40 protein-coding genes and 2 tRNA genes are annotated in these 53,591 nt (G+C 41.2%); 28 read left to right on the top strand and 14 right to left on the bottom strand.

All coding sequences use genetic code 11. The features are described from left to right. The first annotated feature begins 94 nt into the window (after positions 1-94). The 7 genes from AC2SLM_RS09375 to AC2SLM_RS09345 all read left to right on the top strand — a co-directional run bounded on the left by AC2SLM_RS09375 (position 95) and on the right by AC2SLM_RS09345 (position 12,737). Positions 95-913: an IS3 family transposase gene (locus tag AC2SLM_RS09375; RefSeq protein ID WP_486553195.1), complete on the top strand. Its 819-nt coding sequence runs from the start codon at positions 95-97 to the stop codon at positions 911-913. 43 nt (positions 914-956) lie between these two features. Beyond that, on the top strand, positions 957-3,944 hold the full coding sequence (locus tag AC2SLM_RS09370; RefSeq protein ID WP_486553444.1) for a DUF4132 domain-containing protein: 2,988 nt from the start codon (positions 957-959) through the stop codon (positions 3,942-3,944). 144 nt (positions 3,945-4,088) lie between these two features. Beyond that, complete coding sequence (locus tag AC2SLM_RS09365) at positions 4,089-5,228, top strand: ATP-binding protein (protein ID WP_486553450.1); 1,140 nt, start codon at positions 4,089-4,091, stop codon at positions 5,226-5,228. Then, the gene (locus tag AC2SLM_RS09360; RefSeq protein WP_486553443.1) at positions 5,219-8,128 is read left to right on the top strand and encodes a DUF5682 family protein; all 2,910 of its coding nucleotides are present in this window, start codon (positions 5,219-5,221) and stop codon (positions 8,126-8,128) included. Before AC2SLM_RS09365 ends, AC2SLM_RS09360 begins: the two co-directional genes overlap by 10 nt. An 18-nt stretch (positions 8,129-8,146) precedes the next feature. Next, positions 8,147-9,358, top strand: a complete 1,212-nt coding sequence (locus tag AC2SLM_RS09355; RefSeq protein ID WP_486553441.1) for a VWA domain-containing protein — start codon at positions 8,147-8,149, stop codon at positions 9,356-9,358. Continuing rightward, complete coding sequence (locus AC2SLM_RS09350) at positions 9,358-11,841, top strand: hypothetical protein (RefSeq protein WP_486553439.1); 2,484 nt, start codon at positions 9,358-9,360, stop codon at positions 11,839-11,841. Before AC2SLM_RS09355 ends, AC2SLM_RS09350 begins: the two co-directional genes overlap by 1 nt. Before the next feature lie 401 nt (positions 11,842-12,242). Continuing rightward, positions 12,243-12,737 (top strand): aminotransferase class V-fold PLP-dependent enzyme, encoded by a 495-nt coding sequence (locus AC2SLM_RS09345; protein WP_486553449.1) that lies wholly within the window; start codon positions 12,243-12,245, stop codon positions 12,735-12,737. Between the two features lie 401 nt (positions 12,738-13,138). Here AC2SLM_RS09345 and AC2SLM_RS09340 read toward each other — a convergent pair whose 3' ends face one another. The 3 genes from AC2SLM_RS09340 to AC2SLM_RS09330 are packed head-to-tail and all read right to left on the bottom strand — an operon-like array spanning position 13,139 to position 17,909. Next, on the bottom strand, positions 13,139-13,660 hold the full coding sequence (locus AC2SLM_RS09340) for an Lcl C-terminal domain-containing protein (RefSeq protein WP_486553437.1): 522 nt from the start codon (positions 13,658-13,660) through the stop codon (positions 13,139-13,141). Positions 13,661-13,710: 50 nt separating this feature from the next. After that, entirely contained in the window at positions 13,711-17,058 is a 3,348-nt protein-coding gene (locus AC2SLM_RS09335; RefSeq protein WP_486553435.1) for an Lcl C-terminal domain-containing protein, read from the bottom strand. A gap of 20 nt (positions 17,059-17,078) precedes the next feature. Continuing rightward, positions 17,079-17,909, bottom strand: a complete 831-nt coding sequence (locus tag AC2SLM_RS09330) for a hypothetical protein (RefSeq protein ID WP_486553433.1) — start codon at positions 17,907-17,909, stop codon at positions 17,079-17,081. 357 nt (positions 17,910-18,266) lie between these two features. On the opposite strand from AC2SLM_RS09330, the gene AC2SLM_RS09325 reads away from it, so the two are divergent. Beyond that, positions 18,267-18,944, top strand: a complete 678-nt coding sequence (locus AC2SLM_RS09325; RefSeq protein ID WP_486553431.1) for a histidine phosphatase family protein — start codon at positions 18,267-18,269, stop codon at positions 18,942-18,944. Between the two features lie 70 nt (positions 18,945-19,014). On the opposite strand, the gene AC2SLM_RS09320 is transcribed toward AC2SLM_RS09325, so the two are convergent. Beyond that, positions 19,015-19,224 (bottom strand): helix-turn-helix domain-containing protein, encoded by a 210-nt coding sequence (locus AC2SLM_RS09320; protein ID WP_486553429.1) that lies wholly within the window; start codon positions 19,222-19,224, stop codon positions 19,015-19,017. A 437-nt stretch (positions 19,225-19,661) separates the two neighbouring features. Here AC2SLM_RS09320 and AC2SLM_RS09315 point away from each other — a divergent pair, with 437 nt between their 5' ends. Further along, positions 19,662-20,027: a hypothetical protein gene (locus AC2SLM_RS09315; RefSeq protein WP_486553427.1), complete on the top strand. Its 366-nt coding sequence runs from the start codon at positions 19,662-19,664 to the stop codon at positions 20,025-20,027. A 129-nt stretch (positions 20,028-20,156) separates the two neighbouring features. Then, positions 20,157-20,546, top strand: coding sequence for a hypothetical protein (locus AC2SLM_RS09310; protein ID WP_486553426.1), 390 nt, complete (start codon positions 20,157-20,159; stop codon positions 20,544-20,546). Between the two features lie 324 nt (positions 20,547-20,870). Here the strand turns inward: AC2SLM_RS09310 and AC2SLM_RS09305 are convergent, their stop codons facing one another. From AC2SLM_RS09305 to AC2SLM_RS09290, 4 genes are all read right to left on the bottom strand, one after another. Next, the gene (locus AC2SLM_RS09305; protein WP_486553448.1) at positions 20,871-21,806 is read right to left on the bottom strand and encodes an IS256 family transposase, variant Zn-binding type; all 936 of its coding nucleotides are present in this window, start codon (positions 21,804-21,806) and stop codon (positions 20,871-20,873) included. A 627-nt stretch (positions 21,807-22,433) separates the two neighbouring features. After that, positions 22,434-23,615 (bottom strand): M48 family metallopeptidase, encoded by a 1,182-nt coding sequence (locus AC2SLM_RS09300; protein WP_486553424.1) that lies wholly within the window; start codon positions 23,613-23,615, stop codon positions 22,434-22,436. A 23-nt stretch (positions 23,616-23,638) separates the two neighbouring features. Beyond that, positions 23,639-24,835 carry a YjgN family protein gene (locus tag AC2SLM_RS09295; RefSeq protein ID WP_486553422.1) on the bottom strand — a complete coding sequence of 399 codons (1,197 nt, stop codon included), beginning with the start codon at positions 24,833-24,835 and terminating at the stop codon, positions 23,639-23,641. Positions 24,836-25,032: 197 nt separating this feature from the next. Then, complete coding sequence (locus AC2SLM_RS09290) at positions 25,033-25,749, bottom strand: exonuclease domain-containing protein (RefSeq protein ID WP_486553420.1); 717 nt, start codon at positions 25,747-25,749, stop codon at positions 25,033-25,035. A gap of 245 nt (positions 25,750-25,994) precedes the next feature. Between AC2SLM_RS09290 and arsC the strand changes: the two genes are divergently transcribed. Continuing rightward, on the top strand, positions 25,995-26,396 hold the full coding sequence (arsC, locus tag AC2SLM_RS09285; protein WP_486553419.1) for an arsenate reductase (glutaredoxin): 402 nt from the start codon (positions 25,995-25,997) through the stop codon (positions 26,394-26,396). A gap of 151 nt (positions 26,397-26,547) precedes the next feature. Here arsC and AC2SLM_RS09280 read toward each other — a convergent pair whose 3' ends face one another. Then, positions 26,548-26,739, bottom strand: coding sequence for a hypothetical protein (locus tag AC2SLM_RS09280; protein WP_486553417.1), 192 nt, complete (start codon positions 26,737-26,739; stop codon positions 26,548-26,550). Between the two features lie 191 nt (positions 26,740-26,930). Between AC2SLM_RS09280 and AC2SLM_RS09275 the strand changes: the two genes are divergently transcribed. The 3 genes from AC2SLM_RS09275 (at position 26,931) to AC2SLM_RS09265 (ending at position 29,246) form a co-directional block, all read left to right on the top strand. Then, positions 26,931-28,022, top strand: coding sequence for an energy transducer TonB (locus AC2SLM_RS09275; RefSeq protein ID WP_486553415.1), 1,092 nt, complete (start codon positions 26,931-26,933; stop codon positions 28,020-28,022). Positions 28,023-28,125: 103 nt separating this feature from the next. Then, positions 28,126-28,788, top strand: a complete 663-nt coding sequence (locus tag AC2SLM_RS09270; protein ID WP_486553413.1) for a MotA/TolQ/ExbB proton channel family protein — start codon at positions 28,126-28,128, stop codon at positions 28,786-28,788. Positions 28,789-28,844: 56 nt separating this feature from the next. Beyond that, positions 28,845-29,246, top strand: a complete 402-nt coding sequence (locus AC2SLM_RS09265; RefSeq protein WP_486542705.1) for an ExbD/TolR family protein — start codon at positions 28,845-28,847, stop codon at positions 29,244-29,246. Positions 29,247-29,504: 258 nt separating this feature from the next. Here the strand turns inward: AC2SLM_RS09265 and AC2SLM_RS09260 are convergent, their stop codons facing one another. The 4 genes from AC2SLM_RS09260 to AC2SLM_RS09245 form a co-directional block, all read right to left on the bottom strand. Continuing rightward, a complete protein-coding gene (locus AC2SLM_RS09260; protein ID WP_486553411.1) occupies positions 29,505-30,080 on the bottom strand; it encodes a DUF3124 domain-containing protein in 576 nt (191 codons plus the stop codon). 83 nt (positions 30,081-30,163) lie between these two features. Further along, positions 30,164-31,495 (bottom strand): TrkH family potassium uptake protein, encoded by a 1,332-nt coding sequence (locus AC2SLM_RS09255; protein ID WP_486553409.1) that lies wholly within the window; start codon positions 31,493-31,495, stop codon positions 30,164-30,166. Between the two features lie 85 nt (positions 31,496-31,580). Beyond that, entirely contained in the window at positions 31,581-32,234 is a 654-nt protein-coding gene (locus tag AC2SLM_RS09250; RefSeq protein ID WP_486553407.1) for a potassium channel family protein, read from the bottom strand. A 226-nt stretch (positions 32,235-32,460) separates the two neighbouring features. Next, the gene (locus AC2SLM_RS09245; RefSeq protein WP_486553405.1) at positions 32,461-34,191 is read right to left on the bottom strand and encodes a proline--tRNA ligase; all 1,731 of its coding nucleotides are present in this window, start codon (positions 34,189-34,191) and stop codon (positions 32,461-32,463) included. Positions 34,192-34,517: 326 nt separating this feature from the next. Here AC2SLM_RS09245 and AC2SLM_RS09240 point away from each other — a divergent pair, with 326 nt between their 5' ends. Next, positions 34,518-35,237, top strand: a complete 720-nt coding sequence (locus AC2SLM_RS09240; protein WP_486553404.1) for a DUF4230 domain-containing protein — start codon at positions 34,518-34,520, stop codon at positions 35,235-35,237. Between the two features lie 53 nt (positions 35,238-35,290). Here AC2SLM_RS09240 and AC2SLM_RS09235 read toward each other — a convergent pair whose 3' ends face one another. After that, on the bottom strand, positions 35,291-36,862 hold the full coding sequence (locus tag AC2SLM_RS09235) for a cryptochrome/photolyase family protein (protein ID WP_486553402.1): 1,572 nt from the start codon (positions 36,860-36,862) through the stop codon (positions 35,291-35,293). 208 nt (positions 36,863-37,070) lie between these two features. On the opposite strand from AC2SLM_RS09235, the gene AC2SLM_RS09230 reads away from it, so the two are divergent. From AC2SLM_RS09230 to AC2SLM_RS09170, 13 genes are all read left to right on the top strand, one after another. Then, positions 37,071-37,727, top strand: coding sequence for a phosphoribosylanthranilate isomerase (locus AC2SLM_RS09230; protein WP_486553400.1), 657 nt, complete (start codon positions 37,071-37,073; stop codon positions 37,725-37,727). A gap of 99 nt (positions 37,728-37,826) precedes the next feature. Further along, positions 37,827-39,080, top strand: a complete 1,254-nt coding sequence (gene trpB, locus AC2SLM_RS09225) for a tryptophan synthase subunit beta (RefSeq protein WP_486553399.1) — start codon at positions 37,827-37,829, stop codon at positions 39,078-39,080. Positions 39,081-39,189: 109 nt separating this feature from the next. Beyond that, the gene (gene trpA, locus AC2SLM_RS09220) at positions 39,190-40,020 is read left to right on the top strand and encodes a tryptophan synthase subunit alpha (protein ID WP_486553397.1); all 831 of its coding nucleotides are present in this window, start codon (positions 39,190-39,192) and stop codon (positions 40,018-40,020) included. Between the two features lie 83 nt (positions 40,021-40,103). After that, positions 40,104-41,024: an acetyl-CoA carboxylase, carboxyltransferase subunit beta gene (gene accD / locus AC2SLM_RS09215; RefSeq protein WP_486542685.1), complete on the top strand. Its 921-nt coding sequence runs from the start codon at positions 40,104-40,106 to the stop codon at positions 41,022-41,024. Between the two features lie 168 nt (positions 41,025-41,192). Beyond that, a complete protein-coding gene (locus AC2SLM_RS09210; protein WP_486553446.1) occupies positions 41,193-42,443 on the top strand; it encodes a bifunctional folylpolyglutamate synthase/dihydrofolate synthase in 1,251 nt (416 codons plus the stop codon). Positions 42,444-42,505: 62 nt separating this feature from the next. Then, positions 42,506-44,044, top strand: a complete 1,539-nt coding sequence (gene gspE / locus AC2SLM_RS09205; protein WP_486553395.1) for a type II secretion system ATPase GspE — start codon at positions 42,506-42,508, stop codon at positions 44,042-44,044. Positions 44,045-44,290: 246 nt separating this feature from the next. Further along, on the top strand, positions 44,291-45,922 hold the full coding sequence (locus AC2SLM_RS09200; RefSeq protein WP_486553393.1) for a TolC family protein: 1,632 nt from the start codon (positions 44,291-44,293) through the stop codon (positions 45,920-45,922). Positions 45,923-46,069: 147 nt separating this feature from the next. Next, positions 46,070-48,637, top strand: a complete 2,568-nt coding sequence (locus AC2SLM_RS09195) for a type I secretion system permease/ATPase (RefSeq protein ID WP_486553391.1) — start codon at positions 46,070-46,072, stop codon at positions 48,635-48,637. A 2-nt stretch (positions 48,638-48,639) separates the two neighbouring features. Next, a complete protein-coding gene (locus AC2SLM_RS09190; RefSeq protein ID WP_486553389.1) occupies positions 48,640-49,809 on the top strand; it encodes an HlyD family type I secretion periplasmic adaptor subunit in 1,170 nt (389 codons plus the stop codon). A 214-nt stretch (positions 49,810-50,023) separates the two neighbouring features. Further along, positions 50,024-50,099, top strand: a tRNA-Val gene (locus tag AC2SLM_RS09185). A gap of 40 nt (positions 50,100-50,139) precedes the next feature. Beyond that, positions 50,140-50,216: transfer RNA gene (locus tag AC2SLM_RS09180), tRNA-Asp, on the top strand. A gap of 581 nt (positions 50,217-50,797) precedes the next feature. Beyond that, positions 50,798-51,787, top strand: coding sequence for an OmpA family protein (locus tag AC2SLM_RS09175; protein WP_486553387.1), 990 nt, complete (start codon positions 50,798-50,800; stop codon positions 51,785-51,787). A 53-nt stretch (positions 51,788-51,840) separates the two neighbouring features. Continuing rightward, on the top strand, positions 51,841-53,591 hold a 1,751-nt coding region (locus AC2SLM_RS09170; RefSeq protein ID WP_486553385.1), incomplete at its 3' end, for a GA-like domain-containing protein.

Here is a 53,591-nt window from a genome sequence, read left to right as displayed (position 1 = left end):
TAAAAGAGCTTGAAGAAGAAAACCGTAGGCTTAAACAGATGTTTGCTGATTTAAGCCTCAAAGCGCAGATGCAGGAAGAGATCATAAAAAAGCTATAGCGCCTGCCCTCGCGCGCAAAGTCTGGGCGCAAGAGTTACAGGCGCAGTATGGTATCAGTATTGCATTGAGTTGTCAGGTCGTCTGCATCAGTCGAACTGCTTACTACTATAAGCCTAAACTATCTGATGATAGTGAAATTATTGAGGTTTTAAATGAGCTAACAGATAAGCACAATAGTTGGGGTTTCCCAAAGTGTTTTAAGCGTATACGCAAGCTTGGCTATTCATGGAATCATAAGCGCGTACATCGTGTTTATACAGCGTTAAACTTAAACCTACGTGGTAAGTCTAAAAGACGTCTACCAACACGCAATCCTCAGCCGTTAAGTGTACCAAATGCATTGGGACATACTTGGTCAATGGATTTCATGAGCGACAGCCTATACAACAATATTCGCTTTCGCACCTTTAATGTGATTGATGATTATAACCGCGAAGTACTCGGCATTGATATTGGTACCAGTATTCCCTCACTCCGAGTGATTCGCTACCTTGACCAGTTAGCCGAGTGGCATGGCTATCCTAAGCAGATTCGTGTGGATAATGGCAGTGAGTTTACCTCTAAAGTGTTTACTGACTGGGCATCAGCTCATGGTATTTATATTGACTATATTGAGCCTGGATGTCCTTATCAGAATGCTTATATTGAACGGTTTAATCGTAGTTATCGCAATGAGGTTTTGGATTGTTATTTATTCAATGATTTAAATGAAGTCAATAAGCTGACTGAAGAATGGATCAAGGTTTATAACACCGAAAGACCCCATGATTCACTTAATGATATGACACCTGCTGAGTACAGGCAGGTGGCTTAATTATTCTACGATGATGTTGTGTTAAGAATGGGGTATTTACAAGATGATTCAACCCTATTTAATAGAGCTATTACATAAGGGTAATGCCAGTCGGCGCCGGCAAGCAGCAGATATTATTGCAAGGCAGGGTTCAAATACTGATACAGATTCTGAAATGAATAAAAATATTGAGGGTTTAGAAACCAATAGTGCAGACACTCCCTACTCAATTTTAAAAACAGCTTTAGAAAATGAAAAGCAAACATCAGTTATTCAAGGCATTCAGTCTGCTTTAAGCCGCTTACAAAGCTTAGATGAGATGGAAGAAAGTAGTTATAAATTACCTGAGATTGAACCTCTTGTTACTCAACCTTTTACTGATAATGTTATCGAAATTTTAACTGAAAACTATCAAGAGTTACTTGAGAAAAAACGAATAATGGCAGAAAAAGAGATTGAGGACAATAAGAGCTCAGAACACCCTAGAAAATGGATGCAAGATAACTACAAATATTGGAATAAATTGAAGCCCACTCAGTATGGAGCTAATCTTCTAGCAGCTTTGAATGGCAAAGGCAATAAAGGTTTGTTTAATAACAATGCCCTTAATGAAATTATTGGCTATAAAAAAAGGCTACAAAGTTTACCTGAATATGGTCTGCATCACGCTATTAGACTTTCAATGAACAATAATAGAAAAAATAATGGGATTATGTGGCACAAATTTGAAAATGTTATAACCCCAGAAATGTTGATCAATATTGAGCTTAGACAATTGGCTCAGGTAATGAAAGATTGTGATATTGAAAACCCTGAACGAGAAATAGGCGAACAGTATTTGGAATATACTTGGGCGCCTGTGCTACCTAGGTTTCTCAATCGTCCTGAACAAATCGTCCCTTTCTTTACACAACATATAGATTATTTATCGGAAGCACTGGGATTGTTACCTAACCAAAGCGAAAGCAGTTGGTATAAATTTGAGCCTGTTAAAGCAATGGAGATCTTAGCTAAATTTGAAACCATCCCTAAGCAGTTTATTCCTAGATTATTGGAGTATGCTTTGGGTGAAAGTAAAACAGTAAGGCAAGACGCTCAAGATTTGTTATCTAACTTACCTAATATCCATGAGCGAGCTATAGAAGCTCTGGGTAATGGCAAACAAGCGATACGAGTAACAGCGGTTGAATGGTTAGTCCGTCTTAATGAGCAGGATGACAGTCATAAGGAGCAAGTAATAAAAGCCCTTTATCAACTGCTGAAAAAAGAGAAAAAAGAGATAGTTATCGCCAGTATTCTAACCGCATTAGAAGACTTGGGTGAAGATATCTCAAAGTATCTATCCCCTTCAGCTTTATTAAAAGATGCCGAAAAAGGGCTTAAAGGCAAAACTTTAAAAAGTTTTCAGTGGTTTGATGTACAAAGTTTGCCGCCAGTGAAGTGGCAAAATGGCGAAACGGTTAATCCTTTGATAATTCAATGGTGGGTAACTTTGGCCGAAAAACTAAAAGACCCTAATCCCAATGGGTTGCTGCAACGCTACATGGGGCTACTTGATGAGAACAGTCAGCAAGCCTTGGCGGAATATTTATTGCAAACCTTTATTGCAGAAGATACCCGTACCGTTAGCGTGACTGAAGCAACTGAGACGGCTCAGAAAGAAGCTCCGGCAAGATTGCAAAGTTATAAAGACTCTTACAATCGCTGGGGCAAAGATAGTGAAGACAGCTGGTGGGCACGGTATGAGAATATTACTCTCGAACAAGTTATAGAAGAAATAAAACGAGAGCAACTGAGTATTTATCTAGGCTCAGCAATTAAAAGTAAAGGCTTACTGGCATTAACTTATAAAGCCAGCGGGAGTAAAGCAGTAAGTATCTTGCAAGAGTTTATGAAACAGCATTATCGTCGTAATGCACAGATTATGGCGATGTTGACAGCCTTTGCCAACAGTGATGATCCGCTTGTTATTCAGTTGTTATTGGGCTTATCTCGACGTTACCGAACTAGTTCAATTCAAGATTTGGCGAAAGAGTTGGTTACTCAAATTGCAGAACGCAATAATTGGACAGCAGACGAGCTTGCAGACCGTACTATACCTACTGCTGGATTGGATGATAATGGACTGTTAACCCTGGATTACGATTCACGAACACTAACTGCTTTTGTCAATGAAAAAGACAAGTTTGTATTGCAAAACGAGTCTGGGAAAGTCATTAAATCGATGCCTGCACCTAGGAAAAATGACGATGCGGCAATAATTAAAGAAGCCAAATCGCTATTTAGCAATAGCAAAAAAGAGTTGAAACAAGTGCTCAGTTTACAAACGGCTCGACTCTATGAATCTATATGTAGTGAGCGTATGTGGCATAGCAGTGACTGGCTACAATACTTGTTTACCCATCCGATTATGAAGCGACTGATTAGCAGGCTAGTATGGCTGGAAGTGGATGCTGAGGGCAAGTTAATTCGAGCTTTCCGTCCAGATGAAGATGGCGCGTTGTTAGACATAGATGATGAAGAAGTTAGCCTAAGTGATGATAGCTTTGTTAAGCTGGCTCATGCAGTATTAGTAGATCAAGAAGCTTGTGATAATTGGCGAGAGCATCTAAAAGATTATGAGATTAAACCTTTATTCAGTCAATTTGATCATCATTGTCCACAGTTTGAAAAAGAGGCAAACCAAATTGATGAATTTAAAGGTTATGTCACCGATACTTTCACCTTAAGAGGAGTGTTAACTAAGATGGGGTATCAAAGGGCCAGTATCGAAGATGCCGGTTCATTTGATCGTTATTTTAAAAACTACGACAGTTTGGGTATCTCGGCTGTAATAGTATTTAGTGGCAGTTATGTCCCAGAAGAGAACATTCCCACTGTGCTTTTTGAGTTGTGTTTTGAAACCAAGCAATCTTATTCATGGAATACTGATTATATCTTGTTAAAAGACGTAAACCCCATATTGTTGGCAGAAAGTTATGCTGAATATAAAAAGGTCGCTGAAGCAACGTCGGGGTATGATGAGGAATGGGAAAAGAAAACACTGTGGTAAGACACTATGATAAAAGTAACTCTAATTTTATAGCAGTATATTTAAAGCAATAAAATTAAAACAGTAAATTGCAAATTTGGATAAATTATGTCGACCGAAACTGTGACCAAGGCCGCTCAAAATGATAGCGACGTTAGCAACTCCATGAACAGTGACAATGATGAGGCTAATAACAGTAACCAAAACGTTCTGAAGCAATCCGCGGAGCAGCGTTATAAGCAAGAACTGGATAGACTGTCGCAAGATGACAAAGCTAACGGACATGCTATTCCAATTGGGTGGCTTCGTTCACCAAAAGCGGTCCGAAAATTTATATTGGGCGATGAATCCCTAGACATTAGCCGTAAGTTTTATGGCGATGATGCGCTAGTCGACCGCTGTATAGTTACTTTACTTGGCAAACAAGGCTTGATGATGGTGGGAGAGCCAGGTACCGCCAAATCCATGTTATCTGAGCTATTAACAGCGGCCATTTGTGATGATTCAGGACTGATGGTGCAAGGCTCAGCAGGTACCACCGAAGACCATCTTAAATACTCCTGGAACTTTGCTTTATTATTGGCAGAAGGGGCGAATCAAAAGTCTTTGGTTCCGTCTCCGATATATCAAGCCATGTCACAAGGCAAAATAGTCAGGTTAGAGGAAATTACCCGTTGTCCTCCTGAGATTCAGGATGTGCTGGTATCTATGATGTCTGAGAAAACCATGATGATCCCAGAGTTTGGTGAGCAAGGTAGGTTGTTTGCCAAACCCGGATTTAATGTGATTGCTACGGCAAACCTTAGAGATAAAGGCGTCCACGAAATGTCTTCAGCTTTAAAGCGTCGTTTTAATTTTGAGACGGTACACCCGATTAGCGATGCTGAGTTTGAAAAGTCTTTGATTTTAAAACAGTTGAAAACCGAGCTTGGTAATCTAGAAGCCAATATAGGCAATGAAATTGATTTAAAAGATGAAGTCATTGATCTGTTGGTAACTGTTTTTCAAGAGTTGCGTCAAGGACAGACTAAGGCGGGCACTGCTATTAAGACACCAGATGCTGTAATGTCTTCTGCAGAAGCGTTTAATGTGGCTTATGCCTCAGCACTAGAGGGGTATTATTTGGGAGATAAATCGCTATCAGCTGCTGCGGTGGCGAAGCAGATCATTGGGGTGGTGCTTAAAGACAACGCCGATGATATTAAACGTATTCGTTTTTATATGGATAATGTGGTTAAGGAACGAGCGCGAAAAGATAAAACTTGGAAGGCATTTTATAATGAGGGTAAGACATTTTGGCAGTAGATACGGCTGAAGGGGATAGACATTCATTGACCTTTGAAGCTGGACAACTCCCCAAGCGTTTGGCAACAGCACTCAATGATTTAGCGAAATTGAATGAACTGGGCATCTATCTACTGCCCATTCGACATCATAGTCCAGCTTGTGCCTATGCTACTAAGCAAGCATTGGTTAGTATTGAGCCGAATGCGGTGTTAATTGAAGCGCCTGCTAGTTTTAATGAGATGCTTGAGGACTTAAAGCATCCTGATAATAAACCGCCACTAGCGGTATTGTGTCAAACCCAAGTCAGTTATTTCGTTACAGATTCAGATTCAGATTCAGTCGAGATTGAATCAGAAGATTTGCAAAGCAACAAGCCGTCCGATAAAAGTAACTCATCCGATAAACAGAAAAGCAAACGTCTAGTACAGCATCCTTATTCTGCATATTTTCCCTTTTGTGAATACTCCCCGGAATGGGTAGCACTGCGTTATGCGTCTCAGGGTCAAGAGAATACTGATGCCAGTCAAACAAATACCTGCCAAACAGGTAGAAGCACCTTGAATAGCTGTCAACTGCAATGTATAGATCTGCCTTTTTCAGAACAAGTCGCCCATCGTCAGTGGGTACTATCTGAACAGAACTGGGAGTCACAAAGCCTTCAACAAGAGCGATATCTGGCCCATAGCACTTATATCAAAAGATTGGCAGAAAAGCTACATTGCCGAGACCATGATGAAGTCTGGGAGCATTTATTTGAGTTAGATAGCATCTATCAGCTTAGGGATTGGCAAACCTTTTTTGACAAAGTATTGGTATGGTGTGCCATGTCCCGACTTGACTATGAGCAAAAAGTTCTTGTAATGGAAGGTTCAGTGGTGCGCGAAGATTATATGAGCCAACGTATAATCAAGTGCTATCAGTCGCTGAAAAGTGGCTCTGTTAAAAAGCCAGAAAAGTCAAAAAATTCAAATAACCCTTTAAAAGATACCCCAAAAATAGTAGTGGTCACTGGTGGTTTTCATACTTTAGCGTTAATTGAAAGCCTACAGCAATCACTCTTATCCGATACCAACAAAGAAGCCTCACAACCATTAGATAAGCCATCGGATACAAGCACCAAGTCAATCACAAGCAACAGGTCAATAGATCCAACCCATTCAACGACCGCTTATCAGTCTATCACTACCTCTGCAGATGAGTCTTGGCTAATTAGGTACAGTTTCGATAAGTTAGATGCGTTAAATGGGTATGCTTCTGGCATACCCTCACCAGCTTTTTATCAAGCTTGCTGGGAACAAATGGTTAACTGCGATGAGCCACAAAACCGACTGCAACTGGTGATCAATTTTTTAAGTGATTTTTCCCACCAATTACGAAAAGAGCAGATTACTCAAAGTAATTATATTACCGTTAAAACGGCCAGTGAACAGGCTATGCGGCTCGCTAAACTTCGTGAGCATAGATTGATCGGTCGTTATGATTTGATAGATGCCTGTGCCAGTAGTTTTTTAAAAGGCAACAATGATGAGGGTAGCTCAGGCTTTCATCGTTTACTGCAGCAAAACCTTAGTGGATCCAAACTCGGTGAGGTGGTTAGTAGTCAAAGAACCCCACCCATCTTGGCGCAGGTTTATGAGTTGGTAAAAGCCAATCGTTTCAAGTTGAATGATACTTTGAGCAAAACTGCGAAGCTTGATGTGTTACGAAATTCGAACCATCGCAAACGAAGTTGCTTACTTCATTTACTTACGTTTTTGGATGTAGGGTTTGCAAGGCGTCAAAGTGGACCGGACTTCTTACATGGAGGACAACTGCACTTATTATTTGAAGAATGGCAATATGCTTGGACTCCTCAAGTTGAATCTCGACTAATTGAATTGTCTGAACAAGGCTCGGACATTTATCAACTGGCCACGACGCAGCTGTTACGTCAACGCCAAGATTATGCTGAGCAGGGGCAAAACCAATCTTCGGCGCAACTTATTTCCTTACTTATTCAAGCCTCACTCATGGGGTTGACCTCTCAAATTAACGTCTTATTTGATGAAATGACAAATATTTTGCCTAAAGACCCTGATTTAGGTTCAGTTATAGCTTGCGGTCAGCATTTATTATATTTATGGACGGGAAAAGCCTTTTTACAATTACAAAAAGACGAACAGCTTGCTACTCTGATTGCTGAAGTTCCGCCTACAGCTCTGTTTTTATTATCACAATTGCAAAACCCTAATGAAGATCAAGTCTCGGATACGCTGGCCAATATTTTAAGTTTGCATAATCTGCTAAAACAAATCGGTCCTATTATTAATGATACTTCTCAAGTAGTCACTCAAGCTTTAAGTCCTGATAACTCGATGAGCGTTGCTGCTGAGAATGAACAAAGGGTGGTAACTACTGAGGTAGATCTAATTGCAGATTTTCACAAAACATTGAGTAGGTTATTACCCAGTTGGCAGGATATAGAACTTTTGGTAGGGGCAGTACACGCTCTTGAGTTTATTGATGGCATCACTGATGAAACCAGTTTAGCACTACGTTTAAAACAACATTTTGGCGTAGGCGCGAATGCTGAAACTGCTGTGGCTTATATATCTGGTATGTTGCAAGCGGTGCCGACCTTATTTTTGCATTACTCAGAAGCTACCGCAATGTTAGATAGATTAATAACCAGCTGGGATGAAGAAACCTTTATCAGTTTATTGCCAGATTTACGATTGGCTTTTACAGGACTAAAACCCATACAGACCAATGATCTTGCTAATCAGGTTGCCAATCTACATGGTGTCTCTGCTGCTCAGGTTACTCAATACCAAGGACAGTTAAGCGAGTCGGACTTGATGCATGGCTTAGGTTTAAATCAGCGATTACAAAAACTATTGCACGACCGAGGATTACAACAATGGTTTGGCGTAGAGTGATAGGGGTGGGAATAAGCTATGATCAGTGATCAAAATTTTCAAAAAGACCCCTTCAAAAATACGGAAAGTCTTAGCAAAACCCGTGCAAATTCTAATAATCCAGCCCTTAGCCGTTGGCGATTAATCCTTGGCCGCTATAGTGATAAAGCTTTGTCTGATGTGGCTTTATCTGGAGATCAAATGCGGTTGCAGCGTAGTCTGGATTATTTGTATAACCGGGAATATGATAATCGGGGCGACTTATTAAGTAATAAACGAGGCAAACAAGGCAGTGGTGGCTCACTCGATGACTCCCAATTAACTGCCGTAAATTGGCTAAATCAAGCTCGTGAACTGTTTCCCCAAAGCACTTTTGAACGAGTACAAAATCACGCCCTCGAACGCTATCAAATAACCAAACTTCTCAAAAATGAGGAGGTTTTACAACAGTTAGAACCCACGCCACAATTGGCCAAAGCCCTACTTAGTTTAAGAGGGACCTTGAGCGAAGAAGTTCGCGATAATATCCGTCGTATTATTGAAAAAGTAGTGGCTGATATTGTTGCCAAACTTCGGCCAAATTTTGTCAACGCTTTACAAGGTCGACGAAATCGTTTTCGGCGATCCTTTATTGCTAACAGTCAAAACTTTGACTGGAAACGAACAATCATGGCCAACCTGAAAAACTATAATCATGATTTGGGTAAGATAATCATACGTGAACCTATATTTAATGCCCGTGTGCAGCGACATTTGCCATGGACGGTCGTATTATGTGTGGATCAAAGTGCTTCTATGCTAAGTTCAGTAATGTACAGTGCTGTCTGTGCCAGTATTTTGGCCAGTTTGCCTGCAGTTACCGTTAAGTTATTGGTATTTGACACCAATGTGGTTGATTTAAGTCATATGGCTGATGATCCTGTTGAAGTCTTACTGACAGTACAGCTTGGGGGTGGGACCAATATTGCAAAGGCTGTTCAATATGCTGAGTCTATTATTACAGAGCCGAAACGTACGGTATTTGCGTTAATAAGTGACTTTGAAGAAGGTGGTTCGGTACCGCATTTATTAAGTTCAGTTGCTAGAATGCATAGTCAACAGGTTAAATTATTAGGATTAGGGGCTCTTGATGATAATGCCAATAGTGTCTACGATATTCAGATGGCCCAAAAATTGGTGCAACACGGCATGCAGGTTTCGGCACTAACCCCAGAGCATTTTGCCGATTGGTTGGCAGAGGTAATGAATTAATGAATCATGCCAACCCCAATATCAATATCAGCACCAACACAAATTCAAATACCAATAACAAGTCTTGCAACAGGGCTATCAGTAGCCTGATATCACATTATCAAGCTTATGATGAAGAAGCATTGAAAACTTATGCCAATGCCGGATTATTACGTCGAGCCAAAAAAGATGTGGCGGCAGCTAAAGTACAAATTATCGAAGATGAGCCCATTGATGACCAATCAACTAAAAAGCCAGCTGCCACAGAAGTTCGACTAAACAGCGATAGCCAGATAGTAACTTTACCAGATAATGGTTTGACCCACGCCAAATGTGATTGCCCCGCAGTGAGTGCTTGCAAGCATATCGTTGCTTCAGTGTTGTATCTTCAGACCTTAGCTAGCCCGCAACAAAAATACAGTCAGCTAGCAAAAACAAATGAGCTAGCAAAATCAAATGAGCTAGCAGAGGAAAATGATGCGCAAGATAGTGTAAAGTCAGATTGCAAGCCTAGCATAATTGATGATGGTTCGACTGACCATGCTAAAGTTCAAACTAATATTGAGGACTTAAAGACGGCTACAGAGTATAAAAGTCCCACTGTTCTTAATGAATTATTGGCTTTGCAATTAGAAGACTTACAGAAGATAGCTAAAAAAATCACTAAAGCGAAGCGGTTAAAAGCGATGGCAATGGCGCTTACTTATTTTGAAACTTACCCTATTGCAACCACTACTACCACTGATAACGATAAAACCCAGATAGATATTGAGCAAAACAGTATCAATATTCAATTGACCAACCAAAGTCAGCGGATACGTTACATACAAGGAGCAGGTTTTTCAGGGATGCTATCTAAGATAGAAAAAGACCCTGATAGTTATCATTGGTTAGCGATACTGGAAGTAAAACGTGCCTATGATTCTGAGCAGAACTTTCAACCTATTAAACAATGGTTGATGCAAAGCTTACAAACCGATTCAACGTCCAATAATCTAGCTTCAAACCCTTATTTAATGCAGCAGTTGCCACAGTCAACGCTTGTGTTACTTGAAGATATAGAGAGTGAAATTCAAAAATTAGTGACACGAGGTTTGACTCACATTGATGCGTTCGCAGCCAATCGTATGCATCTCAATAATACCTTAGCTCGCAGTCACCACTTACCTAGATTAGCGACACAATTACGTCAAATAAGTGGTCAGATGCATGATTTTGTTAAGGGTAATAATCATATTAATGAACGGCAGATTTTATTTGGGCTGGCAGATTTAACAGCCTATCTTTATCAGTTAAAACATTGTGATGGCGATGAGTTGGTCACTCTTCGGGGTAAATTGCGGAATGCTTATGATACTGATCAAAACCTTCCAAAGTTAACATTATATCCTCTTGCAGCTGAGTGGTGGCAGAGTCAAGGTAAAGCGAGAGGGCTTACCTTGTACTTTTATGAACCTAATGAGCAGCAAATCATAGATTTGACTAAAGCTAGAGCGCAAGGTCAAGATTTAAATTTTGACAAACAGTCTGCTTGGTTTAATGCGGTCTGGCTATCTTCAAGTCAAAGTTTAATGAATCATGTCAATACCTTATCAAACCCAAGGTTTAATGCTAATGGGGGGTTGGCAGTGTCGGGCAGTAAAGTCACTGAGAAAAGCTCTTTAAAGGATAACTATAGTGATTATTTGGCGTGCGTTGAAACGGTGTCAGTGGCAGATTGGTCAGAGCTGGTGCAAACTTGGCAGGATAAACTGTCTTTAGATAGTGAGTTAGATAAAGTTGTGGTGTTAAATCCTACTAAAATAGGGGAGTTATTAGTTGATGAAATTGAGCAATGTGTGTGGTGGCAGCTGGCTGACAAGGCTAATAACCAACTGCGTTTACGTTTGGATTGGGATAGTGACGATGCTCAAAGTATAAATAGCATTAAAAAGTTAGAACGACTCAATATGCATGATATCAAATTGGTAGTCGCAAAAGTCAGTTTTGATCAGGATAAGATAGAGTTACTCCCTTTAACTTTAATGTTACATGATAGATTATTTCACTTAAATTACGATAGGGTACCTACTAAGAAGTTGACTTTAAAAGAGCTGTTATCTGGCAAAATTAGTAAATTGATGAGTAAAAAAAGAAGGCTGGATGAGATCGATGTTATTAAACCTATGATATTGTCGCATTTAATTTGTGAGCCTATTTTAACTGTTGTAGAAAGCTTAACCGCTAATGGCAGAATTCAGCCTACTGAAGGCCAAATTAAACAGTTACGCTATCAACAAAAGTTGGCCAGTGATGCAGGCCTTAGTATTATCGCCAATAGTATTAAGTCTCTTTATACGACCAAAAATACAACCAGAACTAATACAGTAGAAAGTACAGAGCCTATAAATTCTTTAACTATATCAAACACCTTACAAACGATCAGCCTACTACAGTTGGTCTATTTATGTCGACAATTGTTATTGTTAGAGCTACGTATACCAGTGGTTATCAATAGCGAGTAAATTAGGCCGATTAGTTTAAATAATAGAACTTACGCACTATCATAGGCGCAAAGACTATGCTAGATCGAACTTAACTTAGGTCTCAAATGACACCTGCTGAGTACAGGCAGGTGGCTTAATTATTCTACAATGATGTTGTGTTAAGAATGGGGTATTTACAATAGTAGTGACAAAAAGTTGAATCAAAAGTACCGAGATTTTGATAATGGGTTTAGTATCATGCATATACCTGAAGAGTATGTTAAAGAAATTGCACTTATTAGCGTTAAAGGTGCTTTAATTAGTGGAACCCTTAATTTTTGGAAAATACTGCGCCTCGTGAACATCCATTCCTACACAAAATGGACACTCCCAAAAGCTAAGTGTCCACTTGATTCTTGTATCAAGTGGACACCCGTTAAATCTATACACCGATCATAGTAGGTGGCGGTCAGCAAAATGGACTGCGTGCAGGGACGCTATCAACGCCGTTGATAGCTGGATTTCGTAAGGCTTGTGAAATACTAGATGAGCATAGAGAAAATGAAGCAAGCTATTTAAAGAGGCTTAGAGATTTATTACTTGAGGGATTAAAGAAAGAGCTAAACATCAAAGTCATTGGCGATATTGATAACCGTCATCCTGGTAACTTATACCTTGCAATTGAGGGTGTCGATAGTATGCGATTATTAAATAACCTACAGCCTAAGCTTGCTTTCTCCTTAGGGTCTGCTTGTGATGGGCTTAATCGGGAATATCCGCCTCTATTAAAGACGATGCACATTTCAAAAGAGACAGCTGAGAGTAGTTTTAGGATTTGCGTGGGACGTATGACGACGACCCATGAAGTTGAGCTTGCTATTAGCCTTGTTATTGAAACGGTGGAAAAGATGAGGTTAAGTGATAACCGTTTTTGATGATTTTTATATGTTCAAGTTCAAGTCCTAACTTCTACTATTAATCAATAAAAATCTAGACCGCATAGTGCCTCTTAAGTGTCCAACCTATATTCAGTGTTACTGCGATTTATGTTTAATCAACTTTCAGTAGCTAATATCCTAGATTTAAAATATAAATTGCGTCAACTGAAAAGTTATAAAAAAACAACACTTGAGTTAAATGAGTTCGAAATGCGTTTCTTATTTAAAAATTATGTAAATTGATGTGAAAAGTAGCTTTTATGCCTTCTTTAAACCCATCGAAGTTTTTACATGTATGATAAGTTGCTACTGTTTACTAATTGTCCAAGCACTATAAGATAGAATTTTTAATATATGTCCTATAATAAAACATACTTTAGCTAATGCCTATATTTCGCTTAATCGGAACGTACTGCTCTTGTATATTTATAGTTTATAGAGTTTTTACTTTCGTAAAAATCATTACCTGCCCTAAAAGAAACAATCCACACCTTATTTTTTAAATGAATTGTTGGAGTAGAAGTCCAATAACTACCATCACTTATTGTATTTGGAAATATAGTTTGATTTATTGAAGGTGCAGAGCATTGCCGTTCGATAATACTTGAGAGCTCTTTTAAGTTTGGCATCCTATAATTATCACCCAATATTTCAACTTGTTCTAAAGCATTTTTCCAGTTATAACTTTCAGCATCACCAGTGCAAGTTGTTCCGTTCCATGTTTGTCCTAAACTACAACGTTGCCATATTAAACCTGTAGTTTTATCTTTGACTTCTGTTCCATTGCTTATAATTTCAAAATTACTATTCGGTGTGCTTTCTAGCAAGGCATTAGTATTGCAGAATCCAGCATAAGTATTAGTTACTATTGCAGTAGTGCAACAAGCAACAACTAGTTTTACTATAACTTTACTTTTCATGTTTTTCTCGCATTTGATAAGGTTGAATTGATTCTACATATACATCATATTTACTGTGAACGAACAGCACGAACGTGGTTATCAAATCTTTTAGTTTGGTTGTAGTCATTGCCATTATTAAAATCCATATATAATGCTGCTGAATCATTACTAGTACCACTACTAACCTCTGAAGAAGATGACCAATATGAAGTGCCAGTAAATTCGAAAATCGGATTAACTGCTGGATTGTTTCTACTGTAATCAACTATAGAACGTAACTCTTCTATTTTCGGCATTCTCCAATCACTATAACCACAATAATTGATTTCATTCAAGGTTGTAATAAAAGCTTGAGTATGGCAAAAACTACCTGAGCAATCCCCACCGCTTACCGAACCTGAATAGCCTCCATTACTCTCATTATTATTGTCATACCAAGTATATTGATTGGTAACACTATGCAATCCTTCATAGTTTGTTTTTTGTTCCCAAATTAATCCTGTGACATTATCCTTAACACATTCATCACCACTACGATTCAGCAGGGTATAACTCATAGGTATACCAGCTTGTACATGCCCATCCTGTCCCATTGGTATTGGATCGCCTTCACTATCTACGTTCAATGAGCAGTCTAGGTCATTACTATGCGTATGCCCTGATATCTCTTTACCTAGGTCGTCATAAGCATAATCACCACACTTAGTGATACCTGTGGCGGTGAGTTTTGAAGTTGAAGAAGGTATTACAGACTGTTCGGTAATATCGTAACTTAAGCTACCCAGTACTCGACCACTGGTTATCTCTTTAACCAACAATGTATTTTCGCCCGCTGTTGCTGGTGCAGTACACTGATAGACTCGTTCAGCAATTGATTTTTGTAGCAATAAAAATGAATTACAGCCATTCAAGGTTATTGTATCCACGACCGTCGGTAGGTTAGCCCCTTTTATCGTTACTTTATAAGGCGTGTTCACCTCAGGCGTTGTTGGTTCAACCTTGATACTCTCTACAAAAATATCACTACGATATAACATTAAATCTTTTTCAAGCTCGTATGTCGTGCCATCTTCATAAGTCAGTTTTAAAGTTGCAGTTTGCTTGTTACAATCCTCGAATTTCAAGTTTTCAGCACTGACTTCTGAAGTATTAGTACCCGTAGAAGTAATTTGCATAGGTATAGATTGGTTGTTAATGTCAAGTACAGCAGTCTTAATAGGTTTATCCGAGACTATAGTGCTACTAAAGTCGACATCATTGCAGGTATAGTCCTCTTGGCCACGGTTGAATTGAATGCCTGTACTATAGAACGTGGGGATATCTAAGCTTTTATTAATCGTTGAGCTTTGATTATCATAATCTGTCGCTTTGATAGTAATATCATAAACACCTCTTGGCATAAGCGGTGCTTGATATTTACCCTCTACTTTTTGCAGTAGTATACCTTGTGTATTTCGAGTTAAATCAATGGTATGCGACTTAGAGTCATTGTCGGTATAACTAACTTGCCACTGTTTAATTGTGCCTAAGTTTGCATTTTCTGCAATTATTTTCAATGGTACTAGGCTTGTTGTGGCATCTATAGGGTATGTGATTGACTCGACATCAATCAAGGGGGACTGACTGTCATAACAAATATCTTTTTTAAGTGGTGTATAAATCCATAATGGCGCTGGATTAGTCTCATCAAATGCCTCCTCTTCTGTTGGTGACATAAATTTAAATTGTATGCCCCCACCACCAGAAACTTTGTACCATCCTTGACCTAAACTAAAGTCCCCATTTAACCTAAACGCACCGTATGTTTTGACACCATAGCCTATACCCGTGTCTTTTAAACAGGCATCGCCACTAAGTCCACTAATGGGAGCTTGCGGATCATTGGTCTGATAAACATTACCTTCAAGTGTTGTAGACATATTTACCTGCGGAGATACACCTACATTAGCCAAGCGAATACCGCCGACTATAAAGTCTGCATCAATAGCCGCACCCATTATATAATCAAGGTTTAATATAGCATTTACACCTGCTTGATATACTAAAGTATCTCTTTTATGCAGATAATCATCTGAAACCTGCCCTATACCATTTTTAGCAATATAGTCAGCAGCTTCACGATTTTCAAAACTAAAGGACTTGTCTAGTTTTCCCTCTTCATTTCTCACTAACCCCATATTGATATTGGTGGGGGCTATTTTAAATGTAACATTGACTTGACCCTCTACAGTTAAATCAGTTACTGAATAAGCCCAAAGAACGACTGCAACCGTTTTAGCTCCCAGCCTTACATTAGTACCACTAGCGACATTTATACCATTAGGAACGGTGAAGCTAGCAACAACACCAAATAACGGGAGCTTACCCTTGGTGTCATCAGCATTAAGTCCTGATATTGCTACATAAGCAGTACTAATAGGGTCGCCAATCCTAAACTGCTCAAACTCTCGATATAAATCAGTATTACTCAAATCGAAGGTGTCTGACAGGCGCTTATCCACCCCAACCAACTTACCTTTTAGGTCTGCTTCTATATAAGCACTGTTCATTGATATATATTGTAGAGACTCACCTTTGAATACAAAATCTTCATCATTGATTTTTTGTAGGTCTAAGTTTGATTTGACTTCAGGAGGTCTAAAGAAAATATCTCCTTCTAAAATTAGACCAGAATCACAATTCTCTTTGAAAGATTCTGTTAATGTAGATGTTGTCTCTTCACTACTGTCAAGCTGATTGGCAAGGTTTAATGAGATTTCACAAGCTTTATCTTTCGTGTCCTTTTCATCTTCCGACAAGCCTTCTTTAAACTTATCTTTTGCAACAATGCGTCTATAGCTTATTGGAAGTTTATAGGCGTCTTCATATTCACCATAAATTGCACCACCTACATCATATTCAACTGATGGCAGTACACCCACTTGAGTAGCATCTTGGGATTCTGCAATATTAACATACTCTCCATCAGGCATAATAAAGCCTTCGATGGTTGGCTGCATCTCTTCTGAATCCATCTCTAAAGTTATATTGTCAAAAGCTTCATTAGCAGTAGCAGGTCTTACTTTTAAAGTGACATTACCATCATTGTCCAACAGCTTTTCTTCGATAACAACATACGTTTCCATATATCCTTCTTGCGAAGGTGGCACATATAGCACGTCCTGAACTTTTAATTTAGCAGCCTCACCACCTTTGGGTACACCTAGAGTCATTTCACCATCAGCATCCATATCGGTCACAACAATATCTTTAGCTTCTTCTTTAGTAACTGAAATGACATCATCAGTATTTTCAATAAGCATGGTGTTCTCATCAAGTACATCATTAGCATTATTATGATTTAGTGAGCCACCATTATTACAACCAGATAAAGCCAAAGCAGTTGCAACGGCAAGTGTGGTTAATTTGAATTTCATAATTTGTTATCCCTAAAGTTTTAAAATCTATACCCTAAACCCAACTGCCACTGTGTCTGCTCACTCTCGCTATCTGGATATTGGTAGTTATTTTGAATATTACTTTGTTCGTATTCCCAGCTCTGTTTGCTGATACTAGCATTCATACTTAGATGTTCTGATAAATCGTATTGTCCCGCTATACCAATTTGAATCATAGTGGAGTGACCAATATCTTGATTTAACCCAAACTTAGGCACATCAATATTACTATCAATAAGTTTGCCAGCTTTTGCTTGTAGCTGTAATGTAAAAGGTATCTGGTGACTTGGTTGCCAGTCAATGTTTGCTCCAGCTAAGAGGGCAGTATGGTCAAAATCTTCGGTATATTGCTCAAGCTTGCGCTCCCAGCGTTGATGACTGATTGATACGAGCGGTGTTAAGGTAAGTGTTCGAGTCATGCCATAGCCAAGCCCTAAGTCGAAATCTACTTGAGTCAGGGTGTTGTCAGTAGTAGTACGGTATGGCGTAAGCGTTGCACCTGTCTGTAGGTAGCCATCATAATCAGTATCTCCCTGAGCATGGCGCAGCTGTAGCTTGCCGTAGGGTGTCCATTGATTATTTAGAAGGTTGATAGGGTCTGTTGTATTGATTACAGCTAACTCAAGTACGGGCATTGCACCTGTTTCACTGTTTAGTATGCCGTCAGTGGTTAACCCTGTGCTGTCAGTCTCTTGGTAGTCTTGATCGAGCTGACCGACGGATAATTGCCATTCCCAATCATTTGCTAATGCCGATTGACTACTTGCAACCATTGCGAATGCAATAACTGCTAATATGCTATTGAGTCGAGTCATTGAATAAAATGGCATTCAGATGCAACTTATAAGAAATATTTTGTTAATTATTGTTTCTATAATCTTTATTTATAGCACAGAAATTAACACTTGTTTGTCCCAAATCTGGGACACTTTTGGATTATTTGTGACTGATTGGACAACGAATTTACCTTAATACGTTATAAGTTTTTGAATTTATTGAATATATGTTGAATTATCTGCTCGATTATAATTGATAAGAAATTATTAATTATTTATGACGTTATATTTTTGAAGTATTGTTTTAAGATTTGAGTCAGTACTACTGTTGATTTAAGAGAAAGTATTCATTTGAGAGGCAATGTTCATCTGATAACATAAGGAAATCTAAACAAATATAGCGACGTTATCATGAAGAAAATATATCTAGTACGCCATGGTCAAAGTGTTGCCAATGCAGGGGGTAAAGCCCAGCTTAATCAAGAGATTGAACTGACTGACTTGGGTCATGAACAAGCACACACCGTAAGCGATTGGATTATTGAGAATATCGGTACTGATATTGCTTCAATTGGTATCTCTAAGTTTAAACGTACTCAGCAGACCGCTAAGCCACTTGTAGACGCACTACATCTTCAACCAACACTTATCGAAGGGTTAGAAGAGTTCGATTATCTAAGCTTTAACAAGATGAAAGATATGACGCTAGCAGACCGCTTTAAAGCCTCTAATGACTTTTGGGACGAGCATGACCTACAGGACACTCACGGTGAAGATTCTGAAAGTTTCGCTATGTTTTATAACAGAGTTGAACAAGTTTTAGCCTACTTCAAAAACCTAGAGTCGGGTAATCACATCGCTTACACCCATGGTTTATGGATAAGTATGTTGATTTGGCAAATATTGGGTCAACTTGCATCCCGTAAAAAACACATGAAAAAATTTAGACAGTTTGAGATGTCTATACGTGCTCGTAACTGTGAAGTTTTCTGTTTGACTCTTGCTAATGATAATTTAGCGTCCCTTTACCCCCCATCAATTACCAAAGTACTCATTCGTACAGACCCACCTACGTGGTTAAACAAGTAGCTTACTTCAATAAAATTTAGTAAGCACAAGGCTAAAGTAGGGTTAGTAAACCTAACATCTTGAAACTTGCTCAAACCAAATCCCTAGCTTCAACCTCTAAAGCGTCGCAAATTTGGTACAACTTAAGCAAAGTAATATTATACTCTCCACGCTCAATTTCACTCATATAGCTTCTATCGACGCCTGCTAACTCTGCCAGCTTTTCTTGCGATAAACCCTTTGATTTTCTTACCTCACGAAGCCTTTTACCGAACGCTAAAATTCTCTCATCTGCTGACATAATGGCTACCAATAATAAAAGTAGCATTATTCGCAGTCGTGCTTTACAATATCTACGGAGTATACTCCGAATTTTAGAAAGCCCATGCAAATTCAAATCGTGTATAAAGACGACTTAACAGATGAGATCAAACAACTTTGTAACAAATATTGGTTACGCAAACCAGGTGATGAAACAAAGTTTGTCTATACCGCTACAGCACTAGTTTCTGAAAGTAGCTTGGAATTTTATAGTTTTAAAGAGACTATTCAAGAAAGTGTCATATCGTTGTAGAAGGTTGCCACTGTGTAGATTGCGGTGCCAACTGCGAAGTTTACGATAGGAAAGTGTTCAAACGTCTTCATCTTGAAAGTTGGCAGTGTTTAGATTGTTATAACAGACAAGCACTAAAAAGTAATGAAGAGCGCATAGCACGATGCCAAGAAGGCGAGAGGATAATGAAAGAGAAAATACGACTTATAACGCCTGTTCTAAAAGCAAGGATAGCGGAGCAATTAAACTCAATACCTAGAGTTGATGAGCTGGGCATCATAGATAAGATCTTACTGGTTGCAACTGAAAGTGGGTTTGTCGAAGAAAGTTTTCGATCTACACACCATTTTACTACTTATACGGACAGCGATTTTAAACCCAATTTTACGCCAACAAGCTACCTAGATATACAAGTGCTTGAGTATCTGCTAGATACGAACGTCTTATTATTTAATTTTGATAGAAACGTTAACAGTTTGAGACTGGGTAAAAATGGTCGGCTAATACTAAATGACGCCTACTTAGGCTTTGATTTTGCTTACGACATGTAAGCTATCAAACGGATTGAAGAAGACTTTAAACAGCGTAAATGCACTATTGAAGATATTGAAAACCCTAAGTTTGAAGGATGGGTTAAGAGCATACAGATCGCTAGATGTGTTGCCTATCTTGTAGATAGCTTGCCTAACTCTGGTATTGGCTATCACATTGGAGATGGCGTCAAAGATTTATTTAAAAATGCTCTCGATAAATATACTGTTGCTGAAATGATCGATATTATTCCAATAGCTAATAGGCATGTCTTTGATTTTGGGAGTCATAAGACGCTAACTGCCTCCGAATCAGACAATAGAATATGCGAAAGCATCGCTTTTACCTTAAAACTATGTAGAAGAGGTAAATTAAGGAATTATCCAACACCAAAGGTTCAACTTGAAACAGCATTAGAGAAAACGCTTTCAAGCTACCTATTCGCCAGACTCAATATGTATGACTACACCTATCTACAACTTGCTGAAAAAATCAGAAGAAGATCGAAGAAAAAGCCGCTTAAACTCTGCATTCTTTAAATAGCCCTAGAAAAGGAATTCATCTATGAAACTTAATTTCTCTATGTTGTCATCACTGTCACTAATAACCCTGTGTTTAAGTACTATAGGTTGCGGTGATAACCCCTCTATTGATGGTAATAATGAAGACAGAAAGGTTTACGATGAGAATGCTCAAGAATACATTGAGCCTAATTCTGTCGAAGATAAAAAGGTACTTAAACAAGGATTTGACCCGTCCTTATATCAAGATGTTAATAAAGAAGCAGACTCTAAATATTTAGGTGTAATGGACAGAATTCAGGCTAAAAACGAGCGGTTAGTCTCTAATGGACAAAATTCAGGCTACCCTTCAGAGTATGTCATTAAAAAGTTGTTCATAAACTTAAGCTTACGTTGTTTATTGAGCCCATTATGACTGCTTAATTGGCGTTTTAACTCACTAAACAAACCTTCTAGAGAATTGGTTGTATTTGGGATGTTTAAGTCATCTAATTCTCTATAAGTGAATAACCAATCACTATTTACTCGCGAGCTTCTATAGGCACTTCTAAGACGCTTATGGGTGTACCAAGTCTTACCAGTATCTGTATTGGTGCTACGCTCATTTAAGTAGTCTTCATGGGTCAAATACCAGCTATCTAGAGCTTGAATGAAGGTGGTCTTATCATAATCCTTTATGTTTAAAGCTAGCTGTCTAAGTGCAATACTTGCGATATTTTGAGGTCGACGAGTTAAGTATCGAGTGATGATCTGTAGCTGATGAAACTGGCACATTTGCATGGGTATATCTTTAAATAAAGCATTAAGACCTCGTCTTCCATCGCAAGTAATACTTGTTATATCAATACCTTGTGATTTTATATGCTCTATTCCTAGCTTATACAGCGCGTTGGTCTCATAATGAATAATGCGGTGGTGTAATACCGCTTTGCTTGTATAGTCGAGAAATACCATTAAGCCAAATGTTCTACCAAAGTAGGTCGTGTCCATCACTATGTTGGCACGAGTAGGTAGCTTATTAAGTGACTTTATCTCAATTGTATCTAGTCGCCTTTGTATAGTCTTTATACTACAGCCATACTTATGAGCAAGTTGTTTATAAGTCTGTTTACCTTGAGTATATTCTTGCCATAAAGTTGTATTATTGAGCCGCCTGCCACCTAAAAACTGCCGATTACAAACAAGGCATTTGTACTGCTGTTTCCCTGATTTATAACCATTCTTTTTAGTGTGTTTTTCACCACAAAAAGGGCAGTTTTTTGATTCATGGCTTTCAATCCTTGCAAATACTTATAGTATATAGCTTTAAAGGGGGTGTCAGCCTGAATTTTGTCCATTACACCCTTTTTAAGATACGCTGATATAATTAGGTTATCAATAAGTGTCTGACTATATTACGACAGTAAGTGTCGCAAGTAATTTTTTAAGAACAGTATTTAAACTTATGGTGATAAAACCAATATGCTTAATCAGTAATAATTGATGATTGAATTAAAGTGGGTTGGCTGAAATGTTAATGGGCTGTACAAGTATGAAGTGATTAATTATTTAAATGAGGAGTGGAGTGGCGGAAACGATGTTGAACTGGAAACCTTTGGATGTCGCCACTCGAGCATAGCTATCGCCTTGCAAAGCTAAATCGATACTTAACCGATTTTTAACGCTTCTCAGGTTTAACTAAATTTGCATCCATAGTGCGATTGGCTATGTGTCATCTTTTGATTTTGAAAAGCGGTATTATGATAACCTTACTCTGCTAGGTATTGCTGCTTAACTCAAGTAAAATACTCCCCGATATAGTCGGGGAGGTGCAGTAGACAATACAGTTTAACTTTGAAAGATGTAAACGAGAGTGACCGTTATTCATTCTTAACCCTCAAACTGACAATAATAAAGTCTCTACTCTCACTCGCAGATTTGCAACCCCTGCTCGAAGCATTGACTGTATTTTTCAGCCATCTTAATGCGTAATTGAGTATTGGGATGGGTTGATAAAAAGTCAGATATTTTATCCTCCTCAACGTCTTGGGTCTGCTGCTCCTGTGTCGATTCATGCTCATTATCAGCAGTAATCTCTGCCGTCGCATAATCCTCCATACGACTTAAGATATCGACAAAGGACTGAGGGTTAATACCAATCTTGAGCATTTTATTAAAGGCAAATTTATCAGCTTCGGTTTCATATTGCCGAGAATAGTGGTTCGAAACTAACGCTGTGCCAAGCCCTGTGGCTAACTCACTGATACCATCAGGGTTACCCAATACGAGTATCACAATCATAGTGGTTAATGAGTTCTGCGTCAGCATCTCTAAGCTGTGACGCTCTACAACATGACCCATCTCATGCAATAAGACAGCATCTATCTCATCATCATTTTCGCTGAGCTTAACGAACTCATCTGTCAGAACAATATCGCCAGAGGGTAGGGCAAAAGCGTTCGGTAAGCTAACACCATTGACATTCATCTCTCTAAAATGCAGCTGATAATGAATGCGATCATCACCACCAACAGGCTTAAGTCGGGTATTAAATCGATCGATGATTTGCTGCTGCTTAGCCTCACTGATGGTCGTGGGCTCTAAGAAGTAGCTATCTATAAAATCTAGTGACTGCTTGCCAATAAAGTCACCGGTTTGCTGCGGTAGGGCATGAGCAACCGCTTGGCTTGTCCATGGAATACCCCATTTAATAAAGCCAAAAACGAAAGCAATCGTTAGCACCAGCATCACCAAGACGCTACTCATTTTTGTCTCATGTCGGTGCAGCAGTAAGCTTAGTTTTGACTCTGAGCCACTGCTTTTATTGCTCTGAATTAGGGTGTCAATGTTGTCATTTTCATGGGTGGTAAACAAAGATCCATCAGTGAGTATCAGCTTACGCTCAGTATTACCTAACCGATCATTAATCTTAATCTGTGACCATTGACCAGTTAATATGTGACCTTGTGAATCACTATTACTTGAAAGCTCAGGGTTTAAATCAGAGGGCGTAATATGCACCTTATAGCTGTCTTTATCGATTATAAGCTCGGCTGCATATTGTGTTGCACTGTCCTTTGGATACCACTTACCAGATATTATGTTCATAATAAAATTACTTAAATGTCAGCCTATATGGCAATGTCTATATCAATATCCAATACATCACCAACCTCTTCACCAATGGCAGACTGTTCTTGCTCTTTTTGGGTCAGATAATGATTCATATCGATATCTAATGCTTCAATCCAAGTATTTTCGGCAATATACTGTGCCACACGTACTTTTGCCCAAGGTAGCGCCAGACCCAAAGAGAAGATAGTTAGCAGCATATTAGTTAATAGTACAAAAAAGTAGCCTTTAGTGGTGACTGTTGACTTAAAGGTAATAGCTTTATCTAAGGTAGTGTTGGCATACAAGTACTGACGTTGGCGGCTGTAGCTATAAGCGGCAGAAAACAAGGATGCGGCGATAAAGCTAATGTAGGCAATCACGACAGCGACGGAGAACAGTGAGCTTTCAACAGTATAAGACAGTGATGCCATTATATTTTCAAAGCTAAATTCACCTGGTGTTATTGCAAAGAGTATCAATCCCAAAAACACAACAACGGAAAGGGTAGAGGCGATGCCCATCAGCGCCGCTTTAAAGGTAATTTCAACAAACTTTCGGGTGCGAATATCAGTAAGGAAGCGACCTTGACCAAACTTTGTCTGACTAATCTGGTATTCAGAAGCCCTTTTGGTAAATAGACCAACAAAATAAACACCAACAGCAATAGCAGCAAGCATGCCGAGCACAGAGATAATAATGATTGGGGTGGTTGACTCCGCACCTGCTGTATTACCTATCAGCGTCTGTGCAATAGCGATAGCAGCGGCAATAATAAGCCCAAACGCGATATAGCCCAAAACAGGTATCAACATATAGATAAGATAGGAGGACTTTAAGTTGCCAACAAAGCTAAAGCGGACATTACTAAAGCTGGTCATACGCATATTAAACTTTAGGCTGCGCCACACAATCCAAGGGATGATAGTAAATAACACGATGGGTAAAATGACACCGGCAAGTGGGAATATAGAGCCGATGATTTGTAATACAAAGAGTATCGCAACCCCGATTAAATAGCCTAAGAAAAGCTGTTTGCCAGTGGCGTGATAATCAAAGTAGCGGTCTGTGTATTCGGTGTTTGCATAAAAATAGCGGCGTGTTCGAACTTTTGCCCAAGGGTAATAAATACCTAATGTAAGAATGCATAATAAGACATTCACAATCCAGATTTTAAAATATTCTTCGCCACTGCCATTAAATCGTATTTGCTTCATCCCTGCCTAAAACCTTATAAAATTAATGTTAATATTGTTATCAAATAATATTTTTACTACTAAATAGGGTAAAAAATAACAAGACTATTATAGGTTATAAGTTAAGTAAGATGTAACTATATATTTAATTTTATTAAGTTTAAAGCAGTGGGTTATATAGTAATTATCTTTAAATATATTTATAGCAATACTGGCATTTAAATTGCCTCTAGCGCTTTCTTACAAGCTTCGGCCAAATAAGGATCAACCGTATCTTGCTTTAATAACCACTGTAAATAGCTGGCACCCTCGCTATCTGCGGCAAGTTCTGCAATCGCTTTGCCTTTATGTTTACCGAAGCTTAAATGGGTCGGAATACGGGCCAATTCGCTAAACGCATATAGACTCGCTACATCGGTAATGGTGTGACCTTGGGTATTTGCTAAGTCAATAAGGCTATTCAGTACTAATTGGGTAAAGTAAATATCATATACCGCAGCGTGCGCATGCTTGGCTTGCTCGCGGGCGACATCACGATGGAAGTGATAAAGCAGTGCGACCAATTGATGATTCTCAAGCGTCGGTAACAGGTAGCTCGACATGGCCTTAGTACAGATAAGCTTGGGCGTATGCGTGACGCCGGCATTTTTAAGTACTTGCATATCAAAATCGATATTATGGCCAATAAGGTACTCAACGCTTGCAGGCAATCTAAAGTCCGTATGCGGCGTTTCATGAGTCACGTCTTCATCACAAATATGCGAGGTTGCCATCGCGCCCAAGCTAATCTTTTTAAGCGGGTTGAAGCGTTTGGATCTAGGTGGCTGGGTAACGACCACTTGGCCTTGGTTTATCTCTACAATGGAGTAGGCGGCCTCGGTCATATGCGGCTCATCAAGCCCCGTTGTTTCGGTATCGAGTATATAAGTGGCCATAACAATCCTTAAAGTTATCAGATGTTTATCGGTTAATATAATTGCGGTTATGGTAACTTAATTGTGGACTGTGAACCAGTGCGGCCAAGTAAACTAGCCTAAGCATATAATATAAGCAGAGTGATTGATAATAATAGCAATAGACAGACTTGATAGCGGAGTTTGACAGCTTAGCTCTGGCGCAATACACTCGCACTATTGATAGTTCAAGCGATTTTTTCTTAATTGATATGGACAAAATAATCATGACGCCATTAATTCTGCACAATCCAAATTGCAGCACTTCTCGCAATGCCTTAGCCATCATGAAAGCCTCTGGTGAGACACCTGAGGTTATCGAGTATTTAAAAAACCCGCCATCCCGAGAGTATTTGGTGGAGCTGCTTGGTTTGATGAAAGTACCTGCAAAAGAATTGCTACGCAGTAAAGAGAACTTAAGTGATGAGCTGGGTTTAAACAGTTCTGATGCTACAGACGAGCAAATATTAGATGCCATGGCAGTGCATCCGATTTTGATTAATCGTCCGGTAGTGGTTACTGATAAAGGCGCTGTATTATGCCGTCCGTTAGAGCGCATATTTGAGGTATTGGAGAATCCAGTTTCTGAATTTACCAAAGAAAATGGTGATACTATTTATAATCTCTAATTCAAATTATAATCGCTAGTTCAAATAACGAAAACTAAAACCAGCCTAAATAAAAAACGCCCATTAAATAGTTAATGGGCGTTTTTTATGAGCAATATGAACGATAGCAATAGAATAGATTATCATAATGCCAGTCTTATAGAGCTGAGCACTAAAGCGTATCAACAATCACCGAGCGCCCTTCGTGTTCTAGTACGGTGGCGTCTACTTTATAAAGCTTGCGAATAGTGTCTTTGATTAATACATCTGTGGGATGGCCGGTCTCAATAATGTGGCCTTTTTTCAGCATGACCACCGTGTCGGCGAACTGTGCTGTTTGTATATGGCTATATTTATACTCCATTGATAACGATTATTATTTACATAAAGGGTATTTTGTATTAATATTCCGCTCTAAGCTGTCGTATTTTGATTGATATTAATAACAAAATACGTGGGCACAACCTTGAACAATTATATATATAGGGAGCGTTAGGTGCCAAGTAGGGACATGTGCGAATTTAAGCTAACTTTTACGACAAAAAGACTGCCACCATGAGAAATAACCGTAAAACCAGAAGTTTAACGCCGTTTAATCTAGCCACACTTGTTGCTGTTGTTGTGTTCCATGGTACCGTCGCTACTGCTTTGGTAAATATGAAAATGCCTCATCAAAAGCCGCCTAAGGTCGAGGAACCACTGCTTTTAGAAATTGAGCTTATTGAGCCAATACAAGAAAAGCCACCTGAAATAGTGGATATTAAGTCACAGCCAGAGCATCCAAAAGCAGCCCCTCAGCCAAGAGGGGCACAAGAGCCTAAACCTGCGCCGCAGCCTGCTCCCGAACCCAAGCCTAAGCCAGAACCAAAGCCGCAGCCTGCTGCAAAGCCTAAGTCGCAGCCTGACCCTAAGCCGCAACCCGATCCGGAGCCCAAACCTAAGCCTAAGCCTAAGAAATCACCGAATACAGAGCCCAAGCCCCTGCCTGATCAAAGCGAAGTGATTGCCGCACAGAAGCGTGCTGAGCGACAGCGCCAATGGGAAATTGAACAACAACGTCAGCTCGAGGCAAAGGAGCGAGCAGAACGTGAGGCACAAGCGCAGGCTGAGCGAGAAGCCCAAGTGAGAGCGGAACAAGAGGCCAAGCGACGTGCGCAGCGTGAAGCTCAACAAAAAGCAGAACAGGAAGCCAAAGAGCGCGCCGAGAGGGAAGCAAGAGAGCAGGCCGCGCGTGAAGCACAGCAACGAGCTGAGCAAGAAGCACGTGCGCAAGCAGAACGAGCAGCAAAAGAACGAGCAGCAAAAGAACGAGCATCAAAAGAAGCCGCTGAGGCAGAAGCGGCAAGCAATAAACCTCAAGTACTGTCAGCGAGTCAGGCAAGTTGGCGACGTAAACCTAAATTCACCTTCCCTGCATCTGTTGAAAGAAGAGCAAACTCTGGAGATGTGTTTAGTGTCTCGTTAAAACTAGAGGTTGATAAGCAAGGTAATGTAACGGGTGCTACTGTAACAAAGTCATCAGGAAATGATGCCATCGACAATGAAGCATTAAACTCCGTTAAGCGGGCTAAATTTAACCCTTTTACCAAAAATGGGGTGCCAATTATGGGCTATTTAATCCTACCCTTTAACTACCGAGTACCTTAAAGCTATCGCAGACCAAACACACGAATTAAAACGTCAAACAAAATAAGCACACGATATTTTTATTATATGAATCGGTTTAAATTTATTTTAGTAAGGACTTACTATGGACTTTGCAAGTTATTGGCAATATACCGATATTGTTACTAGATTTCTGTTTTTTACTCTCATTGCGCTCTCTATCTTGTCATGGGTTACCGGTATTTTACGGCTTTATAACAGCTATAAAATGAAAGGCCAAGTTGCTACAGATATCTCGAAAGCTTATCAAGCGCAGTCACAGAATATGGCGAGCTTATCAAGTGCTGAACGCAAAACCGTGACAGAGCAGCTACTTTTGCAGCAAATTGGTCGTTATCGTTATAACGGGGAAAAAGGGTTGCCGATTTTGGGGACTACTGCTGCCATCGCCCCCTTTATTGGTCTATTTGGTACGGTATGGGGGATTTTCCATGCCTTGCATAATATTGGTGAGTCTGGCCAAGCAGGCTTAGGTCAAGTGGCAGGTCCTGTGGGTGAGGCGTTGATTATGACGGGTCTTGGCTTAGCAGTTGCGATACCGGCGGTTATTTTTTATAACATCGCGGTACGTTTGAACCGTCAAACTCAGTTTAATGCCAATGACACCGCTTATGGTATCTTGGGTGATACAGCGAAAATTCAAAGTGTAGGCGTTAAATCTGGCGTTGCCTCTAGTAACATGCAACCACTCACTGCTCAGTCACAGTCTTCCGAGAAAAGACAGTATTCATCATCTGCTGCCCAGTAGGCGCATAGTGATTGAAGATATCGGACTAGATAATCACGATGAGGTAGGAGCGTAATATGGCCTTTCAATTGGGTGAAGATGACATGCAAGGGATGAGTGAGATGAACCTCATTCCTTTGATCGATATCATGCTGGTATTGATGATTATTTTTATGGTGACGGCAACGGTTTTGAACCCGTCGGTGCCTTTGGATTTACCGCAGACCAGTGCTAGCGTGCAAGAGCAACCACCTAAAGTGATTCAGGTGAGTGTTGATAAAGATGCGGGTATATTTTGGGATGATCAGCCAGTGTCGATGGAAGAATTAGAGACACGCATGGCAGCGCAATCACAGCTTGAGCAAGAGCCAACCATTCATTTGCGAGCGGATAAAGATGCGCGATATGAAACGGTGGCACAAATCTTGGCAACGGCCAGTAGTGCTAATTTGACTAAAATTGCTTTTATTAGTGAATGATTTATTTTCACTTAGTACAAGCCAATCTTACCTCCATCCATTTGGTGGTTAGATGAAAGCATAAGTGAAACGATAAAACTAAAAATAATAATACTGTTCTATTTTTTAACCTTACTAGGTGTGCCCTTAGTAAGGTTTTATAATTTTTTGACTTTCATAACAACTTTTCATTAACCTTTAAGGCCTCTTTTAGCCGATCTATCTATTGATATTAGCGATATTAACTACTTAGGATTTCAAACGCTCTGAGTCTACATGTTAATGCGCCGGTTTGTTAAAGGCATCGCCTGCTTCTAGTTCATCTATGGTGATGCTGTCACTTTTAAAGGAGAAGCCTTTGTTGCTAAAGGTACCCAGCATAATAGTCTCAATCAAGGGTTTGACATTGTTTGAATTACTTTCAATCGCTACCACAAAGTTGGCACCATCACCGCCAGTATCATCAAATTTCTCAACAATATAGTTCAGTGTACCCATAGGCGGCAATTCAATTGACTTGGTCAAATAAGGACGTACGTAGTCGCCTCGGGTATTGTAATAATCAATCTTAGTGACATATAAACTACTGGTTAAACTGGTATTTCGAATACTTAATGTGGCTGAGAGCATCACTTTCGGATTGTCTTCATCGACATAGATATTGGAATAAACGGGCACATAAAACAGCTGCTGATAGGGCATATTACCCTCGGGCACCGCATCAATCTCGAGTTGTTTAATGGGGTCTTTATGCTCTTCACTATATAAGATATTAGGATCATGCTCAGGCGGGTTACATCCTGTTAAACCAGCGCTAAGTATCAATAGGGCTGCGCATAATGATTTGGTTTTCATATCGTTTCCTTACTGCTTAAAATTTGCAGCGGCTGTCAAAGATAGGCTCTAAACAAAAAAGCCGCCACAAATGAGTAATTTCTCTAGCCAACAAGTACATTAGTTTCAGGGTAATGAATGCGTGATTTTTTGGGCATCGCAATCAAATATGCCAAGGTCAATGGTCCAATTCTGCCGGCGAACATCATAAACATAATCACCACCTCGCCGGGGTCACTTAGCTGAGTGGTCAGCCCTCGTGTCAGGCCAACGGTACTCAGTGCAGAAACTACCTCAAATAACACATCTTCTAAGGCGTGCTCCGCTTCAACGACCGATAAAATAAACACACTTAAGAATATTAACATCATGGTGATACTAATAATCGATAAAGATTTACGTACCAGTCTATCAGGGATACGGCGCTCAAAAATCGTCACATGATCGCGCTGATGCAAAAATGCCCAAGTGGTCAAAATTAGAATAACGAAGGTACCGATTTTAATACCACTGGCAGTAGACAATGAGCCACCACCAATGAACATCAAGAACATGGTAAAGATAGTACTGGCATCGGTCAGCTGATCAATGGGAATGGTATTAAAGCCAGCAGTTCTCGGAGTAATGGCCTGGAACCAAGCGGCTGTTAACTGACCCCCAAGACTTAATGAGCCTAAAGTGTTGGGGTTGTTATGTTCGAGTAGCCAAAATAACACAAAAGCTACAAAATTAAGGAGCACTGTGGTGCCTACCACCAGTTTGGTATTGACGCTTATCTTGCGCCAACTGCGGTGATCGATTAAATCTTTAATCACCATAAAGCCTAAGCCGCCGATCATAATAAGCGAGGTGATAACCATGTTTATGCCAATATCACTGACATAAGGCGATAAGCTATCACCGGATAAGGCGAATCCAGCATTATTAAATGCAGAAATGGTATAGAAAAACCCGTGATACATGGCAGTAGTAATGGGCATGTCTCTTGAAAACAGGGTTGTTAACGCAAAAAATCCAGCCAGCTCAACACAAAGTGCAATACTGACAACCGATTTTGCAGTGGTGGTAATCTTGCCAAAGCTGGTCTCAGCAAAAGCTTCACGGGCAATCTTCTGGCCCGTGATATTCAGTCGCCGCTGTAAGCTAAAAAATGCCAATACGGCAAAGGTCATAAAGCCAAGGCCACCGAACTGAATCAAGATAGCAATCACCACTTGTCCAAAGTGAGTGTAGTTAGCGGTATCAACCACAGCAAGACCAGTTACCGTGACAGCTGATGTCGCCGTAAAGGCTGCTTCAAGCCAAGAGATAGATTCAATAGTAGCAAATGGCAACATCAACAAACAGCTGCCCAACAATATTAAAAACAAAAAGCCAATGGCCAAAATCATCGGCGGAGAGTAAAGCAAACGCGGCGTTTGTTTGGGTTTAGGCATGAACGTTACCTTGTTTTAGGGCGTCCGTTTAAAGCGAACGCAGAACAAACCAGATTTACCAATCATTAGAATAAGTCGAGACGGTCTAGTCACCTAAGAAGTGCTTGGCTAAATGCTTTAATGCAGTGACGCGTCCGCTATAGACTAGGCGATCAGGGTATTGAATCATCATATCTGAGCTGAAGTCTTGGATAACCTCATCACCGCGGATAAGAAGTAACAAATCCGTATCAAGGTTTTTGCTTTTGATTTTATCAATACTAATAGGGGACATAGTCTCTGGCATATCGATACGGACTAAATACTCTTTATTACCCAGTGCCAAATACTGCTTCATCATCGGGTAGGCCATAGACTGAGCAATACGAATACCCATGTCTTGCTCAGGATGGATGATATTTTCAACACCTAAGCTATGCAAAATATCGTGATGAGCGTCTGTTTTGGCTTTCACCCACAAGTTTTTCACGGGCAGTTTAATTAGATTTAGCGTACACAATAAGCTGGCTTCCAAATCGTCACCAATACTCACGATTACGCCATCAAATTGACTAAGATTTAGCTCTTGTAGTGTCTCAATATTGGTCGCATCTGCAATGACCGAGTGTGCCAATGTATCGCTGACTTTATTAACTTCTTCTTCATCTAGGTCAATGCCTAGTACCTCGTTGCCTTGGCTCTGTAGCTCAAACGCACAGGCTTTACCAAATACACCCAGTCCGATTACGGCAAATTGCATGTTGATACCTCGTTACTTGTTTATGAACCTAAAAACAATTGGGTTAACTTTATAAGAATTATACGCCTAAATTCAGCGATGTAGACGGTTTACCTCATTGTTTAATGTAGCTTGATACCAAATATAGACAAAAAAAGAACGCCAATTGGCATTCTTTTTTGTAAGATTTTATGCTTAAGACTGTTGAAACTCAGTAAAAATAGAATGTATCTATTGCAGCATTGAATTACTGACTGACTCGTGCAATGACTTCTTCACGGCTTAGCAGTTCTTTTTCACCAGTACGGCGATCCACATACTCGTATTTGTCTTCTGCTAAGTTTCGGTCAGAAACAACAATACGATGCGGGATACCAATCAATTCTAAATCAGCAAACTTAACACCTGGGCGCTCGTTACGGTCATCTAAAATCACGTTTAGCCCTTGCGCTTTTAACTCTTCATATAAGGCTTCAGCGGTGTTCATGACCGTCTCTTCTTTAGATTTCATTGGCACGATAGCGATATCAAATGGTGCAATAGAGTCTTTGATATCAGGCGTCTTCGCCCAAATGATACCGTTATCATCATGATTTTGCTCAATAGAGGCGGCGATAATACGGCTCACACCGATACCATAACAACCCATCATTAAGGTCACTGGCTTACCATCTTCACCCATTACTGTACAGTTCAGCGCTTTAGAATACTTATCACCCAACTGGAAGATATGACCGACTTCGATACCGCGTTTGATGCTTAAAGTACCTTTACCATCTGGAGAGATGTCGCCTTCAACCACGTTACGGATATCAACGACTTCGGTAATTTGCGCATCACGCTCCCAGTTCATACCGGTAGTGTGCATGTTATATTCGTTAGCGCCTGAAACGAAATCACTCATAGTTGCTGCTGCGCGATCTACATAAACAGGTATGTCTAAGTCAACACCAATGTAGCCTTTTTTCAGACCGGCGTTTTTCATTTCTTCATCGGTTGCAAAGGTCAATGGTACTGCCACTTCGGCAATTTTTTCCGCTTTGATTTCGTTAAGCGTATGATCGCCACGTACCACAAGCGCGATTAATTTTTCATCACCCTCAGTGCCGTCGTCATTAATATCATGACCTTTAACAATTAAGGTCTTCACGGTTTTTGATAGAGGGATATCTAGGAATTGAGCCAATGCTTCATTGGTCTGAATCTTAGGCGTGTCAACATTTTGGCGCTCTTGGGTCGGTGCTGGGCGCTCATCGGTACAAATCGCTTCTACAAGCTCAACGTTGGCGGCAAAGTCAGAGCCGTCAGAGAAGGCAATCGCATCCTCACCACTACCAGCTAATACATGGAATTCGTGAGAGGCAAAACCACCGATAGAACCGGTATCCGCTAATACCGCACGGAAGTTTAGACCTAAACGGGTAAAGATACGTGAATAGGCGTTGTACATATCTTGATAGGTATCGGCCAATGACTCTTGATTAACATGGAACGAGTAGGCGTCTTTCATGGTGAATTCGCGGGCACGCATTACCCCAAAACGCGGACGAATCTCATCACGGAACTTGCTTTGGATTTGAAATAGGGTCAGCGGTAATTGCTTGTAGCTTTTAAGCTCACCATCAGCAATCGTCGTGATAACCTCCTCATGTGTAGGCCCAAGCACGAAGTCGCGGTTATGACGGTCTTTAAAACGTAAAAGCTCAGGGCCATATTCAGTGATGCGGCCTGTCTGTTCCCAAAGCTCAGCCGGTTGGGTCATCGGCATTAGGACTTCTTGGGCACCGATATTTTGCATCTCTTCACGCACGATACGCTCAACTTTTTGCAAAATACGCAGACCCATAGGTAACCAGACATACAGACCCGAGGCAAGCTTACGAATAAGACCTGCTCTGACCATCAGTTGGCTAGAGGCGATATCAGCATCGCTTGGTGTTTCTTTTAAGGTAGCAAATAAAAACTGGCTGGCTCTCATAACGGACTCAACTTTACTTTGTATAGATTAGCTATCAATAGCTAAATTAAACGATGAAAAACACCTTAATGAGTAATCAATCTACCATCATTTTGGGTGTTAAATATAGACAAACTATTCAAATTAATAAGTTCAATCCGCCTATGTTAGGTAAAGTCATCCAATGACGCAATCCTTTTTTAAATAATGTGGTTTTTTGGCCGGATTAAGCGGGCATTTGTGTAACGTAAAATAGCAGACAAAATGGGGGTTATTGGCTATATTAGAGGCTAATAACATTGATAAAATACTCTGTTCTGATTTTCTTATTGAATACGGTGACGGTTATGACAACTAAAACACAAAACACAGCAAAAAGTAGTGGGGTGGTATTAAAATTAGGCGTACTGCTTATTTTGATTTTTCTGGCCATATTATTGTGGCAGCAGTCAAAAGATAAGGACGAGCTACAAATACAGACCATTACTCGAGAAGGCGTGGTAACCAAAATTCAAGAGCTAAACCGTCTAGAGACCATGGCCTATAATGTCGATACCGTGATTACCAGTGAGCAGCAAGGCACGTGGCAGCGCCTTTGGCAAGACCAACAAAAGGGGCTGTTTATTGCGCGTGGTCGTATTGTCGCTGGCGTGGATTTAAGTCAGATAAGCCCAGAGATGGTGCAAGTCACTGAGCCAACACCTGAGCAGATAGAGGAAGCCAAGCTTCAGGCAGAAGCCGATGGTAATGAGGATTCTATTAGCATCATGCCTAACATTATGATTACCTTGCCGCCTGCTCAGATTTTCTCAGTATATCTGGATGATCTGGAGGTCTATGATTGGCAGGCAGGCGGTATGTTCGGCATGGTACAAGCAGAGCCTGAAGTATTAAAGCAGGCGCAGGCCAGTGCTAAAGCTGAGGTGCTTAAGCGTGCTTGTGCAGATGGGGTAATGCAGCAAGCAGAAGCCAATGCCAAAAAAGAGATGACTCAATTGTTTGCGATGACTGGTGCAGAAGTCACTGTGCATACGCAAGGTACAGGTGCGTGCCAGCCAATTAGCTAAACTATCAACTAGGTAAATGAGTACGTTTTCTTATAAGGCACTGCTGTTTTAAGTCATTCGCCTTTAAATTGAGCAATGGCATACAGGCGGGCTTGTTTGTGTTCTACCATCGGTACGGGGTAGTTAACATGAGCAAACTCGCCTTTTTCATTCAGTGCTTTGCGTAGTTTACTTTCATCGTGCAAAATTCTGGCAGGGATGTCTTTTAATTCTGGTAGCCATGTCTTAATAAAAACAGCCTCTTTGTCATGGGTCTTGGCTTGGCTAAATGGGTTCATGATGCGAAAGTAGGGCGCTGAATCTGTTCCTGTCGATGCACTCCATTGCCAACCGCCATTATTGGACGCAAAATCACCATCAATTAAATTTTGCATAAAATAGCGCTCACCCAAGCGCCAATCAATAAACAAGTCTTTGGTCAAAAACATCGCGGTGACCATGCGTAGACGATTGTGCATAAAGCCGGTTTGGTTTAAGCAGCGCATTGCCGCATCAATTAATGGAACACCGGTCATGCCGGTACACCATTTCTCAAAATCGTTACTATCATATGACCAATTTACTTTGCTATCGGTATCCTTTTTATAGGCCGCACCCTGAACAATATCGGGTCTATCAACAATCACATGACGATAAAAGTCACGCCAACCAAGCTCGCTTATCCAGCGCTCAATATCGGTTGAGCCATTAGATTTCAAGCTATTTTCTTGTAGCTTTGCCTCTGCTTGTTGGTAGCATAGACGTGGACTAATGGCACCAATGGTCAAATAGGCAGAGAGATGACTGGTACCTATTAACGCTGGCTGGTCACGCGTTAAGGTATATTCTTCAATATCCTCTTTAATAAAATAATGCAGTCTTTCGATAGCTGCTTGCTCGCCGGCAGGATAATCGGCACGTGCTATTTTTAATAAAGCATCTGCCTCACTGTCTGATAGTTGGTAATACGCTTTAAAGGCATCTAAAACCGCATGACGTATGTCATCTAGAGAGAGCGATAGGTTGTTCGCTTTAATATTTATGTCATTATTTGAGTGTTGTTGATTAATATCAAAAGAGTCGATTTCATAAAGGACTGGCGGGCTAATCTCTAAGGTTTGTAGCCATTTTTTATAAAAAGGGGTGAATACTTTGTACATCGTATCATCACCGGTTTTAATGGTGTCGGGCGGTAAGATACATTGGTCGTGATACTGCTTGAAATCGATGTTTAGCGCTGATAGCTTTTTGTTTACTTTAGCATCACGCTGTTGTTCGTTGAGCTCGTATTCATAATTACACACAACATGGGTGATCTTATTATCCACACAAAACTCAGTGAGCACCTCAGCACTATCTGCATAGCTATCGGCCTGCAATAGATGCAAGGTGATGCCAAGCTTGTTTGCTAAGTTGTCTTTGAGCTTGTTGACGGTGCGCATCATCAAGTCCACTTGTACAAGCGACATATGATGCTCAAGCCACTGCTTAGGCGTACAGATAAACACGGCATGCAAGCTTGCAGAATGCTGGCTGTCTGCATACTCTAAGGCTTGCTCGATTAACAAAGTTAACGCCGTATTATCATGCAGACGTAGGTCGCGCCGAAACCACATCAGTCCAGATATTTTATTTTCATCAGCCATGTGGTGCTCCTCAAAAAGTGTGATTTAATTGTTTGATTATGGCGCTATTTATTAATTTATGTCATATACTTTACGCACAGTCGTCGACTACCTAAAGGGTGATAGACGGTGCGTTAATCATGCTAAAAAGTATGATAGGATAAGTGATTAATAAAAACCATTTAATCACGTTACACGGTCAAACAGATTTAGCGAAGACGAGGGCATAATGCAGGTTAAGTTTTGCGGATTGACGCGAGTAGAGGACGTAAAGCAGGCGGTACATATTGGCGCGGATGCCTTAGGCTTTGTGTGTTACCCGCCCAGTCCTCGCGCAGTGACAGCCGCGCAGGCGAAAGATTTGATTCAGCATATCCCGGCCTTTGTGAGCGTGGTTGCCTTAGTGGTTAATATGAATAAAGACGAGGTCGTTGAACTGGCGAATACCGCTACTTTTGATGTGATTCAGTTTCATGGTGACGAGAGCCCAGAGCAGTGTCAATCGTTAGCCAAAGCGGTGAACAAACGCTGGATTAAAGCGTTACGCATTAATAAAGAGCAGGATACGCCTGACTCGATTCGTACCAAGATTGATGCGTTTGCGCAAGTCGGTGCTAGCAGTATTCTACTTGATGCCTATCATAAAGACGCGTATGGCGGCACAGGCGAGCGCTTTGATTGGTCGCTGATTCCGAATGATACCAGCTTACCGATTATTTTGGCGGGGGGATTAACTCCGCAAAATATAGGTGAGGTTATGAGTCAGAATTTACCGATACATGCCGTTGATGTGAGTGGTGGTATTGAGTCGGCAAAGGGTGTTAAGGATGCCGGTAAGATGGCAGCGTTTATTCGTTCGGTAAAAAGCAGTCGATGGCAAGATTAAACCATCCTGAGGTATGATAAAAACACAAATTAAACTCCACTATCCAAAAACTAACATATAACACTTTAATATTTCACTATTTATAGAGCGAAAACTACTATGACAACAACCTTTAATAATATTCCGCACAACGATGAAATAGACGATGAAGCTGTAGATTTTAACCAGTATCCAGATGCCAGTGGTCACTTTGGTATTCATGGCGGTCGCTTTGTGTCTGAGACACTAATGGCAGCTCTAGAAGAGCTTGAGACGCTGTATTATCAGGTCAAACAAGATCCTAAATTTTGGGAAGAGTACCATAATGATTTGGTGAATTATGTGGGTCGTCCAACGCCGCTTTATCATGCCAAGCGTCTGAGCGATGAGATTGGTGGCGCGCAGATTTATTTTAAGCGTGAAGATTTAAACCACACGGGTGCCCATAAAGTAAATAACACCATTGGTCAGGCATTATTGGCAAAAATGAGCGGTAAAAAACGTATTATTGCCGAAACTGGTGCCGGTCAACATGGTGTGGCGACCGCAACGATTGCAGCGCGTTTAGGGCTTGAATGTATCATTTATATGGGCGCTGATGATGTTGAGCGTCAGAAAATGAACGTCTACCGTATGCGTTTATTAGGTGCTAAAGTGGTACCTGTTGATTCTGGTTCACGTACGCTAAAAGACGCGATGAACGAAGCAATGCGTGACTGGGTGACCAATGTTGATACCACTTATTATATTATTGGTACGGTCGCAGGTCCGCATCCATATCCACTATTGGTGCGTGATTTCCAAGCCATTATTGGTAAAGAGGCACGTATTCAGCATTTAGAAAAAACCGGTAAGCTGCCAGATGCTTTAGTGGCCTGTGTTGGTGGCGGTTCAAACGCAATTGGTCTATTTTATGAGTTCTTAAATGATACCGATGTCAAAATGTATGGCGTAGAGGCGACCGGTGACGGTATTGAAACGGGTCGTCACTCTGCACCACTTGCGGCAGGCCGTGTAGGTGTATTGCATGGTAATCGCACTTACTTAATGGCTGATGATAATGGTCAAATCTTAGAGACGCATTCAATCTCGGCAGGTCTGGATTATCCAGGCGTTGGTCCTGAGCATAGCTTCTTAAAAGACATTGAGCGTGTGCAATATGTGGGCTGTACCGATAAAGAAGCGCTACATGGTTTCCATGAAGTGACCCGTAAAGAAGGTATTATCCCAGCGCTTGAGTCGTCTCACGCTGTAGCTTATGCGTTAGAGCTTGCAAAGAACATGAGCCCTGAGCAGACCATTATCGTCAATATGTCAGGTCGTGGTGATAAAGATCTGCATTCGGTGATGAAAGCTGAAGGTATCGAGCTTTAAGCTAAATGAAGCAGGTATAAACGCATAAACCAGAATTAATTAAACTGGGGCAGTATGATGTTATCCATTAATAATTGCCCCTATTAAAATTGTTATTTGAGGGAATATCATGACCCGAATTGAAACCACATTTAATACGCTACAACAACAGAAGAAAAAAGCCTTAATTCCGTATGTGATGGCTGGTGACCCAACGCCAGATAGCTTTGTGGGCTTATTGCACAGACTGGTTGAGCATGGCGCTGATATGATTGAAGTGGGTCTGCCATTTTCAGATCCGATGGCAGATGGTCCGACCGTTGCCTTAGCTGGCGAGCGTGCTTTAGCGGGCGGTACCAGTACTCGTAAAGCCATTGCTATGGTGAAAGAGTTTCGTAAAACCAATACCACTACGCCAATTATTCTAATGGGTTATTTAAATCCGATTGAAATTATTGGTTATGATGCCTTTATCGATATTTGCCAAGATGCCGGTGTGGATGGGGTATTGGTTGTTGACTTACCGCCAGCAGAGTCGGGCACATTTGTACAGCATCTGGCTGAGCATGATATGAATAAGATTTTCTTATTGTCACCAACAACGCTGCCTGAGCGCCGTAAGCAAGTGATGACGCACTGTGGTGGTTATATCTACTATGTGTCTTTAAAAGGGGTAACAGGCTCTGCTAGCCTAGATACCGCTGAGGTTGGCAAGCAGGTGCAAGCCATTAAAAGTGAAACTGACTTGCCAATCTGTGTTGGCTTCGGTATTCGCGATGGCAAGTCAGCCGCTGCAATCGGGCAGTTTGCCGATGGTGTGATTGTTGGCAGTGAGCTTGTGAAGCATTTCAAAGGCTTAGATAGCAGTTCAAGTGACGCGGATATCACAGCGGCTCAAGATAACATCATGAATAAGATGGATGAGCTACGTCAAGCCTTGGATAATTTACCTAACGCTTAGTTATTGTTTTCAAAACGATTGCTAGCGTAATTTTAAAGCACATCTTCTAAGTCCTACTAACAGTAACATAAGTAGATTAAGCTATGGCTAAAAATAACAATGAGACGGGCGGAAAAGTAGACAAGCCGGCCTCCATTCAAACGGACCCAAAGTGTGATACTTGGCTAAGTCGTCCGGTCCCTAAGGTGCAGAGACATAGCTTACCGCAGCTATCTGCGGTAGAGACTGAGCCGTCGACACAGTGTCCGCAGTGCCACTCGATGACTACCAACACCGCACTGATTTTTAATAGTTATGTCTGTCCGCATTGTGATTATCATTTGGCAATGACAGCGCGCGAACGTTTGTCTGGCTTTTTAGACCAGATAGATGCTGAGCTCGGTCAAGAATTTAGTAGTGGCGATCCACTACAGTTTGTGGATAGCAAACCCTATCCACAGCGTTTACAGCAAATGCAGGATAAGACAGGCGAGACAGAAGCTCTTATTGTGCTGCAAGGCAAGCTGCGCGATATGGATGTGGTCACCTGTGCGTTTGATTTTAGGTTTATGGGCGGATCGATGGGTTCAGTGGTTGGCGATCGTTTTGTTGCCGCTGCTGAAGCTGCGCTTGAGAAGAAGATACCGCTTATTTGCTTTGCGGCCTCAGGCGGTGCCCGTATGCAGGAAGGCTTATTATCGTTGATGCAAATGGCGCGTACTGGCGCTGCAATTGAACGTCTGCGTTTGGCCGGCGTGCCTTATATTGTGGTACTGACCAATCCGGTTTATGGCGGAGTGACAGCTTCACTGGCGATGCTTGGTGATATTCATATTGCTGAGCCAAAGGCGATGATTGGCTTTGCAGGCAAGCGCGTCATTGAGCAAACGGTACGTGAGACGCTAGAAGAGCCATTCCAACGTGCGGAATATCTACTTGAGCATGGGGTTATCGATCAAGTGGTTCACCGTCATCAATTAAATGATACCGTGTATCGTTTGCTTGCAAAGCTGATGCATTATTAATCCGTACCACTGAGCAGCTTATATAGCGAAATAATATATTTATAAGTAATCTTATGCGGTGACTTATTCCTGTTATCTTAGTCGAGATTTTTTGTGACCAACAATACCTTTTTAGCCCCTGAAACTGCGCCAACTCAATCAAGCTCTTTGTCAGAGTGGATTGATTATATGCAGCAAATTCATGTCTCTGCCATCGATATGGGATTATCCCGTGTTATGCCAGTGGCAAATCATTTGGGCTTGGTTCAATCTGCCAAAGATGATGCGTTTGTATTTACCGTCGCGGGTACCAATGGTAAGGGCTCTACCACAGCGGTTATTAGCGCTATTTGTCAGCAGGCAGGTTATAAAACGGCACTGTATCAATCACCGCATTTGATTGATTTTAATGAGCGTGTTCGTATTGATGGTCAGCCGGTAGGTGATCAAACCTTAATCGATGCTTTTTATCAAGTCGAGCAGGCCCGCTTAGCGTGCGAATTGACCTTGTCATTTTTTGAGATGACTACATTGGCTGCAATGCTAATATTTGCTCAAGCGGATTGCGATGTTTGGGTACTGGAAGTAGGTCTTGGTGGGCGCCTAGATGTGGTGAATATCATTGATCCAGATTTGGCAGTGATTACCAACATCAGTATTGATCATGTCGATTGGCTGGGTGATACGCGTGATAAAATTGGTTATGAAAAAGCCGGTATTTTGCGACAGGGTATGCCACTTATCTATGGTGAAACGGATATGCCGGATTCGGTAAAACAGAAAATCAAGGCGCTTGATTGTCCGTATTTTCAAGTGGGCATAGATTACGATTATACTGAGCAAGAGTCGCAGTGGCAGTTTAGCAGTGCGCAGGTCACGATGCAGCTGCCTAAGCCAGCATTGTCTTTGACCAATACTACCAATGCAGTTGCTGCGGTATTAGCAAGCAAGTTAAATATTACCCAATCGCATATTAAAGTAGCATTATCGCAAGTTAAATTAGCGGGTCGCTTTGATAATAGGCAGTTATCAAATCGTCATTGGTTGTTTGATGTGGCGCATAACGAGTGCGGAATGACCTTTTTACTTAGCCAATTCATCCCTTTATGGCAGCAACATAAACAGGCGTATCCGGATGCAAAACTGCACTTGCTGTTCTCTATGCTGGCCGATAAAGACATCGCACAAGTAGTGACGCTATTAACCGACTCAAAGCTGCCGATTGCAGCGTGGCATATCGCAGAGATTAACCATCCAAGAGCCGCCAGTACTCAACAGTTAAAACAAATATTAGAGCAACATCAGCAAACTAATGTCACCGCCTATGAATCCTTACCGGTAGCTGGTTTAGGTGTCGTAGAGAGTACGGCGACTGAGGATTTAATTTTAGTCTGTGGCTCATTCCATACTATTGGTGAGGTTTTGCCTGCATTACAATAGCTCTAACCAAAAGTTATGCTCATTTCCCTTTTATAATAGACCGTCGAAAAAGTAGCCTATTTATGTTGTTTTTGCCGTACAGCTTTGCCAAAAGACATCAGCTCTTATTATTGCCTTCCGCCGACTCGACGGCTGCTTCAACACTCTTACTCACTGAAGAGACGCCTATTAATGCGATTAATGAAGCCATTCATTTTGCAGTAAGTCAGGGCAGTAACCAGCCTCCAGAACTGCAAAACGTGAGTCAAGAGGAATTTGAGAAACGTATGACTGCAGCGTATGCAGGGAATACTGGGGAGTCTCAACATATTGCTGCGGGCTTAGAGGATCATCCAGATTTAGTGAGCTTAGCAGACAGTGTGCCTGAGACTGAGGATTTGATGGACAGTCAAGACGATGCGCCCATCATCCGCCTAATTAATGCGCTGCTATCCGAAGCCATTCGGCTAAATGCCTCTGATATCCATATCGAAACTTTTGAAAAAAGGTTATCGGTTCGCTTTAGGGTTGATGGGGAGCTCAAAGAGATTGTCAGTCCTAAACGTCAACTCGCGCCTTTATTGGTGTCGCGTATCAAAGTGATGGCAAAGTTAGACATTGCTGAAAAGCGAGTGCCTCAAGATGGACGCATTAGCTTAAGGCTTGCCGGCCGTGAAGTTGATGTGCGTGTCTCGACGCTACCGTCAAGCTTTGGTGAGCGTGTGGTGATGCGTTTGCTTGATAAGCAGGCAGGTCGCTTGAATATGACTTATCTTGGTTTGGATGATAAAGATTATGAGCAGCTAAAAAAACTGATTCATCGTCCGCATGGCATTATTCTGGTCACAGGTCCAACCGGTTCTGGTAAAACCACAACCCTTTATGCTGCTTTGACCGATTTAAACGATCAAACACGTAATATTCTGACTGCAGAAGATCCGATTGAATTTCAGCTTGACGGTATTGGTCAAACTCAGGTTAATACCAAGGTGGATATGACCTTCGCGCGCAGTTTGCGGGCTATGCTGCGTCAAGATCCCGATGTGGTCATGGTGGGGGAAATACGTGATTTAGAAACCGCAGAGATTGCGGTCCAAGCGTCGCTGACCGGTCACTTAGTATTATCCACACTCCATACTAATACGGCCATTGGTGCGGTAACTCGCCTGCAAGATATGGGCGTGGAGCCGTTTTTATTGGCTTCATCCTTAATCGGTGTTGTCGCTCAGCGTTTGGTGCGCACGCTCTGCTCAAACTGTCATGAGTGGAAAGATGCAGATGCTGTACAATCGCAGCTGTTTGATGAATTTCGAAAAGATAATGCCAGTCTTTGTGTGCAAACAGAGGCATTAAGGTTACCAGTGCCCGTTGGTTGTGATGTCTGTAATCAATCTGGGTTTAAAGGTCGGACGGCAATTTATGAAGTGATACCCGTTGATGATACTTTACGCCGTATGATTCATGGCGGTACAGCAGAATATAAGCTAGAAGACTATGCGCGCCAGTTAACGCCATCCATTCGCGCGGATGGTCTTAGAAAGGTTTTGGCAGGCAAAACCACCTTAGAAGAAGTATTAAGAGTGACCAAAGAAGCATCGGTCAATATTGATATTGTCTCTTAATCTGTCATAAAATCGCTATAAGTATGATGTAGACTATTAATTTAAATAAATTGTATGTTGCGACAAATTAACTTATATTAGGTCATATCTGTTGTTATAATGTATGAAAATTGCAAGAATTTGTTTTAAGTTTTCATGAATTATCAACGCTAAAAAAAGTGGTTATCAATATAAAAATAACAGTTATTACCTTCTCAATAGTAACCCAAACAGTGCATCAACCATTAATCAATAAGTTCATACATTATGATGTTTAGCAAAAGTAATCAAAAAATAAATAACCACAAACAGCGTTATAAAAATAAACTGTTAACTGCTTTATTGCTGCTTACTGGTGTTGGATTATCTGCTCACGCCAATACGCCAATCACTGATATCCAGATCAACTCGCTTATCTCTCAAGCGATTCAAACGCATCCCTTGGTTCGTTCTGCTAAAGCAGAGCAACAAGCAACGACTGAAGGTATTAACGCGGCCAAGCTTAATTTGTTACCAGAGCCAAGCGCAGCAACCTCTTATAACTCAGACAATAATATCGTCTCCGAGGTCGGACTACGCCAAGCGTTATGGACTGGTGGTCGACTAACGGCCAACGTTAACCAAGCTATCTTTGATGACAAAGCAGCGGTTGAAAATATTTACGAGCAGCAAAACCAAGTTGCTAAGACCACTATTGAAGCATGGCGAACCTATATCACAGCCGTTGCTCAACAACGTGTTTATCTTGAAAACCTTGAACAGCTTAATGACTTTGAGGCGATGATGCAGCGCCGCGTTAAACAAGGGGTATCCGCACGTATTGAGTTAGATTTAGTAACCAACCGTATTCTACAAGAGCAAAATGCTTATGAAGCGGCCGTTGAACAGCAAAGAATTGCAGCGGCACGTTTAGAGCAAATCGTTGGTCGTCCTATTTCTGAGGGCAGTGCTTATAATGTGCCTCAGCTTAAAGTATTAGTCGATCAAGCCAAAACCTCAGCCATTGGATTTGAAGAGATGGCCTTTAACCAAGCCAGTTTCTATAACCCTTCTGTGGTAAAAGGCTACTTTCAGGCAGAGTCTGCAAAGCAAGAAGTAAAAGCACAGAATGCCTCCAAATACCCCACCGTTTTTGCTGAATACAAACACACCTATGATCATGATACCAATGAAGATGACGGTAGATTTTATGTGGGTCTAAACTATCAGCCGGGTGCTGGTTTTTCAAATCTTGCATTAACCCGTGCCTCAGAAGCACGTGTCAATAGTTTGCTGCAAAACCAAGAAGCGTCACGCCGTGAGGTGATGGAAAATATTCAAGTTGAATATCAACGCTTCTCTAGTGCTAAGAATCGAGAGTTGTCATTAGTGGCAGCAGTTGCCGGAGCCCAAATCGTGGTTAACTCTTATCGTCGCCAGTTTATCGCTGGCCGTAAGACTTGGCTTGAAGTACTAAACGCGGTTCGTGAACTTAGCGATTATCAAATCCGCCTGGTGCAAACACGTTCAGATATTTTAGCTGCCTTTTATAACCTACAAGTTGATTTCGGTTTAATGCCATGGCAGACCTTTGCACATAACCGTGAACCGGTTAAAGAGTTTAGCCCAATGGATCCGGTGAGAGAGTGGATCCAGACGCAAAAGGTAAATTCTGACAGTCAGAAGCTTGGTTATGGTCAAAGACCGTCAAATATTCCAGACAGTTTTGAGGACAGCTACATTTCTGTGAATCTACCAGCTTCTACTCAGCAGCAATTAGATAATGGGGACGTTATCGTTATTACTGAAGATCAGATTGGGTCTATGAATAGAGCTACTCAGATTGACGGTGAGCCTCAACTTAATAATGAATCTCAGGAAGATGATCAGTCTCATACTGATAATGAGCCTAGCCAATAAGTAGCTTTATCGTTTAAGCAGTATCGCGGTTAGTAAATAATTTAAATAATAAACCGTTAAATGAATCATTTTACTGTACTGACTAAGCGCTGCTTTATCGTCATCTTAATTAATACTGTAATAATAATTTTTAATAAGTAGTCATTCATGAGTAATCATCAAGCGTCATCAGATAATTTAGAGTCGGAAAATGCAGGGTTTAATGGAGATTTAGTCCCAAATTCTGACAACCTAACTACCGCACAATCGTTAGCCGATGCGCTCAGACACTTGCTTAGTCAGCAAGGCTATCCCATTGATAATATTCGTCTGCAAGATATTATCCGTAAACACGATACCCAAGCGGCAGTAAACCAAGGGCGTGGTATTAATACGCTTGGCGGTATTATTGAGGTGTTAAACGGATTGGGTATTAATGAGGCCCCTGAAATCCTCAAACAGCCTGATGCCGCCTTCCTACCATTATTGGCTTATCATCCAAGATTCGGATGGGGTATTGTTGATGGACAGACACCGCAAGGCAACTGGAACTTACGCCAAGAAACAACCAACCATGTGGTACTGGCAAGTGATTTAACTTTAGTGCTGCGTTTGCGTCTAAAAGAAAACCATATCAAAACACGCAATGCCTCATTTACCACGCTGCTAAAGACGGATTTAAAAAGTTATAAAGGTGTTATTGTTGAGGCAGTGGTTGCCTCTTTTCTGATTAATTTCTTAGCACTGGCGGTATCTTTATTCTCACTACAGGTTTATGACCGAGTTATTCCTACGCGAGGGGTAAGCACATTAATCATCCTAGCCAGTGGTGTGGCGTTATTTATTCTGTTCGAAGCGTTTATGAAATTCGCTCGCTCAAGAATCATGGATAAAGTTGTCGTCGGGTTGGATCAGTACTTATCTCGTGAAGTGTTCCAGCGTTTGCTCAGAGTCCGAATTGACCAAATGCCTGGCTCAGTGGGCTCGATGGCTGCACAGTTACGTGGTTATGAGCAAGTACGAAGCTTCTTTACTGCCAGTACCTTGTTCGCTCTGGTCGATATCCCAATGACGATTATTTTCTTGTCTATTATTGCCTATATCGGCTCACCACTAGTCGCGTTAGTGCCAATTGTAGCAGCGACGATTGCTATTATCATGGGCTTATCAGCACGAAAACGCATCGATGAGATTGCGGCAACGGGTGCATCAGCATCTTATTATAAAACTGGTCTGTTAGTTGAAACCGTTGAAGGCGTGGAAACCATCAAAGCAGGCGCAGGTAGCTGGAAGTTCCTATCACGTTGGCTTGATGTGATGAATATCACCATCAAAAATGACTTGGACATGAAGCATGCCAACGATAACTTAAGCTACTTTACCCAGATGCTACAGCAGACCAGTTATGTCGGTATTGTTATCATGGGTGCATTTGTGGTGATGAGTGGCGATATGACTATGGGTGGTTTGATTGCCTGTTCGATTTTAGGTGGCCGTGTTCTTGCCCCTGTAATGTCCATTCCCAACTTATTGGTTCAATATTCTCATGCCAAAGCTGCCAAGAGTATGATTGAAGGTATCTTCGCGCTTGAGCAAGACAACCACGGCGTAAACTACCCATTATCACCGACCAAAATTAGAGGTCATTATCAATGTGATAACTTGATATTTAATTATTTAGGTAATGACCGCCCTGCGGTAACCGTTAAAAAGTTAGTTATCCAGCCAGGTGAGCGTATTGCTATCTTGGGCCCGATTGGTTCGGGTAAATCAACCTTACTAAAACTGTTATCAGGTTTGTATGCACCAACCTCTGGGCGTTTGTTATTAGATGGTCTTGATATTCAGCAAATCAGTCGTGAGTCTTTGAGTGAACAGGTCGGCTATCTGCAACAAGATCATCGTTTATTCCAAGGGACTTTACGTGAAAACTTACTGATTGGTTTAGCAGCACCGAATGATGATGTGCTACATGAAGCGATGCAAAAAACAGGGCTAATCAACCTAGTTGCAAACCATTCAAGCGGTCTAGACCTGCCAATTAGTGAGGGTGGTCGAGGGCTATCTGGTGGTCAAAAGCAGTTAGTTGCCTTTACTCGATTGTTATTAACCAAACCGTCAGTGATGCTCATTGATGAGCCAACGGCCTCTATGGATAACCGTCAAGAGCAGCGCTGTCTGCAAGTATTGCATCAGGAATTACAACATGGCCAAACCTTGGTTGTCTCAACTCATAAAACCGCACTGCTTGATTTGGTTGATCGTATTATTATTATGGACAATCATCAAATTGTTATGGATGGTCCAAAAGAGGCAGTACTTAAGCAACTGATGCAAAATGAGCAAGCCAAGCGTCAAGGTGGGCCTGATAAAATAGCGCAGCAAAACGCCAATCGTCCAGCAATTCAGACCAATCCCGATGCGCCGAATAACCATCCGAACGGCTCAGGTGGACCAAATGGTTCTGGCGGTCCAGCACAACCCAATAATCCCGTTGCCCCGCAAACATCTAAACCAAACATTAGTCAGGCAACCAATCAGAATAATAAGCCGGCTGTACCATCAGCTAAAAAGCCAAAGATTATTATTCAACCTGAGTCTGAAAACAGTCAATCAGCGACCAATCCCAGCACTCAGTCAGAGCCAAAAAAAACGGACTCGGTAAATAGTACACCTAAGAGCAAGCCAAGTATTCCCAATAGCATTGTTATTAAACCCAAACCAGAAGAGAAATAGGCATGTCTGAATATCAATATACACCCACCAAGCCTAAGATTGGCCGTGCTCGTCTCAGCATCTGGATTGCACTTATCGGTATTACAATACTTCTGGTGTGGTCTTACTTTGCAACGATTGATCAGGTAACTCGAGCGAAGGCGACGGTTATTGCGAGCGCACGTACGCAGGAAGTACAAGCATCCGAAGGTGGCGTCTTAACTGACATACTGGTCTCTGAAGGTGACGATGTTAAAAAAGGGCAGTTGTTAGTTATTCTTGAGGAAGAACGAGCGCAAGCCGCTTATGACAACTCAGCAACCAAATCAGCAGCCCTAGAGGCCAAACTAGCGCGTCTACAAGCAGAAATCTTTGATCGACCGCTGATATTCCCTGATAGTGTCGCTAAGTATCCTGAATATGTCGAGAACCAAACTCAGCTTTATAATCGCCGTAAACAAGCGATTAATGAAGAAGTATCTTCTCTTGAGCAAATGCTTGTGCTGGCCAAAAAAGAGCTTAACATGAACGAGCCTTTGCTAGAGTATGGTGATGTCAGTCAAGCCGATGTTATCAAGTTGCGTAGACAGGTTGCAGATATCGAAGCGCAAATTAATAACAAGCGTAATAAGTATTTCGAAGAAGCGCAGGCTGAGATGACAAAAGCTCAAGAAGAGTTAGATAGTGAGCTTGAGCAGTTACGTGATCGCAGTCAAGTTTTAGAAGAAAAGCGTCTGTTATCGCCTCAAGATGGTAAAGTGAATAATATTAATATTACTACCATCGGCGGCGTGGTTAAGCCAGGCGAGGTCATTATGGAGCTACTACCGACCAGTAGTGATCTAATCGTAGAAGCCAAAGTAACACCTGCTGATATTGCGTATGTGAAAGAAGGTCAGGCTGCATCGGTTAAGCTAGATGCTTATGACTATTCTATTTTTGGTGCAATGAATGGCACAGTGACTTATATCAGCCCTGACACACTTATGGAGAAAACACCAAAAGGTGAAGAGCCTTATTACCGTGTGCTTATCAAAATTGGTGAAGCTGAATTTGCAGGTCGTGGTGATGAAATTGTTATTAAACCTGGTATGACGGCTAGCGTTGACATTAAAGCAATGGAGCGTACTGTATTGTCATACTTAACCAAACCGATTACTAAGACCTTATCTGAAGGTCTCGGTGAGCGTTAATCAATAATAATAACATTATGAGGTGGGTGGGTATTGGGACAGTTTCGCATAACCAAATAAGCGTTTGAACTGAATTTGGTTTTTTGAAAAAAGTGTTTGACACTCTATGTGAAATGTATATAATACACATCCACAGTAAGGGAGCTTAGCAGTAATTAGCTTGTTTCTTTTATTGGTATTTAGACCTATAATAATTGCTAATGCAATTGATTTAGGGTGATTAGCTCAGTTGGTAGAGCGTCTGCCTTACACGCAGAATGTCGGCGGTTCGAATCCGTCATCACCCACCACTCATTTTAGAGAGTGGTTAAATATTCTAAAGCGACCTAAGCAGCGGTAGTTCAGTTGGTTAGAATACCGGCCTGTCACGCCGGGGGTCGCGGGTTCGAGTCCCGTCCGCTGCGCCATATTTAAAACCTTATAAGTCAATATTGGCTTAACGGTTTCAACCTCGAACTTATACTAGTTTGGGGTTTTTTTATGTCTGTCGATTCTCCGCTCATATTCTACACTAAGTCATACTATCTAACCTTCCTTTATAAACTTCTAAGAGAAATCTCATACCTTTCCTCTAGTTTTAAGCAGACTAAACTTATTATGTGTACTCCTTAAACAAGTATTAATTAAAATAATCAGTGCGCTAAAAACGCAGCAATATTTAGATAAGTAAGTACTCCTTTCCATTTAGTTACTTTTAATTTCTTTAAGTAATGTTTATTTAAATGTACTTATCAGTTTTAATAAGTCATTGTAATTACTATACATTTGAGTACTATATAAAAAAGGTTTGTAATAGAGCCTCAGTATATTTCTGATATTGTATAAATAATTCTCATTATCTTATGATTTCATCATTTTAAAACAATAATGATTTACTTTCTTTGCTGACCTAGGTTTATTCAAACCTTTAACCATCTATCAACTTTTGTAATTATTACACTATCAACATAATTTCATCTTCATCTCACAATTAATAGAGAAAAACCAAATGAAACTCAAAACACTCGCATTATCGTCTTTATTTGCAGCTATTACTTTAAGTGGCTGCCAATCATTACCTGACTTTAATAATTCACATAACTCAGCGTCAGCTACAAACGCTTCTTCTGATGGAAGCAGTAGCCGACAAGTTAATAATGTGCGTTGGGAGAAAAAAGGGGCGAATTTTACGGTTCCTAATAATACGGATTTAGAAGAAAATCAAAGCCGCATTGTCGTTTTTCGTCAAGCAAATCCATCAGCAAATGTAAGTGAAGACTATCAAGGCAGTATCAATGTTGGTATTGATGATCGCTTCCAAACGAGTTTGCAGCCTGGTCAGTATTCTCAATCAATTGTATGTACTGGTCAGCATAACCTAAGTACAGAAATAACCAGTACTAAGACAAACTTCCTAAATAATGTTGCTTCAATAAAGCTTCTAGAGCCAAAGCAAACCTATTATTATGAAGTAACAGTTGACGAACAGCATAATCTGCCTGTTGCACGTGCTCTTGATGACTCGACAGCGATTAATTTATTGCAAAACTCTCCTGAACAGACTCATCAAATCAGTCGAGTAGTGGCGAATGACTGTCATCCAATCGTTCAACCTCAGCAAAAGCCTGTACAAGTAGAAGATGAACCTATCGTTGTTAATCAGCCTATCAAGTTAGATGTCTTATTCGACTTTGATAGCGCAAATATTCGCTCTACCTATTCTCAAAAACTCCAAGCAGTTGCTGATTATATGAAACAAAATTCAGAGGTAACTGCTGTCTTAGAAGGTCATACCGATAGTAAGGGTGCAGCTTCTTATAATCAAAAGCTATCCCAACAGCGCGCTGATGCGGTGAAAAATATGCTTGTTAATCAATATGGAATTAGCAGTCAACGTTTAACGACTCAAGGCTATGGTGAATCGCAGCCGGTAGCAAGCAATGACACTGATGAAGGCCGTCAAAGCAATCGACGCGTCGTTGCTATCATTAGTCAATAATTTTATCGACTTTCTCTTATCTAAAATTTAATTATATAAATACAAAGGTTCTTATGAAAAATATCATCGTAAAAGTAAACAATGCCACACAAACTATCGCCGAACATGTTGTTGTCACCCAAGACGGCAAGCCAACCGTTATTCGCGCAGTCCAAAATGCAAACTATGAGTTGTTTGACAAAGCAATAGGCCGTGCACCGAATCATATCGTTACCAAGCGTGTAGGTGATGATTTACATGTTTCTATGGAAGATGAGGGCGATAGTAGTGATTTAATTATTGAAGGTTTTTATGAATATCCTCAAAGCGCTTTAATTGGTATCGCAGAGGATGGTGGTTACTATTACTATATTCCAGATTCTGGAGAAGTAGCCGATTATGTTACTGAATTAGAAGTTGGAAATCTTGAGGGCCAGGCATTAGGTGGTGAGCACCAAGTTACGCCTTGGTGGGTTAATGCAGGTAATGTAGAAGGTTTTAATGCCTTGCCATGGCTTGTTGGTCTAGCAGGTATCGGTATCGTAGGCGCTGCTATAGCAAACAAGGATGATGACAATGACAATACGCCGTCTACTAACTCTAATAATGATCTGAGCGTTGCAAAAGACTTAGTTGCTAAAGCCGAAGCGAGTGAAGACGCTGCCCAAGCGGCACTAGACAAAGCCAAAGAAGACGGTCTAATCACCCCAGAAGAAGTGGCTACCATTGAAGAGGCCAACGATCAAGTTGCCCATGACAAAGCCGCGGCGCAAGCAGCCGTTGACGCACTACCAGCAAGTGACGACAAAACGGATCTTGCTAACCGAGCGGACGCTGTTGAGCCTGTTGCCGTACCTGCTGTCAATGACGCTAACAGCAATGGTCAAAAAGATACTGAAGAAGATGCTGCCGCCTTAGTTAAAGCCGCTGAGGACTTAGTGGCTAAAGCCGAAGCGAGTGAAGACGCTGCCCAAGCGGCACTAGACAAAGCCAAAGAAGACGGTCTAATCACCCCTGCAGAAGAAGCGGCGATTGTTGCGGCCAATGATAAAGTTGTTGCAGCGAAAGAAAAAGCAACCGCTGCCGTTGAAAGCCTACCTGCAAGTGAAGATAAAACAGAGCTTGCTAACCGTGCAGACGCTGTTGAGCCTGTGGTTGTTCCTGCGGTCAATGACGCTAATAGCAATGGCATAGATGACGTAAAAGATGATGATGCAGCCGTACTAGAAGCAGCCACTGACTTAGTTAAAGAAGCAGAAGCGGCAGAAGAAGCAGCTCAAGCTGAGCTTGATAAAGCCAACGAAGATGACCTAATCACCCCTGCAGAAGAAGCGGCGATTGTTGCGGCCAATGATAAAGTTGTTGCAGCGAAAGAAAAAGCAACCGCTGCCGTTGAAAGCCTACCTGCAAGTGAAGATAAAACAGAGCTTGCTAACCGTGCAGACGTTGTTGAGCCTGTGGTTGTTCCTGAGACATCTGACACCACACCACCTGCGACTCCAATCGTTGATGCCAATGACGACGGTTCAGTGACGGTCACCCCAGCGGATGATGCCACTAACGCCACCATCTCTTACACCGACGAAGCGGGTAACCCACAAACGGTTGAGCTTGTCAAAGATCCCGCAACCGGAGAGTGGGCGCCAGCTGATGGCACCACACTGCCAGAAGGCGTGAGTGTTGACCCAGCCACAGGTGAAACCGCCCTACCAGCAGACGCTGTCAAAGATGGTACGCCAGTGAACGCGACCAACAGTGATGACGCCGGTAACGAATCGACTGGCGAAGCCACCTCAGGTAGCGACACGCCAGTGGACACCACACC

Source organism: Psychrobacter sp. CX16, from assembly GCF_057396245.1.
This window is presented reverse-complemented; position numbering and strand designations above follow the sequence as displayed.

Coding starts and splice junctions, on each gene's coding strand:
- AC2SLM_RS09370 (WP_486553444.1), top strand. CDS start 957: ATGATTCAACCCTATTTAATAGAGCTATTACATAAGGGTAATGCCAGT.
- AC2SLM_RS09365 (WP_486553450.1), top strand. CDS start 4,089: ATGAACAGTGACAATGATGAGGCTAATAACAGTAACCAAAACGTTCTG.
- AC2SLM_RS09355 (WP_486553441.1), top strand. CDS start 8,147: ATGATCAGTGATCAAAATTTTCAAAAAGACCCCTTCAAAAATACGGAA.
- AC2SLM_RS09350 (WP_486553439.1), top strand. CDS start 9,358: ATGAATCATGCCAACCCCAATATCAATATCAGCACCAACACAAATTCA.
- AC2SLM_RS09340 (WP_486553437.1), bottom strand. CDS start 13,660: ATGAAAAGTAAAGTTATAGTAAAACTAGTTGTTGCTTGTTGCACTACT.
- AC2SLM_RS09335 (WP_486553435.1), bottom strand. CDS start 17,058: ATGAAATTCAAATTAACCACACTTGCCGTTGCAACTGCTTTGGCTTTA.
- AC2SLM_RS09330 (WP_486553433.1), bottom strand. CDS start 17,909: ATGCCATTTTATTCAATGACTCGACTCAATAGCATATTAGCAGTTATT.
- AC2SLM_RS09325 (WP_486553431.1), top strand. CDS start 18,267: ATGAAGAAAATATATCTAGTACGCCATGGTCAAAGTGTTGCCAATGCA.
- AC2SLM_RS09320 (WP_486553429.1), bottom strand. CDS start 19,224: ATGTCAGCAGATGAGAGAATTTTAGCGTTCGGTAAAAGGCTTCGTGAG.
- AC2SLM_RS09315 (WP_486553427.1), top strand. CDS start 19,662: ATGAAAGAGAAAATACGACTTATAACGCCTGTTCTAAAAGCAAGGATA.
- AC2SLM_RS09300 (WP_486553424.1), bottom strand. CDS start 23,615: ATGAACATAATATCTGGTAAGTGGTATCCAAAGGACAGTGCAACACAA.
- AC2SLM_RS09295 (WP_486553422.1), bottom strand. CDS start 24,835: ATGAAGCAAATACGATTTAATGGCAGTGGCGAAGAATATTTTAAAATC.
- AC2SLM_RS09290 (WP_486553420.1), bottom strand. CDS start 25,749: ATGGCCACTTATATACTCGATACCGAAACAACGGGGCTTGATGAGCCG.
- arsC (WP_486553419.1), top strand. CDS start 25,995: ATGACGCCATTAATTCTGCACAATCCAAATTGCAGCACTTCTCGCAAT.
- AC2SLM_RS09280 (WP_486553417.1), bottom strand. CDS start 26,739: ATGGAGTATAAATATAGCCATATACAAACAGCACAGTTCGCCGACACG.
- AC2SLM_RS09275 (WP_486553415.1), top strand. CDS start 26,931: ATGAGAAATAACCGTAAAACCAGAAGTTTAACGCCGTTTAATCTAGCC.
- AC2SLM_RS09270 (WP_486553413.1), top strand. CDS start 28,126: ATGGACTTTGCAAGTTATTGGCAATATACCGATATTGTTACTAGATTT.
- AC2SLM_RS09265 (WP_486542705.1), top strand. CDS start 28,845: ATGGCCTTTCAATTGGGTGAAGATGACATGCAAGGGATGAGTGAGATG.
- AC2SLM_RS09260 (WP_486553411.1), bottom strand. CDS start 30,080: ATGAAAACCAAATCATTATGCGCAGCCCTATTGATACTTAGCGCTGGT.
- AC2SLM_RS09255 (WP_486553409.1), bottom strand. CDS start 31,495: ATGCCTAAACCCAAACAAACGCCGCGTTTGCTTTACTCTCCGCCGATG.
- AC2SLM_RS09250 (WP_486553407.1), bottom strand. CDS start 32,234: ATGCAATTTGCCGTAATCGGACTGGGTGTATTTGGTAAAGCCTGTGCG.
- AC2SLM_RS09245 (WP_486553405.1), bottom strand. CDS start 34,191: ATGAGAGCCAGCCAGTTTTTATTTGCTACCTTAAAAGAAACACCAAGC.
- AC2SLM_RS09240 (WP_486553404.1), top strand. CDS start 34,518: ATGACAACTAAAACACAAAACACAGCAAAAAGTAGTGGGGTGGTATTA.
- AC2SLM_RS09235 (WP_486553402.1), bottom strand. CDS start 36,862: ATGGCTGATGAAAATAAAATATCTGGACTGATGTGGTTTCGGCGCGAC.
- AC2SLM_RS09230 (WP_486553400.1), top strand. CDS start 37,071: ATGCAGGTTAAGTTTTGCGGATTGACGCGAGTAGAGGACGTAAAGCAG.
- trpB (WP_486553399.1), top strand. CDS start 37,827: ATGACAACAACCTTTAATAATATTCCGCACAACGATGAAATAGACGAT.
- trpA (WP_486553397.1), top strand. CDS start 39,190: ATGACCCGAATTGAAACCACATTTAATACGCTACAACAACAGAAGAAA.
- accD (WP_486542685.1), top strand. CDS start 40,104: ATGGCTAAAAATAACAATGAGACGGGCGGAAAAGTAGACAAGCCGGCC.
- AC2SLM_RS09210 (WP_486553446.1), top strand. CDS start 41,193: ATGCAGCAAATTCATGTCTCTGCCATCGATATGGGATTATCCCGTGTT.
- gspE (WP_486553395.1), top strand. CDS start 42,506: ATGTTGTTTTTGCCGTACAGCTTTGCCAAAAGACATCAGCTCTTATTA.
- AC2SLM_RS09200 (WP_486553393.1), top strand. CDS start 44,291: ATGATGTTTAGCAAAAGTAATCAAAAAATAAATAACCACAAACAGCGT.
- AC2SLM_RS09195 (WP_486553391.1), top strand. CDS start 46,070: ATGAGTAATCATCAAGCGTCATCAGATAATTTAGAGTCGGAAAATGCA.
- AC2SLM_RS09190 (WP_486553389.1), top strand. CDS start 48,640: ATGTCTGAATATCAATATACACCCACCAAGCCTAAGATTGGCCGTGCT.
- AC2SLM_RS09175 (WP_486553387.1), top strand. CDS start 50,798: ATGAAACTCAAAACACTCGCATTATCGTCTTTATTTGCAGCTATTACT.